Source organism: Mesorhizobium sp. SEMIA396 (genome assembly GCF_024518615.1).
Taxonomy (GTDB): Bacteria; Pseudomonadota; Alphaproteobacteria; order Rhizobiales; family Rhizobiaceae; genus Mesorhizobium.
The window spans coordinates 344,291-397,622 of the sequence record NZ_JANIFC010000004.1; the positions used below are offsets into that span (position 1 = coordinate 344,291).

General features: G+C 63.4%; 37 protein-coding genes, 1 pseudogene and 1 riboswitch (1 of these 39 only partly in view). Of the genes and pseudogenes, 20 read left to right on the plus strand and 18 right to left on the minus strand.

All coding sequences use genetic code 11. The annotated features are described in order from the left end of the window. Positions 1-1,078, plus strand: partial view of a sigma-54 dependent transcriptional regulator gene (locus tag NP503_RS13640; RefSeq protein ID WP_127271088.1) — the 3' portion only. Its footprint begins 326 nt before the window's first position; the window shows 1,078 of its 1,404 coding nt (coding positions 327-1,404); the start codon falls outside the window, past its left edge; the stop codon is at positions 1,076-1,078. Then, positions 1,062-1,479: pseudogene (locus NP503_RS13645) on the plus strand (GNAT family N-acetyltransferase). The gene NP503_RS13640 and the pseudogene NP503_RS13645 overlap by 17 nt, the downstream one beginning before the upstream one ends. A gap of 81 nt (positions 1,480-1,560) precedes the next feature. Here the strand turns inward: NP503_RS13645 and NP503_RS13650 are convergent. The 3 genes from NP503_RS13650 to NP503_RS13660 all read right to left on the minus strand — a co-directional run bounded on the left by NP503_RS13650 (position 1,561) and on the right by NP503_RS13660 (position 5,838). After that, entirely contained in the window at positions 1,561-3,285 is a 1,725-nt protein-coding gene (locus tag NP503_RS13650) for a Na/Pi cotransporter family protein (RefSeq protein ID WP_127272615.1), read from the minus strand. Between the two features lie 76 nt (positions 3,286-3,361). Beyond that, positions 3,362-4,366 carry a phosphate ABC transporter substrate-binding protein PstS gene (gene pstS, locus NP503_RS13655; RefSeq protein ID WP_127379225.1) on the minus strand — a complete coding sequence of 335 codons (1,005 nt, stop codon included), beginning with the start codon at positions 4,364-4,366 and terminating at the stop codon, positions 3,362-3,364. A 356-nt stretch (positions 4,367-4,722) separates the two neighbouring features. After that, on the minus strand, positions 4,723-5,838 hold the full coding sequence (locus NP503_RS13660; protein WP_127268225.1) for an anhydro-N-acetylmuramic acid kinase: 1,116 nt from the start codon (positions 5,836-5,838) through the stop codon (positions 4,723-4,725). A gap of 371 nt (positions 5,839-6,209) precedes the next feature. Here NP503_RS13660 and NP503_RS13665 point away from each other — a divergent pair, with 371 nt between their 5' ends. The 4 genes from NP503_RS13665 to NP503_RS13680 all read left to right on the plus strand — a co-directional run bounded on the left by NP503_RS13665 (position 6,210) and on the right by NP503_RS13680 (position 10,085). Next, entirely contained in the window at positions 6,210-6,902 is a 693-nt protein-coding gene (locus NP503_RS13665) for an SDR family NAD(P)-dependent oxidoreductase (RefSeq protein WP_127268226.1), read from the plus strand. A 186-nt stretch (positions 6,903-7,088) separates the two neighbouring features. Then, entirely contained in the window at positions 7,089-7,928 is an 840-nt protein-coding gene (locus tag NP503_RS13670) for an ABC transporter substrate-binding protein (RefSeq protein ID WP_164748642.1), read from the plus strand. A 1-nt stretch (position 7,929) separates the two neighbouring features. Further along, positions 7,930-9,291, plus strand: a complete 1,362-nt coding sequence (locus tag NP503_RS13675; protein WP_127268227.1) for a dicarboxylate/amino acid:cation symporter — start codon at positions 7,930-7,932, stop codon at positions 9,289-9,291. Further along, the gene (locus NP503_RS13680; protein WP_127268228.1) at positions 9,288-10,085 is read left to right on the plus strand and encodes an aspartate/glutamate racemase family protein; all 798 of its coding nucleotides are present in this window, start codon (positions 9,288-9,290) and stop codon (positions 10,083-10,085) included. The genes NP503_RS13675 and NP503_RS13680 overlap by 4 nt, the downstream gene beginning before the upstream one ends. Positions 10,086-10,121: 36 nt before the next feature. Here the strand turns inward: NP503_RS13680 and fhuB are convergent, their stop codons facing one another. From fhuB to NP503_RS13705, 5 genes are all read right to left on the minus strand, one after another. Next, positions 10,122-12,125 (minus strand): Fe(3+)-hydroxamate ABC transporter permease FhuB, encoded by a 2,004-nt coding sequence (fhuB, locus tag NP503_RS13685; RefSeq protein WP_127270106.1) that lies wholly within the window; start codon positions 12,123-12,125, stop codon positions 10,122-10,124. Beyond that, positions 12,118-12,996, minus strand: coding sequence for an ABC transporter substrate-binding protein (locus tag NP503_RS13690; RefSeq protein ID WP_127268593.1), 879 nt, complete (start codon positions 12,994-12,996; stop codon positions 12,118-12,120). The genes fhuB and NP503_RS13690 overlap by 8 nt, the downstream gene beginning before the upstream one ends. Positions 12,997-13,030: 34 nt before the next feature. After that, the gene (locus NP503_RS13695; RefSeq protein WP_236383127.1) at positions 13,031-15,220 is read right to left on the minus strand and encodes a TonB-dependent siderophore receptor; all 2,190 of its coding nucleotides are present in this window, start codon (positions 15,218-15,220) and stop codon (positions 13,031-13,033) included. Between the two features lie 136 nt (positions 15,221-15,356). Beyond that, complete coding sequence (locus tag NP503_RS13700; RefSeq protein ID WP_164748641.1) at positions 15,357-16,241, minus strand: AraC family transcriptional regulator; 885 nt, start codon at positions 16,239-16,241, stop codon at positions 15,357-15,359. Positions 16,242-16,367: 126 nt separating this feature from the next. After that, positions 16,368-17,723 carry a glutamine synthetase family protein gene (locus tag NP503_RS13705; protein ID WP_127268594.1) on the minus strand — a complete coding sequence of 452 codons (1,356 nt, stop codon included), beginning with the start codon at positions 17,721-17,723 and terminating at the stop codon, positions 16,368-16,370. A 483-nt stretch (positions 17,724-18,206) separates the two neighbouring features. Here NP503_RS13705 and ftsZ point away from each other — a divergent pair, with 483 nt between their 5' ends. From ftsZ to NP503_RS13735, 6 genes are all read left to right on the plus strand, one after another. Continuing rightward, on the plus strand, positions 18,207-19,241 hold the full coding sequence (ftsZ, locus tag NP503_RS13710; protein ID WP_127270104.1) for a cell division protein FtsZ: 1,035 nt from the start codon (positions 18,207-18,209) through the stop codon (positions 19,239-19,241). 194 nt (positions 19,242-19,435) lie between these two features. Next, entirely contained in the window at positions 19,436-20,821 is a 1,386-nt protein-coding gene (locus NP503_RS13715; RefSeq protein WP_236383125.1) for an SWIM zinc finger domain-containing protein, read from the plus strand. After that, a complete protein-coding gene (locus NP503_RS13720) occupies positions 20,818-22,245 on the plus strand; it encodes a DUF5691 domain-containing protein (protein ID WP_127270100.1) in 1,428 nt (475 codons plus the stop codon). The genes NP503_RS13715 and NP503_RS13720 overlap by 4 nt, the downstream gene beginning before the upstream one ends. Positions 22,246-22,276: 31 nt before the next feature. Further along, positions 22,277-23,356: an AAA family ATPase gene (locus NP503_RS13725; RefSeq protein ID WP_027036087.1), complete on the plus strand. Its 1,080-nt coding sequence runs from the start codon at positions 22,277-22,279 to the stop codon at positions 23,354-23,356. A 4-nt stretch (positions 23,357-23,360) separates the two neighbouring features. Beyond that, complete coding sequence (locus NP503_RS13730; RefSeq protein WP_127270098.1) at positions 23,361-25,610, plus strand: DUF5682 family protein; 2,250 nt, start codon at positions 23,361-23,363, stop codon at positions 25,608-25,610. After that, positions 25,603-26,829, plus strand: a complete 1,227-nt coding sequence (locus NP503_RS13735; protein ID WP_127270708.1) for a VWA domain-containing protein — start codon at positions 25,603-25,605, stop codon at positions 26,827-26,829. The genes NP503_RS13730 and NP503_RS13735 overlap by 8 nt, the downstream gene beginning before the upstream one ends. Before the next feature lie 60 nt (positions 26,830-26,889). Here the strand turns inward: NP503_RS13735 and fba are convergent, their stop codons facing one another. The 3 genes from fba to NP503_RS13750 form a co-directional block, all read right to left on the minus strand. Next, complete coding sequence (gene fba / locus NP503_RS13740; RefSeq protein ID WP_013532928.1) at positions 26,890-27,954, minus strand: class II fructose-bisphosphate aldolase; 1,065 nt, start codon at positions 27,952-27,954, stop codon at positions 26,890-26,892. 162 nt (positions 27,955-28,116) lie between these two features. Continuing rightward, on the minus strand, positions 28,117-28,590 hold the full coding sequence (locus NP503_RS13745) for a 6,7-dimethyl-8-ribityllumazine synthase (protein WP_127269811.1): 474 nt from the start codon (positions 28,588-28,590) through the stop codon (positions 28,117-28,119). 77 nt (positions 28,591-28,667) lie between these two features. Continuing rightward, a riboswitch (FMN riboswitch) is annotated at positions 28,668-28,866 on the minus strand. A gap of 66 nt (positions 28,867-28,932) precedes the next feature. Continuing rightward, positions 28,933-30,102, minus strand: coding sequence for an MFS transporter (locus tag NP503_RS13750; RefSeq protein WP_127269809.1), 1,170 nt, complete (start codon positions 30,100-30,102; stop codon positions 28,933-28,935). A 49-nt stretch (positions 30,103-30,151) separates the two neighbouring features. On the opposite strand from NP503_RS13750, the gene NP503_RS13755 reads away from it, so the two are divergent. Next, entirely contained in the window at positions 30,152-30,691 is a 540-nt protein-coding gene (locus NP503_RS13755) for an Lrp/AsnC family transcriptional regulator (RefSeq protein ID WP_127269807.1), read from the plus strand. A gap of 9 nt (positions 30,692-30,700) precedes the next feature. Here the strand turns inward: NP503_RS13755 and mtnA are convergent, their stop codons facing one another. Together mtnA and mtnK are read right to left on the minus strand one after the other, a co-directional pair. Next, a complete protein-coding gene (gene mtnA / locus NP503_RS13760; protein ID WP_127270093.1) occupies positions 30,701-31,795 on the minus strand; it encodes an S-methyl-5-thioribose-1-phosphate isomerase in 1,095 nt (364 codons plus the stop codon). Continuing rightward, a complete protein-coding gene (mtnK, locus tag NP503_RS13765) occupies positions 31,792-33,066 on the minus strand; it encodes an S-methyl-5-thioribose kinase (protein ID WP_127270091.1) in 1,275 nt (424 codons plus the stop codon). The genes mtnA and mtnK overlap by 4 nt, the downstream gene beginning before the upstream one ends. A gap of 135 nt (positions 33,067-33,201) precedes the next feature. Here mtnK and NP503_RS13770 point away from each other — a divergent pair, with 135 nt between their 5' ends. The 3 genes from NP503_RS13770 to NP503_RS13780 all read left to right on the plus strand — a co-directional run bounded on the left by NP503_RS13770 (position 33,202) and on the right by NP503_RS13780 (position 36,891). After that, positions 33,202-34,713, plus strand: coding sequence for a sugar ABC transporter ATP-binding protein (locus NP503_RS13770; RefSeq protein WP_127270089.1), 1,512 nt, complete (start codon positions 33,202-33,204; stop codon positions 34,711-34,713). A gap of 79 nt (positions 34,714-34,792) precedes the next feature. Continuing rightward, positions 34,793-35,788, plus strand: coding sequence for an ABC transporter permease (locus NP503_RS13775; protein ID WP_127270087.1), 996 nt, complete (start codon positions 34,793-34,795; stop codon positions 35,786-35,788). 50 nt (positions 35,789-35,838) lie between these two features. After that, the gene (locus NP503_RS13780) at positions 35,839-36,891 is read left to right on the plus strand and encodes a substrate-binding domain-containing protein (RefSeq protein ID WP_023808755.1); all 1,053 of its coding nucleotides are present in this window, start codon (positions 35,839-35,841) and stop codon (positions 36,889-36,891) included. Positions 36,892-37,109: 218 nt separating this feature from the next. Here the strand turns inward: NP503_RS13780 and NP503_RS13785 are convergent, their stop codons facing one another. From NP503_RS13785 to NP503_RS13795, 3 genes are all read right to left on the minus strand, one after another. Then, positions 37,110-37,976 carry an alpha/beta fold hydrolase gene (locus tag NP503_RS13785; RefSeq protein WP_127270083.1) on the minus strand — a complete coding sequence of 289 codons (867 nt, stop codon included), beginning with the start codon at positions 37,974-37,976 and terminating at the stop codon, positions 37,110-37,112. A gap of 137 nt (positions 37,977-38,113) precedes the next feature. Continuing rightward, on the minus strand, positions 38,114-40,168 hold the full coding sequence (locus tag NP503_RS13790) for a bifunctional aldolase/short-chain dehydrogenase (protein ID WP_127270081.1): 2,055 nt from the start codon (positions 40,166-40,168) through the stop codon (positions 38,114-38,116). A gap of 90 nt (positions 40,169-40,258) precedes the next feature. Then, positions 40,259-41,224, minus strand: coding sequence for a sugar-binding transcriptional regulator (locus tag NP503_RS13795; RefSeq protein WP_127270079.1), 966 nt, complete (start codon positions 41,222-41,224; stop codon positions 40,259-40,261). Between the two features lie 187 nt (positions 41,225-41,411). On the opposite strand from NP503_RS13795, the gene NP503_RS13800 reads away from it, so the two are divergent. From NP503_RS13800 to NP503_RS13815, 4 genes are all read left to right on the plus strand, one after another. Beyond that, positions 41,412-43,052 (plus strand): acyl-CoA synthetase, encoded by a 1,641-nt coding sequence (locus tag NP503_RS13800; protein WP_127269136.1) that lies wholly within the window; start codon positions 41,412-41,414, stop codon positions 43,050-43,052. Positions 43,053-43,239: 187 nt separating this feature from the next. After that, the gene (locus NP503_RS13805) at positions 43,240-43,845 is read left to right on the plus strand and encodes a TetR family transcriptional regulator (protein WP_127269135.1); all 606 of its coding nucleotides are present in this window, start codon (positions 43,240-43,242) and stop codon (positions 43,843-43,845) included. Between the two features lie 51 nt (positions 43,846-43,896). Next, positions 43,897-45,039 carry an efflux RND transporter periplasmic adaptor subunit gene (locus NP503_RS13810; protein WP_127269134.1) on the plus strand — a complete coding sequence of 381 codons (1,143 nt, stop codon included), beginning with the start codon at positions 43,897-43,899 and terminating at the stop codon, positions 45,037-45,039. Between the two features lie 199 nt (positions 45,040-45,238). Further along, positions 45,239-48,385, plus strand: a complete 3,147-nt coding sequence (locus NP503_RS13815; RefSeq protein WP_127270076.1) for an efflux RND transporter permease subunit — start codon at positions 45,239-45,241, stop codon at positions 48,383-48,385. Between the two features lie 68 nt (positions 48,386-48,453). On the opposite strand, the gene NP503_RS13820 is transcribed toward NP503_RS13815, so the two are convergent. Both NP503_RS13820 and NP503_RS13825 read right to left on the minus strand, forming a co-directional pair. Further along, complete coding sequence (locus NP503_RS13820) at positions 48,454-50,163, minus strand: APC family permease (RefSeq protein ID WP_127270074.1); 1,710 nt, start codon at positions 50,161-50,163, stop codon at positions 48,454-48,456. 385 nt (positions 50,164-50,548) lie between these two features. Beyond that, positions 50,549-52,918: a DUF1989 domain-containing protein gene (locus NP503_RS13825; RefSeq protein ID WP_127270072.1), complete on the minus strand. Its 2,370-nt coding sequence runs from the start codon at positions 52,916-52,918 to the stop codon at positions 50,549-50,551. Positions 52,919-53,332 lie beyond the last annotated feature (414 nt).

Here is a 53,332-nt window from a genome sequence, read left to right on the forward strand (position 1 = left end):
CGGCGAGCGCCTTGTCGAGGCGCTGAAACGGGCGAGTGAGAAGCGACGGCTGGTGATGGAGAACCGGCGGCTGCGCGAAGCCGCGGCCCTCGCCACTGACGGCCTGCCGCTGATCGGCGAGGCTCCTGCCATCAAGCGACTGCGCGAGACCTTGCGCCAGATTGCCGACATGAACGTCGATGTGCTGGTCGAGGGAGAAACGGGAACCGGCAAGGAAGTGGTGGCGGACCTCCTGCACAGATGGGGGCGACGGCGCGCAAAACCCTTCGTGGCACTGAATTGCGGTGCGCTGCCGGAGACGGTCATCGAGAGCGAGTTGTTTGGCCATGAGGCGGGCGCGTTCACCGGCGCGCAGCGGCGGCGGATCGGCAGCATCGAGCATTCCAGCGGCGGCACGCTGTTTCTCGACGAGATCGAATCCATGCCGCCGGCGCTCCAGGTCAAGCTGCTGCGCGTGCTCGAAACACGCAGCCTCACTCCACTTGGCTCGAACGACATCAGGCGCATCGATCTCAGGGTCGTCGCCGCGACCAAGGTCGATCTGGGGCGGTCGGACCAACGCGGTGATTTTCGCGAGGATCTGTATTTTCGCCTTAACGTGGTGACGCTGCGCATCCCGCCGCTGCGCGAGCGTCGCGGCGATATCCCGATGCTGTTTGGGCATTTCCTGGGCAAGGCGGCAGAACGGTTCGGCCGGCCTGTCGCGAAGATGAACGCTGCGGTCAGCGATCATCTCCAGTCGCATGACTGGCCAGGCAATGTGCGCGAGCTTGCCCATTTTGCCGACCGTGTTGCGCTCGGCCTCGGTCCGGAAGATGGGACGAGGGCGGTCTCCGCGCATTCGCCGGAGCCTACGGCAGCATTGCCCGAACGGGTCGGCCAATACGAAGCACAGCTCATCCGCGACGCGCTGCGCGACCATAGTGGCGAGGTGCGCGGCGCCATCGATGCGCTCGGCGTACCGCGCAAGACCTTTTATGACAAACTCAAGCGCTACGGCATTGCCGCATCAGAGTTTCGCAATGGCGGCGACGCCGACACGCAACCATCTCGGAAAAGCGATGAACACGACGCTTGAAACGACGGCAAATCCCTTGCCGGAAGACCTTACCTTTCTCGCCGAAAGGCTGGCGGCGTTCAACGACGGCGATGTCGGCGCATCCGAAAGGAAGGCGCTTGTGGTGTTTGTGCGCGACGAGGATTGCGCGGTCGTCGCCGGCATTTCCGGTTACACCGCCTGGGGCTGGCTCTACGTGCAATGGCTCTGGGTCGATGAGCGGCTGCGCGGCCAGCATATGGCCGGCAAGATGCTGGATGCGGCCGAACAGGAAGCCATGGCACGCGGTTGCCGGAATGCCTGGATCGACACCTTCAATCCGAATGCCGCCAAAGTCTATCAGCGTCACCTTTGGAACGCTCGCCGATTTCCCTATCGGCCGCAGCCGCATCTTTCTACAGAAGAGGCTGGCGTTGGTCTGATCCATCCCGGCGGAACCGGGATGGACTGTCTTCCTGCCTGACCCGCAATCCGAACGAAGGTGGTTATGGTCCGGCGGACCGTTACTCGGCCGGAACCAGGCCTGGGTCTCCCATCGGGCTTGCTCTGGTTTCCTTGCGTGCCGACGCACGGGCGAGCACGCTTTGGCGGTTTACGGATCTGCGCTCGGCATCGATGCGATGGATCAGGATTTCCGCACGCTCGATCGACCCGAGCAGGGCCAGGATCGTGCCGCGTTCGGCGGCACCGGCATTCGGTCCGAGCGCCAGCGTGCGGGCACGCAGTTCCTCGACCCCAGGCAGATTTACATGGCCGGCCGGCATCTGCGGGCTGGAAATTCCGTAAGTAGGCAAGATTTCGCGCAGCGACGTGTCGAGCTTGTTCAGCGCGACGTCGACGATGGCTTGCGCCGGGTTGCTGAACTTCTCGCGCCTGACGCGGCGCGCCACCTGATGCATCGATTCCGTCAGGGCGGCCGTGAAGTCGGCTTCCTCGATCAGGCTGGCGATCAGATCGAGCTGTTCGTAAGGCAGATCCTCCTTCATCAGCGCGGCGGTGTAGGCGCGGATATCGCGGCTGAGGATGTCGGTCGCCAGATAGTGCTCGCCCGGATCCGACGGCGCCTTCTTGGAAGAGCGTGCGATGTCGAGGAACATGGCGCCGGCCTCCAGATGGCGGGCCGTCTCTTGCTGCACGGCGGGAATGGCCTTGGCAAAATCGCTGGCCAGTTTGCGGTCGAGGAATTTCGGCGTCGAGAAATCCTCCGCGTCGTCGGCATCCGTGTGGCCGACACGCGATAGCACCCGCTCGAACACGCCGATGAACGGGAACAGCAGCACTGTGTTGAAGACGTTGAAGAAGGTCGAGTAGAGGCCGACCGCGACCGGCACCAGGGGGAAGGTCTCCTTGCCGTCGACAATCACCGGAACGGCCGGATCGCCGCCGAAGAACTGCATGGCCCATTCCAGCACCTGGATGGAGACGAAGAACAGAGGGATGGTGATGCACACCCCGATGATATTGAACGAGATGTGCGCATAGGCGGTCCGCTTGGCGTTCTTCGAAAGGTTGAGCGAAGCCATCCACGACGTGATCGTGGTGCCGAGATCGGCACCGAGCGAGAAGGCGACGGCGGTTGTCCAGTCGAGAATGCCCGCCGCGCCAAGGCCCATGACGATGCCGATCGTCGCCGAGGACGAGTGGATCATCGCGGTCACGCCGGCGGCGATGAACACGCATTTGAAAAGGTTGAGGTAGGAGTCGGCCGTCAGCGTCTGCAGCAGCGCCATGACTTCCGGCAGGTTGCGAAGCGGACGCAGGCCGCCGGTCATCAGGTTGAGGCCGTAGAAGATCAGAGCGAAACCCATGCAGGCGAGCGCTATGTTCTTCACCTTTTCGCTTTTGGCGAAGCAGTAGACCAGCGAGAACACGCCGGCCAGGATCAATCCGAGCGGACCGAGCGGCAGGGCGATGAGCCCGTTGCCGAGCGTGGTGCCGATGTTGGCGCCCATGATCACGCTGATCGCCGGCCGCAGGGCGATGACACCGGCATTGACCAGCCCGACGACCATGACGCTCATCGCCGTCGACGACTGGATGACGCCGGTGATCAGCGTTCCCGCCAGCACGCCTTTGACCGGCGTACCGGCTGCCTTGGCGAGAAAGTCGCGCATCCGGTTGACCGACAGCGCCTGGATGCCGTTTGCCATGAAATCCAGACCGAGCATGAAGATGCCCAAGCCGCCGATCACCGGCACGAGGATGTCCTTGAAGATATCTATGTCCATTTCAGGCAGTCCCCAACAAGTCGCCACGACGACGCGGTATGAAGTTCAGTTGCTGCGCAAGGCAGCTTCGTTCGGGTCAGTTTCCGACCGGCAATTGCCTTGCCCAATACTGTTCGATCTGGCCAATGAGCGCTTTCGGCAGCGGCACATAGCCGAGTGCGGTGGCGTCGCCGGCACCTTGCGCGAAGGCGAGCCGGAAAAGATCATGCACGCGGCGATAGCGATGTTCCGAACGCCCCGAGACCTGGACAACGGCGAACACCGCCGTGCTGATCGGGTACGCACCATCTCCGCTGCGATTGGTGAGGGAGGCGAAGAAGTCGGTCGTTTCCCCCCAGGCGACGGAGGTGGCCGCTGCTTGCACGCCCTGCGGGTCCGGTTTGACGAACTTGCCGGATTTGTTCTGGACCGCTGCGAAGGGAAGGCCGGCGCGAAGAACCTGGCCGTATTCGGCGTAGGCAATCGCCCCCTTGCTCGCAGCCACGGCACGAAGAAGCGCTTGCGTACCTTCCGCGCCTGTCCCGAGCGGCCAGTCGATCAGAGTGTCGGCTCCAAGCTTCGTCTTCCAGTCTTCGCTTGTCGATGACAGAAACTCGGTGAAGACATAGGTTGAGCCCGAACCGTCCTGCCGGTGGATGACGCCGATGGCGAGATCGGGAAGGGCTATGTCGGGATTGAGCACCCTTATCGCAGGATCGGACCAGGACTTTATCTTGCCCAGATAGATGTCGGCGATCACCGGGCCGGAGAGGCGCAGACCTTGCTCCGGCAGGCCATCGAGATTGGCGACCACCGCGATCCCGCCCATGACGATCGGAAATTGCTGCTGGCCGTTCCTGGCGAGATCATCAGCCGGCACGGGAACATCCGTGGCGGCGAAATCCAGTTCGGGCTGCGCAAGCCGCATCAGGCCGGCAAGGGATCCGACCGGTTCATAATCGACGGTCCAGTCCAGCGTGAAGAAGTCGCCGCCGTCGGCGCGTGCAGCCTTGTATGTCGTTGCCCACTTGCCGATGATCGGCGCGGCCAGTGTCGACCCCGCACCGCGAATGGGCTCAGCCCGCGCAGCGGATCCGATCATGGCCCCGATGATTGCAAGGGCGAGCGCAGCTGCCGCCCCCGAAATCGTCGGCCGTGCACCGCGCAATAAAGCTAAACCTGCTGACAACATAAATTGAATCCCAACTATACTGCCGCCGCTATGCAGGCGCGCATCAATGGCCATACGCCTGCGAAATGAGGCGTCAGCTGAAAACAAGATCGCTGTTGTCTTGTATTAATTCTTCTTAACGGTTGGATGACAGTGGGTCCCGGCGGAAAAGCTTTTCGACTATTCCGAAGACCTTTCGACTGCAAAACCTGAGCAAAAAGCCGCATCGCCTGAAAGTCGGCCGGGCGGGAAAGGTCATCCCATCCCGTTCCGGGATGGAAGAGGCTCTAACTGGCGAGTTTTCCGCCCCGCATCGGCCGCGGTGCGCCGGTCGTGCTCGGAAAACTGATTGGCAGGCCGCGCAGCACGCGCACCGCGAGGAAGGCAAAACACTCCGCCTCGACCGCATCGCCGCTCCAGCCGAGGCTCTCGGCCTGCACCACTTCGACGCCGGCACGGCTGGTCAGCATCGCCATCATGGTCGGGTTGTGGCGGCCGCCGCCGCTGACCACCAGTTTTTTAGGACGGCTTGGTAAGAGGTCGAGTGCCTTGCCGACGGCTCCAGCGGTGAAGGCGGTCAGCAGTGCCGCGCCATCCTCCGCATCCAGCCCGTCCGCCATGGCGGCGCCGAAGTCGAAACGGTCCAGCGATTTGGGATAGGGCTTGGTGAGATAGGGGTGCTGCAGCAGCTTGGCCAGCCGCGCCTCGTCCACCTTGCCCGCACCGCCGAGCGCGCCGTCGCGGTCCATCTCGCCGAGCCCCTTCGACTTGATGAAATCGTTCAGCGGCGCGTTGGCGGGGCCGGTGTCGAAGGCAACGACATTGTCGGCGCCATCCCACCAGGTGATGTTGGCGACGCCGCCGAGATTGAGTACGGCCACCTCGCCATTGGCGCCGGCGCCGCGCATCAACGCGGTGTGATAGACCGCGGCCAGCGGCGCGCCTTGCCCCCCGGCGCGCATGTCGGCCGAGCGGAAATCGTAAGCGACCTTGGTACCCAATATGGCATGCATCAGCTCACCATCGCCGAGTTGCCTTGTCTGGCCCAGCCGTCCAACCTGCGGCGCGCGATGCAGAACGGTCTGGCCGTGAAAACCGACGACGCCGATATCGGCCATCGTCATGCCATAGCCTTCGACCAATTCCTTGACGGCTGCTGACTGGGCACGCGTCAGGGCTTCCTCCGCGGTGCGGAAGATCGCCGGCTCCGGCCCGTCAAAGTTCCACGCCCGCGCCTCCGTCAGCGTCTCTTCCAGCAGGGAGCGGATCGACGGAGGATAGGGCATCAGCCGATAGGTGCCGAAATCCTCGATACGTTCGCCGTCGGTCTTGATCAGCGCGACGTCGATGTTGCCGTCCAGCACCGTGCCGGTCATCAGGCCGACGGCCCAGATTGGTTCCATAATCGTTTCCTTGTTGAGCATAATCTTTTCCGAAAACCGTTTCCCACTTTTCGGGACCACGCTCCAGTCCCATTGATGAGATCGCCGACAGCTTTACGAAACCTGACGATTCTACCGCCAAAATGTTGGTCTAATGAATCCGGGCGGCGGGCAAGGTCCAAGCCTTGTCCCTTTCGAAGTGGCGGTCTCGGTGCTGAAGGCCGAGCGGCTTTCGTAGCTCCACAGGCGATATTGGACCGCGCAACGTCGTTTCTGCAGCCCGTCTGGTTCAACAGCCAACGAGATGCCACCTCTTGCCTGTCAGCCCCGAAGGCGCGACCTTGTCTGGTCTGGCGAACGCTTCCGCCGAAATCCGCAAGGGAGAGAAAATCATGACCTCATCCAATGTGGCCGTTATTGCAGGCGCGGGCGCTGGTCTGAGCGCCTCGCTTGCGCGCCTTCTCACCCGGGAAGGCTTTCGCGTGGTTCTGGCCGCCCGTAACGTCGAGAAGCTCAGCGCTCTGATCGGCGAAACCGGTGCTCTGGCCGTTGAGACGGATGTCGCCGACGCTGCGTCCGTCGCCAGGCTGTTCGACACCGCCGACAAGGCCGGCACGCTGGCGCTCGTGGTGTTCAACGCCAGCGCACGCACACGCGGCCCGATCGCCGAGCTCGATGCGGAAGCGGTCAAACAGGCATTGCTGGTCGGCGCCTATGGCGGCTTCCTGGTCGGCCAGCAGGCGGCGCGCCGGCTGCTTGTCCGGGGATCCGGTTCGATCCTGTTCACCGGCGCCACTGCCAGTGTGAAGGGCTTTCCCGGCTCGGCCGGCTTTGCCATGCCGAAATTCGGCCTGCGCGGCCTGGCGCAGTCCATGGCCCGCGAACTCGCCCCGCAGAACATCCACGTCGCCCATTTCATTATCGACGGCCAGATCGCGCCGCCCGGACAGGCAGCCGATCCCGACCTACAGGACCGCCGCCTGTCGCCGGACGCTATCGCCGAGGCCTATCTCGCGGTCCATCGCCAGCATCGCAGCGCCTGGAGCTCGGAGCTTGAGTTACGGCCTTGGGTCGAGACGTTTTGACAATCCAGACGATCGCCCGGCGGGAAGCAACGCGATCCTTCCGCTTTTCCTAATATATTAGGCAATGCTGATATTTTGTGGCGCTAAGCTGCTTGTCCGATACATAAAAAGGCTCAGTGTAATATACACGTTTGTTTAACGCGGGTTGTGCATGTTGCAGCTTTCCCGGGTTAATTGAGAACGCGCATGTCGGTTACACGTCGTACACTGCTTGCGGCCGGGAGCGGCGGGTTGCTGATCTCGCAAGCCCGCGCAGCCAGCACTCCGGGACAGCAGGCGGAGAACGCCCCTCAACCTATCGCGAGCGGCGATGCATTGCGCATCGCAATGCCGGCCTTCGCTTCCAATCCGTTCTTTCCGGCCGACGGATCGGGGGACGATGGCATAGACATGGAGTTGGCCCACGGCATCGCCGCGGCGCTTGGCGTCGAGCCGGTATTCGACCGATCCGCCGCAACGTTCGACGATATCGTCAGTCAGGTCAGTTCCGGACAGGCCGACATGGCGATTGGCAAGCTCAGCCGGACGCTTCAGCGCGGCCGGTCGATCATCTATTCCCGCCCCTACGCCATGCTGCGGCAAGGGCTGATCGCCAACCGCCTCAACCTGGCGCGTATCGCGCAAGGCAAACCGGCCGAACAGATCGTCCGTGATTTCTCAGGCGATCTTGGCGTGATCGAGGGCTCTTCATTCGCCACCTATGCGGCCACGACCTTCCCGCATGCGCAAATCCACCGCCTGGCAAGCTGGGATCTGATCATCGATGCGATCCGAAACGGGACGATCGACATGGCCTATCGCGATGATTTCGAGATCAAGAAGCTGATGGTCGACGATCCGTCGATGACGGTTGTCGCGCGCTCGATCACGCTGACCGACAAGGTCGATACGATCGCAGTCGGCGTGCGGCCCGACAATCCGCACCTCGCGGCCTTTGTCGATCTCTATCTCGATCTCGCGCGGGGTCAGCAGATTCTCAACACGGATGAGATCATCGCCCGCTATCGCCTGGGGAGCAAAGCCTGACATGGCCATCTCCGAGGTAGCCGGACCCCTGCCTTTCGACTGGCGCCTCGCGGCAAGGCGTATCCTGCGCTCGCCCGTGACGACGATTGTGATGATTGCTGCAGGGATATTGTGCGGCCTCTATTATCCAGACTTTGCCCATGCGATCAGCCCTGTCGCACAGCTCTACCTGAATTTCCTCAAGATGGTCGTCCTGCCCTATTTGGTCTCGTCGGTCATCTTCTCCATCACGGCAATGGTCCAGGATCCCAAATCGGTCCGCTACCTCGGCAAGGTGGGTATGGCCGTGCTGGTCGTGTCGTTCCTGAGCGTGCTGGTGAGCGGCACCCTGTCGCTGATCCTGCAGCCGGGCCAGATCGAGAATCCGCAGTCGCGCATCGAGCTTGGCGAGTTCATCAATTCGCAAGGCAGCGTGTCCACCGATCTCGCCTTCCCGTTCCAGCCGCCGCCCTCCAATGGCGACCCCAATGGCGGGCACTCGATCCTGCTCGACCTGGTGCCGAACAACGTCTTCAACGCGCTGGCCTCGGGCCAGACCATCCAGGTTTTGCTGTTCTGCCTGCTTTTCGGGCTCGCGATGGGGAAGATTCCCCAGCCTTCGTCCATGAGCCTGACCCAGGCGCTCAACGCGGTCTACCGGGCCTGCACGGTGCTCACCAACTGGTTCATCTGGGGGTTGCCCTTTGCAACTTTCATCCTGATCGCGGACCAGACCGCGTCGACCGGAACCAAGCCGCTCACGCTGATGGGCGGTTACCTGCTGGTTATGGGTCTTTCCTGCCTCATATTCGTTGCCGGGGCCTTTGCCATTATCGCCATCCGGTCGCGACGAAGCTACTGGACCACGATCAAGACCTGCCAGCCGCTTCTCATGGTGGCCATCACCACACGCTCTACGGTCGCTTCGCTGCCATGGGTCATCAACCTTTTGAGCGAGCGCCTGCGGTTCAGCCTGGTGGTGGTCGAACTGCTCGTGCCGCTGCAGGCGGCATTGCTGCGCACTGGCCCGGCGCTGCTCTACACCTCGGGTGCGCTGTTCATTGCCCAGCTTTACGGCCACCAGCTTGCAGTCTCGGACCTCGTGCTCGTCGGCATCATCTCAGCGCTTCTCGCGCTCACCACCGGCGGTATGGGCAGCCTGCTCATCCTGTCCCAGATGTCCATCGTCTGCGGCTACCTGAAGCTTCCCTTCGAGGCGGCGTTCGTCCTGTTCGTCGCGGTGGATGCAGCCGTCGACACGTTCATGACGCTGGCCAGCGTCTGCACCGTCGCGGCGAGCACGGCAATGATCGCTCCCAGCCACAGGGAGACGACGCAGCCTGACGCCGCCTCGGACCAGCTCGAAGCCGAGCCTGTCAGATGATCGACGACAGCATCCGTCCCCAGCTCGGCATTATCGGCGGTCTTGGGCCGCTTGCTTCGGCTGATTTCTACTTCAAGCTGACCCGGATGACCCAGGCGCTCAGAGACAACGAACATGTGCCTGCCGTGATCCTCAGTGTCCCACAGCTGCCCGACAGGACCGAAGCGATCCTTGCCGGCCATGATGGGCCGCTGGCGCCTTTGAAAGCCGCGGTCGCGACGCTCAATGCGCTCGGCGTCGCCCGCATCGCGATGCCGTGCAACACCGCCCACCATTGGTACAGCCAACTGGCGGCGAATTCGCGCGCGGAAATCATCCATATCGGAGATGCTGTGGTGACGGAGACGCGTCGCAGCCTGGATCAGGGCCGGGTTGCTGTTCTCGCCACCCAAGGCACGCTGGTCTCCGGCTTCTATCAGGACAGGATGTCGGCGGCGGGATTTGAGCTCTGCCTTCCCGCGAACACCGAGTTTCAGGCCTGCGTCGACAGCGCGATCAGCCTCGTCAAGGCAGGTTCGATCGCGGATGCGGCGGTTGAAACCGAGCGCGCGCTCGACATCGCGCAAGCGGCCGGCGCCGATGCAGCCCTGCTCGGCTGCACCGAACTGTCGGTGGTGGCCGCCAGCCTCAACGGTGTCAATGGATTGGTCGTCATCGACAGCAATGCGGCCTTGGCGCGCGCCTGTCTGACACGGTTGGGCTTCGGTGCCCAGGAAGCCCGCGGCCTGCCGACCGTATCACGGCTGCCGGAACATGACCGATCGATGCGCGCCAGCTTGGCCGCACTGGCCTAGCCCTATGGATAGAACCTCATAGCATTTCGGAACCCGTCAGCCCTGGCGCGGCACGCCCTTGGCAAGCAGGTAGACGAGATACGGCCCGCCAAGCAGCGAAGCGAACAGGCCGGCGGGCAGTTCGTAGGGAAAGGCCGCCATGCGCGACAGCCAGTCCGAGACGATCATCAGCAGGACGCCCAGAAGCATCGCTCCGGCGAGATGGACGCGGGCGCGGGAAAAGCCGACCAGACGGGCAAGGTGTGGCGCGATCAGGCCGACGAAGCTCAACGGTCCGACGACCATGGCGGCCAGCGCGGTCAGCAGCGCGGCAACGACGATCAGCATCAATCGTCCGCCGGCGACCGGCACGCCCAGCCCGCGTGCGCTGTCGGACCCGAGCGGCAGGATGTCGAGCCAGCGCGCGGCGAGGAACAGCGGCAGCGTCAGCGGCAACAGACAGGCGAGTGCTAGCCCTGCATCGAGCGCCGACGCCTGGCCGGTCGAGCCGCTCAGCCAGCGCAACAGGATGTAGGACTGCGCGTTGCCCATGGCGATCGTCGCGGTGATCGCAGCGCTGCACAGCGCGCTCATGGCGATACCGGCAAGCAGCAGCCGCTCGGCACCGAACTTTGCTCGTGCGGCAAGGGCCAGCATGGCAATCAAGGCCACCAGTGAGCCCAGGGCTGAGCCGGCGAGCTGCCAGCCAAGATCGGCCGTGGCGCTGACCATCAGCACGGCTGTCAGGCCGGCACCGGCGCCGGTGCCGACGCCAAGCACTTCGGGGCTCGCCAGCGGGTTGCCGGTGACCCGCTGGATGACGACGCCGGCGGCCGCGAGCATGGCGCCGGCGGCGGCCGCCACGCCGATCCGCGGCGCGCGCCACGCGGCGAGATCGGTTAACAGGTCTCCCCCAGCAATAGACCAGCCGTCCGGGCCGCGCCCGACGACAAGCGCCACGATGGCAGCGACAAGCGCCAGCCCAAGCAGAAGCAGGATGATGAGCCGGGGCCGGCTGGCCTTGCGCGGTGCTGCCCCCTTGGAGCCGAGATGCGGCCATTCGAGAAGGCGCAGCCGCGGCAACAGCCACAGCAGCAGCGGACCGCCGAGCAGGGCGGTGCCGGCGCCGGTCGGAATGCGTTCGCCACCGGAACCGGCGGCCAGCTGTACCAGCCCGTCCGTCAGCCACAGCAGCACGGCGCCGATCAGCGGCGCGGTGATCAGTTTTTGGCGCAGTGTGCGGGCGCCCGAAAGCGTGGCCAGCGCCGGCGCTGCAAGACCAACGAACCCGATGACGCCAACCTCTGCCGCGACTGACGTCGCCATCCACACGGCAAGCGCGATGATGAGAAAGCGGCTTGAGTGACGGGCGACGCCCAGGCTGCGTGCCGAGGCATCGTCGAGACCAAGAATGGTCAGCGGCCGCAGCAGCATCAATGCGGCAACCGCGCCGGCCGCCAGCCTGACCGTCAGCGCGATGGTCGGCTCCCAGTCCTGCTGGACCAGCGATCCGCCGCCCCAGATGAACAGCGAAAACAGGTAATCGCCATTGGCGAGGATCAGTGCTGCGCTGACGGAACTGGCGGTCAGCGCCACCATCATCCCGGCGAGCATGACCGACACCGGCTCCAGCCCGCGCCGCCAGGTCAATGCCAGCACCAGCAGCACCGCGGCGATGCCACCGGCGAAGGCGACCAGGCCCTGCGACCGCTCCATCAGCAGCGGTGCGTAAAGCGAGACGATCGTCATCGCCAGCTGCGCGCCGGCCGAGATGCCAAGCGTCGACGGTTCGGCCAGCGGGTTGCGCAGCACATGCTGCAACAGCAGGCCGGACAGGCCGAGCACGGCGCCCGCCAGCACCGCCACCGCGCCGCGCGGCAGCGTGCTGTAGAGCAGGATGACGCGGTCGAGACCGATGCCGCCCGGCAGTGGAGCCGGCCACTGCATGCCGACCCGCCATGCGAACAGGAGCGCTGCCACAGCCGCGAGGAGGCCCCACAGGGCGATTGGCAACAGCGCGGCACTCGTCGCGGCGTGATCGCTTTTAGTGCGCTCAGCCATGGGCCTGCCCGGCAAGGGCGGCCGTCGCCAGACGCGCGAAGCGGCGTGCCGATGGCAGGCAGCCAAAGTGGTTGACCGGCTCCAGGACGGCAACGCGGTTCTGACGCACCGCCGGCAGAGCGTTCCACAAGGCATTTGTCGGAAGCGAACGCCCGACATCCGCCGGCAGTGGCGAAACGATCAGGATCGACGCCTCGGGCACGCGCGCCAGCGCCTCCAGTCCGACGGGTGCCGCCGCGCTGTAGCTCGTCTCGTCGGTCCATGCATTGACCAGGCCGAGACGCGTCAGCACATCGCCGAACATGGAGTCGCGGCCAAAGGCGCGAAAATGCCTGCTATCGCCTAGGCTGATGACGAAGACCGGACGCCCGGAAGCGCGCGGCAAGGTGCCGCGCAGCCGCGCGATTTCATCAGCGGTCTCATCGGTATAGCGCTCCGCCTCGGCCTGCCGTCCCAGCTTTTCGCCCAGGGCCAGTGTCGCTGCCTCGGCGAGCACATAAGGCGGCACGCCGGCCTCGTAGACCGTTTGCGCAAACACCGGCGCGATGCGTTCGAGCATCGGGCGCTGGTATTCGTAGAAATTGGAGATCACGATGACATCAGGCGCGACGATGCGCAGCAGCTCGTAATTGGGCGCGCCGCGCAGCCCGAGATCGGTCACCGATTGGGGCACTGCCGGCTCGACCGCGATCTTGCGAAACTGGATCAGTTCGGTCGCCGCCACCGGCTCGATGCCGAGCGCCAGCAACGTCTCCAGCATGCCCCAGTCGATCGCTGCAACGCGCGGTGTAGCGGCCCTGGCGGCGACCGGTGGCAGCAATGCCGCGGCCGCCAGCGCAAGCACCTGCCGTCTGTTGGGCAGATGGATCATCACTGGCTTGTTTGGCAAGCTGTAACCAAGTCGACTACCAAGTCGTATGCGCCTTCAGCTTGAACGAGCGGCCTTCGCCATAGGAACAGGTCAGCGTCGTCTGGCAGCTCGACACATAGGTTTTGTCGAAGAGGTTGGTGATGTTGAGATCGATCCCCCAATTCTCCTTCTCGTAGCCGAGTTTCAGATCGGCCAGCGTGACCGCCGGCACTTTGGCCGTGTTCTCATTGTCGGCCCACGAAGAGCCAACATAACGCAGGCCGCCGCCGATCGAGATGCCGTCATACCAGTCGCTGCGGAACGTATAGTCGACCGAGGCGGAAGCCATGACTTCGGGCACGATGAAGGGCGTCTTGCCGATGAGCGCCGGGTTGGCGTCCTTGGTGATGTCGATGTCGTAGGCCGTGAATGCACCCGTGACCCGGAAATCGTCGGTCACGTTCACCTTGCCTTCGAGTTCAACGCCGCGAGAGCGCACTTCACCGGTCTGCATCTGCGTGAACAGAGTGACATTGGAAGGGACGTTCTGGCGCGTCAGGTCAAACAGCGACAGGGTGAACAGGCCATCGACAAAGGTCGGTACGTATTTCACGCCAACTTCGTATTGCGTGCCTTCCTCCGGCTTGAACAGATTACCCAACGCGTCGGTGCCGATGATCGGGTTGAAGAAGGTAGCGACGCTGGCATAGGGGGTAACGCCGTTGTCGAATTCGTAGGCTAGTCCTGCTCGCCCGGAGAAATCTCCGACAGTCTGGCTCTGTGAACTGGAGCTGCTGCTGTAGTAGGTCGGACGATTGTCGGCGTCGAGCCAGCCACGGTCGTAGCGGCCGTTCAGCGTCACCAGCCAGCCATCGCCGAAGCGCAACTGGTCCTGGGCATAGAAGCCGAGCTGCTTCTGCGTCAGGTCCTGGTTGAGGTAGCTGACACGTGGCGTCAGTGGCGAGCCGTATACTGGATGGAAGGCGTCGATCGGGTTGTCATAGTTTTCGTCGTAGAGGCCAGACGACTGGACCTGGTCGATGTTGTAATATTTGAAATCTATGCCGGCCAGGATCGTATGTTCGACAGGACCGGTCACCACCTTGCCTTCGATCTGGTTGTCTACCAGGAAGGTCTTGGCCGTGGTGTCATGGTCGAAATTTATGCGGGCCAGATCGGTAGGCCCTCCGATGGTTGACCAGCCATTCGGATAGACGCTGACTTCATTGATATCAGCGGCGGTGAAGCGGGCGTTAGAGCGCACCGTCCAGTCATTGTCGAATGTGTGTTCGAACTCGTAGCCTATCGAGCCCTGTTCCCGCTTGTAGAGATCGACGCTCGGCTCGGTGAAATTCGCATCCGGGTCGATGCGGCCATAATTCACGCCGTCCACAATGTGGTCCGTCACCGTCCCGCTATAGGGCAGGAAGCTGCCGCCATTGTGGTTTTCGTCGATGTGGCTGTAATTGGCCAGGATGGTCAGCGTGGTTGCTTCGTCCGGCTTCCACGTAATACTTGGCGAGATGAAGCCGCGCCAGCCATTTTGCAGGTCGCTGTAGGTATCGCCGCCGGCGACCTTGCCCGTCATCCGGTAGCTGACCGCGCCATCCTTGGCCACGTCGCCAATGTCGAAGCCGAGATAGACATTGCCTGCGTCGTTGACGCCGGTCTCGACATAGCGCGTGCGTTCGAAGTCCGGCCGCTTGCTGACATAGTTGACCAGGCCACCGGGATTACTGCCGCCGTAGAGTACGGAGGCCGGTCCCTTCAGCACCTCGATGCGCTCCAACCCGAAGCTGTCGACATAAAAGCCGCCGAAGCCGTAGCTGAACAGCTGCAGCCCATCCATGTAGGTGCCGGTGGCCGTCGCCTGGAAACCACGGATGTACAGCCAGTTGGTGTCGCTGTCGGGGCCGAAGGGCTGCGCGAAGACGCCGGCCGTGTAGCGCAAGGCTTCGTCGGCCTTCTGTGCGCCCTGGTCGTCGATCTCTTGACGGCCGACCACCGACACGGATTGCGGGATGTCCTTGATGTCGGTCGCCGTCTTGGAGCCGGTCCTGCTTTTTTTGGCGACGACGCCTTTAACCGGTCCGGCCGCGCCGTCGCCGGCCTCGCCCTCGACCACCACCGGTTCAAGCTGGGTGCTGGTTTGCACCGACTGCGCGAACGCGGCCATTGGCGGGATCATCGCGGCTGCGGCGACGCTGGCCGCCAGAAGCGCCTTCATCCGGTAAGTTCTGCTCATCAGGAAAGTCCCCGCCTGTCGACATTGAGATACTTGATGATTTATCTCAACTTATCTGCAGGTCATTGGACGGAATTGGGCAGTTTGTCCATTCTTGTCCAAACGAGGGACATCACGGTGTGATGTTGCGGAAATGTCACTGGCGACTGGTGCTCCTCATCCAGGCGCCGGGTGTCACGCCGACAATCGACTTGAACACACGCGTCAGGTGCGCCTGGTCGAAAAAACCCGTTGCCTCGGCGATGTCGCCAAGTGAAGCGGCGTCACGCGCCATCATCGCCTTGGCCCTGTCGACCCGCGCTTGCATCTGCCAACGATGCGGCGGCACGCCCGTCGCCGCCTTGAAGGCATGACTCATCGCGGTTTCGGACAGGCCGGTCAGCGCGGCGAGATCGGCAAGCCGGATCCTGTCCAGGCAATGCGCGTCGATGTAGTCGGTGACGAGGCGCAGCTTGCGGCGCGAGAGCGGCGACCGTCGCCTGGCGGTATCAGGCTGGTCTATCTGGAACAGGCTTGCGAACAAGGCATTGAGCAAGCCCTCGCCATAGAGATCATGCAGAGGCCGGTCGTTGCCGCATTCGGCGGCGATCATGCCGGCAAGCATGGCGATCCGGTCGTCGCGAAACTGGAAGCGCGACATCCGCAAGGCCTCGTGGTCAAGGCTGCGGCCGAAGCGGCGCGTCAGCGCTGCGGCGTCGAAATGCAGGTCGAGATGCCGGATCCGCCGTAGCCCCTCGACCCGGCCGCGGATCGGCACGCCGGCCGGTATGTAGGCCATGGAAAAAGCCTGGTCGTGGCGGCGCAATTCGCCCTTGGCGCCTTCGACGAAGAAAGCGCCGTCGCCATCCACATCGAGCGCGACGAACAGCCGGGGGTCGGGAGAGACGTAATAGCCTTCGGCCTTGTCACCGCATGAGACATCCCAGAGGTCGGCGACCACGCCGTCCCAGACATGCCATTTCAGATCGCCAATGACTGAAAAGCCCTCAATCCGGCTTTCCATGCGCGCAACGAAGGTCAAGTCCTGTGATCCCAACCATAACATGATAAAAACCATCATGTTTATGCCCGGTTAGCGACCCCACCGCAAGTGCTTTGCGGCTGCTCGAAAATCGGCCGGAACCAATACCGCTGGGGCCGTCAGGCCTCAAACACTTTCGAGGTATGTCTCGATTTCGAAATCGCTGACATTGAGCGCGAACGTGTTCAATTCCTGGCGTTTGCAGGCAACGAAGGAGTCGCGCAGGATGGCTGGAAAAATCTCCGCCACATGCGTCCCGCTCTCGAAGGCGGCGATCGCGGATGCCCAGTCCGGCGGCAGCTTTGCCGGCGGGAGTCCCTGGCCGTCGGTGCCGATCGGATCCCCTGGCGATATTTGTCTTTCAATGCCCGTCAGTGCGGCGCCCAATATGGCCGCTAGCACCAGATAGGGATTGGCGTCGGCTCCCGAAACGCGATGCTCGATGCGGCGCGCACCGGTTGGCCCGCCGGGAATGCGGATCGCCACCATACGGTTCTCATAACCCCAGGCGACTGCGGTCGGCGCATAGGATCTCGGGCGCAGCCTGCGGTAGGAGTTGAAGTGCGGCGCAAACACCAGCGTGCTTTCGGCCATTGCCGCAAGCAGGCCGCCGACCGCATGGCGCATGGTCTCAGAACCCTGGTCGGTGCCGTCATCGAAGACGTTGCGCCCTTCGCCGTCGATCAGGCTGAAATGAACGTGAAAGCCGTTGCCTGCGCGGTCGCCATAGGGCTTAGCCATGAAGCAGGCGGCAAAGCCGTGCTTGCGGGCAATGCCCTTCACCGTGCGCTTGAACAGCACCGCATCGTCAGCCGCCCGCAAGGCGTCCGCGACATGGTTCAGATTGATTTCGAACTGACCGACGCCGTTTTCGGCGATGGCCGTGTCGACGGGAATGCCTTGCGTCCGGCAGGCCTCGTAGACGTCATGGATGAAGGATTCGAAGTCGTCGATCTCGTCGATCGACAGCGCCGCGTCGGAATCGAGACGGCGTCCGGTCACCGGCGAGACCGGTCCGACCGGCCGCTGCGACTGCGGATCGACGAGGTAGAATTCGAGTTCCGTTGCCGCGACCGGGGTCAGGCCCAAGGCCTTGTAGCGATCGAGGATGCGGGCCAGCGCCCGTCGCGGGTCGCCGAGATAGGGCGCGCCGCTTTCGTCGGCCAGCCAGAGCGGGACAAGCGCTGTCGGATGCGCCGTCCAGGCCACCGGCAGAATGCCGCGCCCCGTCCACTGGCACAGTCCGTCGGCATCGCCGGTCGAGAATACCAGTGTGTTGCCTTCGATGTCCTCGCCCCAGACGTCGAGCCCGATCAGCGAAAAAGGCATGCGCAGCTTGCCTTCCAGCGCCTTTCTTGCCTGCTCGACGGGAATGCGCTTGCCGCGCATGATGCCGTTGAGGTCGCACACCGCGGCTCTCAGGCTCTGGATGTCGGTCCTGCTGTCAAGCCAGTTCAAAACGTCCGCAATTGCATCGCTCAATTTATGACCTCTGGTTTTCGAAGGTGCCGCAACCTGACCGGCTGCACTGTCCCTGACAAAAATAGCTTGTGAGTTTTAGGAAAACAGACTTGGCTGTCGCCAAGCGCTTTTCCTTATTTTTTCAAGTCACTAGCTGGTATATCGGGAGGCATTTCAAAACCAATTGCGCGATCTGCGGTCGCAACATAGAGGCTGGAGGGCGGAAAGCCAAGCACGAGCCGGTAAACCAGCGCGCAGCCGCTATCGGCGGGAGCGGCGAGCTCGCTGCGGTCAGATCTGGCGCGCGCAGCGCCCGAGCCACGCTGTGCAAAACGGTCATCACAAATCTTGACCTCGCATGCACTTGCACCTCTGGCCGCTGTCTGGCTTTTTGGGCTACCCATCGCAACGGAGTGATTCGCATCATGCCACTCGATTGCAAGGTTTCAAGGCAGTCTGCGGGTGGGTCGTGAAGCGCGCGCAATTGGCGAAGGAGACACAGGCATGGCCGAGTTCAAGAAGCCCGAAATCTCCGAGATGAGACCCAAGATCACCGTGATCGGCGTCGGCGGCGGCGGCGGCAATGCCGTCAACAACATGATCGCCGAGCAGCTTCAGGGCACCGAATTCATCGCCGCCAACACCGACGCCCAGGCGCTGACCATGTCGAAGGCGACGCGGCTGATCCAGCTTGGCGCCCACGTCACCGAAGGACTGGGCGCCGGATCGCTTCCCGAGATCGGCCGCGCCGCGGCCGAGGAATCGCTCGACGAGATCATGGACCATCTGGCCGGCACGCATATGTGTTTCGTCACCGCCGGAATGGGCGGCGGCACGGGAACCGGTGCGGCTCCAATCATCGCCCAGGCGGCGCGCAAGGCCGGCATCCTGACGGTTGGTGTCGTCACCAAGCCGTTCGCCTTCGAGGGCCGGCGCCGTATGCAGATGGCTGAAGAGGGCATCGAGCGGCTGCGCGAGAGCGCCGACACGGTGATCGTCATCCCGAACCAGAACCTGTTTCGGATCGCCGATGCCAAGACCACCTTCGCCGATGCGTTCGTCATTGCCGATCGGGTGCTCTATGCCGGCGTCAGCTGCATCACCGACCTCATCGTCAAGGAAGGCCTGATCAATCTCGACTTCGCCGATGTCAAATCGGTGATGCGCGACATGGGCCGCGCCATGATGGGCACCGGCGAGGCCTCCGGTGAGGGCCGGGCGATGAAGGCGGCCGAAGCCGCGATCGCCAACCCGCTGCTCGACGAAGTGTCGATGAAAGGCGCCAAGGGCGTGCTGGTCTCGATATCGGGCGGCAGGGACATGACCCTGTTCGAGGTCGACGAGGCCGCCACCCGCATCCGCGAAGAGGTCTACGAGGATGCCGACATCATCGTTGGCGCCATCTTCGACAAGGGCATGGAAGGCCGCTTCAGGGTCTCGGTGGTGGCGACGGGCCTCGACCGTGCGTTTGGTGTGGAGGATGCCGAAGCCGGCATCGCGCGCGACCACGCCGGTCAGCCGGCGCGGACGCTTCAATAAGTCATATCGCGCGTTTATCCTCGCCAGGAGATAATTTCTCGAGGGAGACATCGCCGGATAGCAACTGGCGCAACTATTGTGTTCAGCTGTATCGATCTCGGTACCGCTGCTGCTACAAGAATCCGTCATAGACGGCCATCTATACTGGCTACCCGTATCGTTCGAGCGACGAGAGGCGCGGCTTGGAATTCGACTTGAAAACCATCGAAGCGCTTGCGCCCGATCAGGCGTCGTTGAGCGCAGCGTCCAGGTTGACCAGGCAATCGAACTGGCCACGGCTCGAAAAGAGCGATCAACTGGGGCTCCTCTGGGGGGAATGCCAGGGTTCCGGCTCCAATCCCTATCGTGTGGTCGTCGACACCGGCGACCATGGCTACAAATGCACCTGTCCGTCGCGGAAATTTCCCTGCAAGCACACTTTGGCGCTGATGTGGATTGCAGCCACCACGCCGGCCAGTTTTACCGCCGCAGGCTCGGCCCCGGAATGGGTGAATGATTGGCTCGGCCGCCGCAGGAAGGCCTCGCCGCAGCCGGCGGCGCCAGCGCCCGGTGCGGGAGGCAAGAGCATTGGCGAGGCCTCGCGCGACGACGAAAGCGCTGATGTCGAGGACGCCGCTGCGGTCGAGCGCCGCGAGGCAGCGCAGCGCAAGCGGACGCTGGATACGCAATCCGCGGTGTCGGCGGCGTTGGATGAGCTGGATCAATGGATCGCTGACCAGTTGCGGCTTGGCCTGGCCGGTTTTGTCGACAACAGCAGTGATCGTTGCCGCCGGATTGCGGCACGGCTGGTCGACATGAAGGCGACAGCGCTTGCCGGCCGCATCGACGAGATTCCGTCACGGCTGATGGGGCTGCGCAGCGAGGAGCGCCCGGACGCGGCGATCCGCGAACTAGGCAAGCTTGTGCTGGTGGCCAAGGCCTGGCGATCGACGCCAGGCGACGCCGAATTGAGGCGGCTCGTATCGACGTCCGAAAGCCGTGAGCAGGTTCTGGCCAATCCCGATGCCAAACAGGTCGAAAGCGTCTGGGAGGTGCTTGGCGAGAAGATCGAGTCGCGCCGTGACGGTCTCGTCAGCCATTCGACCTGGCTGCTCAACCTGAAGAGCGCGAGCCCGCAATTTGCTCTCTTGCTCGACTATTTTCCGGCCTCGGCCGGTCGCCGGTCGAACGCCTTCACACCGGGCGACCGGTTCGATGCCAGGCTGGTCTTTTACCCGGCACGCCAGCCGCTGCGGGCCTTGGTGGCGGACCGCAAGGGCGACGTCCCGACAGGTGAGTGGCCCGATTTCGGCTTTCACACAGCCGATCCGCTCGCGGCGCATGCTGCTCACCAGAACACAGCCCCTTGGCTCACCGATTGTCCTGTCATGCTGCCGCCCGGCGCGATCCTGCTGGACGATCGGGGCGCTGCCTGGTGGCAAGCCGCCGGCGATCCGCATGGTATCGCCTTGCCGATTGCCGACACCGTCAATCCAACGCTGCTTGGGCTGGACCTTATGGCAACGGCAGCACTTTGGAATGGCAGCCGGCTTGACCTGCTGGCGGCGCAAAGCGGTTTCGGGAGGCTTGACCTGTCGTGAACGAGATCGAGCAGACCGGCCTGGCGGCCATGCGCGACTGCTGGATCACCGGCGGGACCACCTTCGACCTGGCTCCGGGCGCGTGGAAGGAGATCGCCGGCGGTGCCAGCCCCGACGAGCGCGAACGCCGGCTGCTGGCGATCGCCGCACAAGCTCTCGACACCGCCTTGCGGCCAGCCGCGCCAAAGATGCTGAAACGCCGCCCGCAATTGCCCGAACTCGCCTTGCCGATGCTGCCGGAACGGCTGCGGCCGCTATTGCGAGCCGCGCTCAAGCATGCCGCCGACACAAGAAGCAAGTCGCGTGTGGTCACGCTCGTCGCCAGCCGCGGCTTCGTGCTGCATCCGATGGACTGGATGCCAGCCGCGTCGGATCAGAGCAGTCCGGACGTTTATGCACCCTGGATCGACTGGCAGGCAGGCGCGGACGGCGAAAAACCTGCAAGCCAGGAGCATCTGACGGTGGAAAACTGGGATGACTTCTATCCCGCCGCACGCCGCACCGCGCTCGCCGATATGCGCCGCACCGCACCGGCTTCGGCTCGGCAACTGATCGAAACCAAAGCCTCCGGAGAGCCGGCGGAGATCAGGATTGCACTCGTCGACCTGTTGCGCTTCGGCCTGGGTGCCGATGACGTGCCATTCCTGAAGAGCCTCTCCGCCGATCGTTCCGGCAAGCTGCGCGAGCTCGCTGGCCGGTTGCTGGCAAGATTGGGAGAGCACGGCTCGCCAGGCGGTGGCGGGCCGGAAGATCCGACGGCCGAACTCGCTGCCTTCATCGCTGAAGGCAAATCCGGCTTCATCCGCCGCCGCACCACCTACACGCCGGCAAAACTCAAATCGCCGGCGCAGGAAAGACGTCGCGCCGAACTGTTCGAGACCTGTAACCTGGTCGACCTCGCCACGCGCTTCGGCACCACCGAATCCGAGTTTATCGGGGCGTGGCAATTCGGCGCCGAGAGCAATGCCGATATCCTTGTTGCCCGAATGGTCGCCGCGTCGGGCAGCGACGCCGCGGTGACGCACATGGCGGATATGCTTGTCGCCGAACGTGACAAGCCCGCACTCTTCGTCCTCCACCTCATGGCGCGTCTGGACAGCCGCAGGAAGCGTGTCCTGGTCAGGTCGATCCTGAAGGACACGCAACATCTTGGCGCGCTCAATCTGGCCGAGGGCCTCGAAGCAAGCTGGCTGGAATGGGCCGACCTGACAAACGGCCAGACGCTCGCGGCGCTTCGCTCCGCTGTTGCAGCAAACGATGACGCTGTGAGGCGAGGCGTCGACCAGCTTCTGGAAACTATGGGCTTTCTCGCCACGGCGGCGACGGCGGAGAAATTGATCGGAGACGTTGTTGCGGCCGGTATGGCGCCGGCGGCGCCGTCTCTGGGTCTCCTGCGGCTCAACGCGTCACTGGCCGAGCATTGAACCAACATATGATCAATCCGGAGAACAGCAAATGAACGCAGCCATCCGTCTTCCGGTCGAGCAGGCCTATGCCGCCGAATTGCAGGCGCTCTCGCGCAATGACGACCGGCAAAGGCCTGCCGGATGGAGCCTTTCACCAAAGGCGGTCCTTACCTACCTGCTTGGCGGAAAGGCTGACGACGGGACAGTGATAACGCCCAAATATGTCGGCCGCCGCCGGCTGATGGAAACCGCGGTCGCGACGCTCGCCACCGATCGCGCGCTGTTGCTGCTGGGTGTTCCCGGCACGGCCAAATCCTGGGTGTCGGAACATCTCGCCGCCGCCATCATGGGCGATTCGACCCTGATCGTGCAGTGCACGGCCGGCACCGACGAGAACCAGATCCGCTATGGCTGGAACTACGCACAGCTTCTGGCAAAGGGCCCAAGCCAGGATGCGCTGGTGCCGACGCCGCTCTACCGCGCCATGCAGGACGGCAAGCTTTGCCGCCTCGAGGAGCTGACGCGCATGGGCTCCGATGTGCAGGACACGCTGATCACCGTCCTGTCCGAAAAGATGATGCCGATCCCGGAACTTAACACCTCGATCTACGCGCAGCGCGGCTTCAACATCATTGCCACCGCCAACAACCGCGACAAGGGCGTCAACGAGTTGTCGTCAGCGTTGAAGCGCCGCTTCAACGTCGTCGTGCTGCCTTTGCCCGAAGACATGGCGGAGGAAGTGGCGATCGTCTCCAAGCGGGTCGGCGAGATGGCCGGCGGTCTTGACCTTCCGGTGCCGAAGAATGTCGGTGAGGAGATCGCGCGAGTGCTGACCATTTTTCGCGAGTTGCGCTCCGGTGCTACAGCCGACGGCAAGGTGACGTTGAAGACGCCGTCCGGTTCGCTGTCCACGGCCGAAGCCATTGCCACCATGGTCGGCGGCCTCAGCCAGGCGGCCTGGTTCGACAGCGGCAAGCTCGGCGCCGAAGGCCTTGCCGCCAGCCTCGTCGGCGCGATCGTCAAGGATCCCGTGCAGGACAAATTGGTGCTGGAAGAATATCTGGAAACCGTGCTCAAGAAGCGGCCAGACTATGCCGGCTACTACGCGGCCTTGAACGCGGCAATCTGACGCCATGGGGCTCAGCGACGTTTCCTATTTCGGCATACGCCATCACGGGCCCGGCTCCGCCGACAGCCTGGTGCAGGCGTTGCAGGAGTTGAAACCGGTCGCCGTGCTGATCGAAGGACCGGCCGACGCCAGCCCGCTGTTGCCGTTGCTCGCCCGCCCCGAAATGCAGCCGCCGGTGGCGCTGCTCTGCTATCCCGAAGACGATCCGGCCTCGACAAGCTTCTGGCCCTTCGCCGAATTCTCGCCGGAGTATCAGGCGACGCTCTGGGCCGTCACCAACAATGCGGCAGTGCGCTTCATCGATTTGCCGTCGTCAGCCCGCACTGCGCCGATTGAGGCCGTGGGGGAAACCGAGAGCGATGGAACGGAAGCCAACGTCGAGGCTGACTTGGCGCCGCATCTGCGGGACCCGATCGGAACGCTGGCACAAGCTGCCGGCTATGAGGATGGCGAAAGCTGGTGGTCTGATATCATCGAGCAGAACCCGCAGCCGGGTCCAATCTTCGCGGCAATAGCCGACGCGATGACGACGCTGCGGGACGGCGAAGGTCCGCTTGCGGCGTTTGAGGCGAAACGCGAAGCGCATATGCGGCTTGAGATCGCCGCCGCGCGAAAGGAATTCGATGGGCCGATCGCTATCGTTTGCGGTGCTTTCCATGTGCCGGCGCTGCAGGCGACGCGACCGCTGAAGGAAGACCAGGCGCTACTCAAGGGGCTCGCCCGCCGCAAGAGCATGATGACCTGGGCGCCGTGGACGGGGCCGCGTCTGGCGCTGGGCTTCGGTTATGGCGCCGGCGTTGTCGCGCCCGGCTGGTGCAAGCATCTGTGGCAGACGCGCGGGCAAGGCGACGCCTCGGTCCTTTGGCTGGCGAAGATCGCGGCGGTCCTGAGGGCCAAGGGGCACATGGTCTCGACCGCCTCGCTGATCGAAGCCGAACGGCTGGCCCGCACGCTGGCTGTGATCCGTGAACGGCCAAAGCCCGGTTTCGAGGAATTGCGTGACGCCGCGATCGCCGCCCTGTTCAACGGGGAAGCGCTGCTGTGGGCGCTGGTCGAAGCCGAATTGCTGCTGGGCGCCGATGTCGGTGAAATTCCGCCAGACACGCCGCTGGCGCCGCTAATCGAGGACCTGCAGCGCAACCAGAAGGCGGCACGGCTGAAGCCCGAGGCGCTGGAGCGCGAATTATCGGTCGATCTGCGCAGCGAGAGCGGGCTGTTTCGGTCGACCTTGCTGCACCGGCTGTCCGTGCTTGGCGTGCATTGGGGCAAACTCATCGACAGCGGCCGTAGCCGCGGCACCTTTCGCGAGCGTTGGACGCTGTCGTGGGAACCTGAGTATGCCGTTCGACTGGTGGAGAACCTGGTCTACGGACCAACCATCGAAAAGGCGGCCAATGGTCGGCTGATCCAGATGATCGGCGCGGCGACGTCTCTTGATGCGATGGCCGCACTGGTCCAGGGCGCCATCACGGCAAACCTGTCGGAAGCGTCGATCGCCGGTCTCGCGGCCTTGGAGGAACGGGCAGCCCGCAGCAGCGAATGCCTGGAAATCCTGACATCGGTGCCGCCGCTCGCCGACATCATCCGCTATGGCGAGGCTCGCAAGACGGAAACCGCCCGTCTGTCCGGTCTGCTGGAGCGGCTGATCGTCGAAGGCGGGATCGCGCTCGCCTATGCCGCCCGCGACCTCGATGCCCAGGCATCCACGACGCTGGTCGGCGCCATGCGCAAGGCCGACGAAGCGATCAGTCTGGTCGAGCCTGAACAGGACGTGCTGGACGCCTGGCGCAATGGGCTGGCTGCGGTGCTCGATGGATCGCGCTCGACGGCGCTGGTGGCAGGCTGTGCCGCGCATCTGCTCTACGAAGCCGGCCATCTGTCAGCCGACGCGGCAACCGGTCTGATCGCACGACGTCTGTCTCCAGGAACGCCTGTCACCGAGGCTGCAGGGTTCTTCGAGGGTTTCTTCAGCACTGCCGGCCAACGGCTGATCTACGACGAGGGCCTGCGCGGTGCGGTGGATGCCTGGCTCGCATCCCTCGACGAAGACGCCTTCATTGCGCATCTGCCGTTGCTGCGCCGGGTCTTTTCGCATCTGGACTCGATGGAGCGGCGGCGGTTGATCGAAGCGGTGCTCGGCCGCGCCGCACGCCTGCCTGCCGGACTGACGCCGACTCCGGATGGCGGCGAAGCGTGGCGCCGCCATCTTGAACGGCTCGGACCCTTGCTGACGGGAGGGAGCGGCAATGGATGACGAGGCCGAAATGAGCGAACCAATCCAGGCCGGCGACGGACGGGAGCGCCGCTGGCGCCTGGCGATCGGTGCCGATGAGGAAACCTCGTCAGCGCTGTCCGACACCGACAAGCGGCTTTCGGCGGCGCTCGATGCGCTTTACGGCGATGGTGCCGGCGATGCGGCCGCCGATCCGCGCAAGCGGCGCGGCGGCCTCGGCCGCTCGGCGCCAAGGGTGGCACAGTGGATGGGCGATATCAGATCGTTCTTTCCCGCACAGGTCGTCCAGATCGTCCAGAAGGATGCCTTCGAACGGCTCAACCTGAAGCAGATGCTGATGGAGCCGGAATTCCTTAAGGCGATCGAGGCCGACGTCAATCTCGTCGCCGACCTGATTTCGCTGCGCTCGGTCATGCCGGCCAAGACCAAGGACATTGCGCGCACGATCATCGCCGATATCGTCGCCAAGCTGATGCAGCGGCTGGAGCAGAAGACAGCCGAGGCGATCCGCGGCGCGGTCGACCGGTCGCAGCGCACCAACCGCCCACGCCAGCGCGACATCGACTGGCCGCGTACGATCTCAGCCAACCTTCGCCATTACCAGCCCGAGCACAAAACCATCGTGCCGGAGAAGCTGGTCGGCTTCATGCGCAAACAGCGAAGGCTGGTCGACCTGGATGAGGTGGTGCTGTGCGTCGACCAGTCGGGCTCGATGGCAAGCTCGGTGATCTACGCCTCCATCTTCGCCGCGGTGATGGCTTCCCTGCCGGTCGTGCGGACCAAGCTTGTCTGCTTCGACACGGCGATCGTCGATCTGACCGAGGAGCTTAGCGATCCTGTCGAAGTCCTGTTCGGCGTGCAGCTGGGCGGCGGCACCGACATCAACCAGGCCGTGGCCTATTGCGCGGACCGCATCGAACGGCCGACCAAGTCGCATATGGTGCTGATCACCGACCTTTATGAGGGCGGCAACGGGCAGGAATTGCTGCAGCGGCTTGCTGCACTCGTTCGCTCCGGCGTCAACGTCGTGGTGCTTCTGGCGCTGACCGACCAGGGCAGGCCGGGTTATGACCCGAAGATGGCAGGCTCGGTGGCCGCCCTCGGTATTCCGGTCTTCGCCTGCACGCCGGATTTGTTTCCAGACATGATGGCGGCGGCATTGCGTCGGGAAGATATCGGCGCATGGGCGGCTGGCGCCGATATCAAGCTGGTTCGTGCCGAGGCCGAGACTCCGGAGTAAAACAGCCGTCGCCAGAGCTGCCAGGATGCTTCTGGCAGCTCTGGGATAAATGGCTGGAGCTCAGCCGAACTTCGGGTCGAGGCTGCCCGACTTATAGCGCTTGGCCATTTCGGCGACCGGCAGCGGCTTGATCTTCTGCGCGTTGCCGGCGGTGCCGAACTGTTCGAAGCGCTCCTTGCAGAGCTTGCGCATGGCGGCCATGGCCGGTGTCAAATATTTGCGCGGATCGAACTCGCTCGGGTTCTCGGTCAGCACCTTGCGGATCGCGCCGGTCAGCGCCATGCGGTTGTCGGTGTCGATGTTGATCTTGCGCACGCCGTGCTTGATGCCGCGCTGGATTTCCTCGACCGGCACGCCCCAGGTCGGCTTCATCTGGCCGCCATATTTGTTGATGATCTCCTGCAGGTCCTCGGGCACCGAGGACGAGCCGTGCATGACCAGATGCATGTTCGGCAGGCGGCGGTGGATCTCCTCGATGACGTTCATGGCCAGCACCGCGCCGTCCGGCTTGCGCGAGAATTTGTAGGCGCCATGGCTGGTGCCCATGGCAACCGCCAGCGCATCGACATGGGTGTCCTTGACGAATTCCACCGCCTGTTCCGGATCGGTCAAAAGCTGGTCGTGGCTGATCGCGCCTTCGACGCCGTGGCCGTCTTCCTGCTCGCCGCCGCCGCTCTCCAGCGAGCCGAGCACGCCGATCTCGCCTTCGACGGACACGCCGCCCCAATGCGCCATGTCGACGACGCGCTTGGTGATGCCGGAATTGTAGGCGTAGTCGGCCGGCGTCTTGCCGTCTTCCTTCAGCGACCCGTCCATCATGACCGAGGTGAAGCCGTACTGGATCGCGGTGACGCAGGTGGCTTCGTTGTTGCCATGGTCGAGATGCATGCAGACCGGAATGTCGGGATGGATTTCGACCAGCGCGTCGATCAGCTTGGCCAGCACCACGTCATTGGCATAGGCGCGCGCGCCGCGGCTGGCCTGCAGGATGACCGGCGACTTGGTCTCCTCGGCGGCCTCCATGATGGCGAGGCCCTGTTCCATATTGTTCATGTTGAAAGCGGGCACGCCGTAGCCGTATTCGGCGGCGTGGTCGAGCAATTGTCTCAGTGTTATGCGAGCCACCCAATAGTCTCCCGTATCTGGTTTCAAGCGCAACGTCGCGGGCCGGCCGGTTGCCGGTCGGCCCTTGATGCTTCTGGCGGGATTTCAACGGAACCGCAACCTTCAGAGCTCTTCTCGATCGCAATTCTTGTTGCAGGGCTGAAATCCGGCCGTTTTGGTGACTTAAGCCGCGATCAACTCCCGCGCCGCCAGGATCTGCACGCAGGCATTGGCCGCCTCCTTGCCCTTGATGGTGAAGTGCTCAAAGAAGAAGCGGTGGTGCTCGGCGCTGTCGTGGTAGTTGTGCGGGGTGAGCACCGCCGACAGCACCGGCACGCCGGTCGACAACTGCGCGTTCATCATGCCGTCGAGCACCGCGCTGGCGACGAATTCATGCCGGTAGATGCCGCCATTGACGACAAAAGCGGTGCCGAGGATCGCGGCATAGCGGCCGGTCCCGGCCAGGGTCTTGGCATGCAGGGGGATTTCATAGGCGCCCGGCACGTCGAAGACGTCAACGGTGAAGCGCTCGCCTCCGATGTCAGCCAGTGCCGCTTCGAAGGCCTGCACGCACTGGTCGACGATGTCGGCATGCCAGCGCGCGCGGATAACGGCGATGCGAGTCTTTTCGTAGTCTTTATGGGAATGCTGATTCATGGGCCCATCCTTCCGTTTCGAACCAGAATCAGGACGCACGATACGGATTAAGCCCGCGAAGAGCGGGCCGGCTTCCGTTTCGTTCTCTTCCATCCGGACTCTAACCGTCGGCTCCGGAATCACACCGGATCTGCTGACCTTTCCGAAACCGGAAAGCGCTCGCGGGCTTGGGCCCGCGCATGACCCCGAAAACCGGAACGGTTTTCGGAAAGGAATCATGCGCAACTAAGAGTCCTTACCGCCGGTGGGGACTTTCACCCCGCCCTGAGAACATTAACGGCTTTGTATGAAAGGGCAGGGCGCTGCTGTCAACCGTGAGAAGGTTGGGCCAAGTCCGTTCGATTATCGCGTGCGCCACGCCGCCGCCGATGCGGCGATCAGCATCAGCGATGCTGCGACCATTGCGCAGGTGGCAAAACCAAAGCTGGAGTAGAGCGGCCCGAAGCTGGTGGTGCCGACGAAGACCGCGAGGTAAGTCACCGCACTGTTCAGGCCCATGATCGTGCCGCGCCGCGAGGGATCGAGCGCAGACAGGCGCATTACCAGGACATTCAGGCCGAAATGATTGGCCAGTCCCCAGATTGCCACCATGGTCAAGGTCAGCCCGAAACTGCCGCTCGTCGCCGCCATCGCGACATAGACGACTGCGACCAGAAGATAGGCGAACGGCATTACGCGCCGCGCACCCAGTCTGTCGATGACGCCGTCGAGCAGAGCAGCCGTCCCGAAGCCTATGCCGTAGGCAAGCGCCGCCAGGCCATTGGCGCTCACCGGCTGTCCCAGCCCGACATGAAGATGGTCGCCGAGATAGCCATAGACGCCGTAGAACGAAGTCATGAAGGCCGCGCACGCCACCAGCAGCGGCAGGATTCCGGGAATGCCGAGCGCTTCCAGCGGGGCGGGCGCCGGTCCGGCCTTCCTGATGTCGCTGAGCGACGTCACTGTCAGCCCCATCCATGCAAGGGCCGCAAGCACCGCGACCGCTGCGAAAACGGCGCGCCAATGCACAAGATCGGCAAGCACGGCCGAAAGCGAAACGCCGGCGACCATGCTGAGCGTCCATCCAGTCAGGACGACGCCGATCGTGCCGCTCTCCCTGCCCGGTGGGGCAATGGCTGCGGCGCTGGCATAGATCGCGGGCATGGCGATGCCGGCAGCGATGCCGGCCAGCAGCTGTGCGGAGACCAGCATGGTCACCGTGGGTGCAGCGGCACTTGCGACCAGCGCCAATGCCAACAGCAACAGTGCGCTCTGCAGCATCCTGCGAGCACCGAGCCGGTCGATGTAGCGCGCAAGGAACAGGGCGCTTGCGGAGGTGCCAAGGCCGAACGCTGCCGCCGCAATCATCACGGCCGGCACGCTGGTTCCGAACGACGAGGCGACAGCCGGTGCGATCGGACCCAGCACAAGCGAGTTCGAGCCGATGACAGCGATGCATCCGGTCAGCAGATAGGCAAGCGCCGGGATCGGGGCTCGGGCAGTCAATGGCGCAACTTGATCAATGTTCGACATATCAGCATAATGGCCGTATTCCATTCAGCGGAGAACCCGGAATTTCGCCATGGATGAAGAAACAGATGGCATTCTGCAGAACAGGCCCGCGGCCCGCGATCTCGACGCGACAGACCGAAGAATATTAGGTGTCCTGGTCGATGACGCCACGATCAGCTACGCCGAACTCGGCGATCGCGTCGGCTTGTCGCCACCCGCAGCGCATGAGCGGGTCAAACGGCTCCGTCGCAGCGGCGCCATCCGCAACACAGTCGCCATCATCGATCCCCGGGCGGTGAAAAAGCCTTTGCTTGCCTTTGTCCATATCGACACCAGGGGCTGGGGAAAGACGCCGGAGCTGATGGCGGTCTCGCAATATCCCGAAGTCGAGGAGATCCATACGGTCGCCGGCGACACCTGCATGCTGCTGAAGGTCCGCACGGAAGACACCAGAGCACTCGAAGGCCTTTTGGCGCGCCTGTACGAAACGCCGGGGGTCACCTCGACGCGCAGCTATGTGGTTTTATCGACCTATCTGGAGCGGCCGGTGCAGCCGGGCATTACCGAGACGTGGCCGACCCCGAAGCATATGGCGGAGCCTCTGTACTAGGGACGTGGGCTACGCCCGCTCGGGGAACATCGCCTTCAATCCCTCGCGCGATGCCTTGGCAACGCCGCGCTCGGTGATCAAGCCGGTGACCAGTCGCGCCGGCGTCACATCGAAGGCCGGGTTGGCCGCAGGCGTCGTCTCCGGCGAAATGCGAACCTGGGCAATCTCGCCGGCAGCGGTCTTGCCCCAGACCAGCGAGACCTCGTCGGCCGAGCGCTGCTCGATCGGGATCTCGGCCAGTCCGTCATGTACCGTCCAGTCGATGGTCGGCGACGGTAGCGCGACATAGAACGGCACGTCATTGTCGGCGGCGGCGAGCGCCTTCAGATAGGTGCCGATCTTGTTGCAGACATCGCCGTCGGCCGTTGTGCGGTCGGTGCCGACGATGACCATGTCGATTGCGCCGCGCTGCATCAGATGGCCGCCGGCATTGTCGACGATCAGTGTGTGCGGCACGCCGTGCCCGGCCATCTCCCAGGCGGTCAGCTGTGCGCCCTGGTTGCGCGGCCGCGTTTCATCGACATAGACATGGACCGGAATGCCGGCTTCTGTGGCCAGGTAGATCGGCGCCGTGGCGGTGCCGTAGTCGACCGTGGCCAGCCAGCCGGCATTGCAGTGGGTCAGGATGTTGACCGGTTCGCCCTTCTGCTTGCGCGCCGCGATCGCCTTGATGATGGCAAGACCGTTCTCGCCGATGGCGCGGTTGAGGCCGACATCTTCGTCGGCGATCTCACTGGCCCGCCGATAGGCGGCTTCGGCGCGTTGTTCGGGAGGCAAAGGCCGCAGGAAGCGCCGCATTTCGTCCAGCGCCCAGCGCAGATTGATCGCGGTTGGCCGCGTCTCGTGCAGGGTCTCCCACACGGCATCGAGCGCTGCATCCGACGGATCGTCAGCCATCTGCATGGCGACGCCGTAGGCAGCGGTGACGCCGATCAGCGGCGCGCCGCGTACCCACATGTCGCGGATGGCGGTGGCGATGCCGTCGACCGTGCCGATCGTCTCGATGCGGAAATCGTGCGGCAGCCAGCGCTGGTCGATGATATCGACCGAACGGCCGTCGTCGCTCAGCCAGATGGTGCGATAGTGGCGGTCGCCGACGTTCAAATGCTGCTCTCCTGTTCGATCAGCGCGGCCAGTTGGTTGACCTCGTCGATGCTGTGGATCTGGCGCCGGTTGACGGCGAGATGGCGGCCGAATCGCAGCGCCTTTGCTTCACAACTGGCGCGCAGATCCTCGTCGGCAATGGTCTCGAAATCGGCATTGTGGGCGAGGCCGAGGATACGCCGATGAACCTCGATGCCGGCAAAGCCGAGCAGGTCGGTCCACATCTGGTGCAGCACATGGTCGAGCGCCTGCTCGGCGCCGAGCCTGTCGCCCTGATCCTCGAACAGGCTCTTCTGATAGAGCATGCCGGTGCGCTCGGTGCGCCATAGATGCGAGAATTCGGCGCGGAACACCGACCATGTCTCGACCGTCACACCGAGCAGATAGGCGCGCATGGCGTCGCGCTTTCCCTCCTCCTCGTGGCCGCGTTGCGAGAAGAACGACATCCAGAAATTGGCGAGCAGCATGCCGACATCGAAAGCCATCGGACCGTAGAAGGCGAACTCCGGATCGATCATCCGGGTTTCGCTGTCGGTGACCATGATCGAGCCGGAATGCAGATCGCCATGCAGCAGCGTTTCGGCATTGGCGGCGAAGATGTGCTTCAGCCGCTGCGCCTCGACCTTGAGGTCGCGGTCGGCGCGCAGTTCGGCGACCAGGCCGTCGAGCTGCGGCGAGGTGTGCCGGTTCATCTTGGCGTCGAAATAGGGGTCGGAAAACACCAGGCTTTCGGTGATGTCGCAAAGCTCGACATTGTCGGCGAACAGCGCCAGATCGGCCTTGCGGTCCTTGGCGGCCATATGGAGGTCGGAGCCGCGAAACAGCGTCCGGGCCATGAACAGGCCGATATCCCGGGCGATGTTCGGCAATTGCCGGCCGTCGATCAGCGCACGGCGCAGGATGATATGCGGCGGCGCAAGATATTCCATGATGATCAGCGCCTGGCCTTCATCGAAATAATGGATCGCCGGCACCGAGCCTGGCGCGCGTGCCTCTTGCCTGGTCAGTGCGTGATATTCGAAGAAGGAGCGCTTCAACGGCAGCGGCCAGCTGTCGCCGACCAGGCGAACATAGGGCAGGGCTTGCTTGACCACGGCTGCACCGCTGGCGCCCTCGACGATGAACACCAGGTTGAGATTGCCGTCGCCGACCTCGCGGACCTTCCAGGCGCCAGTGTCCTTGCCGATCTTCGCGCATAGCGCCTCGTTGCCGCCAAGGCGTGCAGCCAGGGTTTCGACCGATAGTGCTTCGAACGGCAATTTTTCAGTCATCGTCATCCTCCCGCTTATGCGCTCCGAACATAACGGAGGCGTGGCGGCTGGGCCAAGCTAGGAAGCGATCTGGCAATTGTCAATCGTGTTGACAATTGCCGATACAGCCCATAGCGTCATGTCAGGGAGGAACGCATGGTCGGTAATGCCGTGTTCCGCGTAGAGGGACTGAGGAAATCCTTTGGCCATAACGAGGTGCTAGGCGGCGTCTCGGTCGAATTGCATGCCGGCGAAGTCACCGTGCTGATGGGCGCCAACGGCGCCGGCAAATCCACCCTCGTCAAGATCATCTCCGGTGTCTACGAACGCGGCGGCGGCACGATGGCGCTCGCCGACCAGGATTTCGCACCGAAAACCCCGGCCGAAGCGATCCGCGCCGGCGTTGTCACCGTGCACCAGAATATTAACGACGGTGTCGTCGCCGACCTCGACGTCGCCACCAACCTGACCCTCGACCGACTGAGCGGCAGCGGCGCGCCGACCCTGTTCAATCCCGTCCGTGTGCGGCGGGAGGCCAAGGCGGTTGCCGACCGCATGGGGCTGGCCATCGATTTGAAGGCGCGGGTGAGCGATCTTTCGCTGGCCGATCGCCAGATGGTGGCGATTGCCCGCGCGCTGGCGCACAAGCCGAAAGTGCTGATCCTCGACGAGCCGACCTCATCGCTGTCCAGCGCTGAGGCCGACCGGCTGTTCGCGCTGATCGACAGGCTGCGCGAGCAGGGCGTGGCGATCCTCTACATCTCGCATCGCATGTCGGACATCAGGCGGCTGGCCGACCGCATCGTCTCGATGCGTGACGGGATCATCTCAGGCATTTTCGACAGGAAACCGCTCGACTATGAAGGCGCGGTCAACGCCATGCTCGGCCGCAAGATCCATCTCGACCAGATCGTCGTCAGGAATTCGGCCAAGGCAGTCGTGACGATCGAGGGTCTACGCATTGCGCCGGGCGCCCGGCCGATCTCGCTGACGCTCGGCGACGGCGAGGTCGTTGCCATCACCGGCCTCGTCGGCGTCGGCAAGACGGCGCTTGCCGAGACTCTCTTTGGTGTGCGCCAGCCGCTCGCCGGCACAATGACGCTGAACGGCAGGCCTTATGCACCTGAAACAGCCGGCGAAGCGATCGCCGCCGGCGTGTTCCTCGTTGCCAAGGACCGCGGCGAGAATGGCATCGTCCAAGGCTTCAACATCCAGGAAAATATCAGCCTGCCGTTTCACAAGCGCATGTCGCGCTTCGCTGTTCTCAGGCGCCGTCTGGAACGCGCCACCGCGCGCCGGCAGATCGAAGAACTGGGCATCGTCTGTCGGTCCGAGAAGGACGACATGTCGGAGCTGTCCGGCGGCAATCAGCAGAAGGTGATGGTCGCGCGCTGGATGGCGCAGGATGCAAGGCTGTTCATCCTGGATGAGCCGTTTCAGGGCGTCGATATCTCGGCCCGGCGCGACATTGCCGCCAAGCTCAGGGCGAGTGCAAACGGACGCGCCACGCTTTTGTTCGTCACCGAACTCGACGAGGCCTTGGAAACCGCCGATCGCATCCTGGTCATGTCGGAACAGACTATCGTCGGCGAACACCGCAATGCCGATGTCGATCTCGACCGCCTGCTGGCCGAGGTTGCCGGCGGACCGCTGCACAGTGCGGCCTGAGCGCGGGCGATAGGAATTGGAATGGAGAGAGCATGGGTTCGGATTGGATAAAGACGGCAGCAGCGCGCGGGAGCGCCGGATGACATTGCGCGACCACGCCATCCGCTACGGGTTCATCGTGCTCTTGTTCGGGCTCGTCGCCTATTTCTCGATCGCCGCCGACGGTTTCGTTTCGCCGCAAAGTGCCGTTTTCATCTTCCAGTCGGTCGCCATCACCGGCGTGCTGGCGCTCGGCGTCACCGCCACGCTGGTCGTCGGCGGCTTTGATCTCTCGATCGGCTCCGTCGCCACGTCAGCCATGATGGCGGCCGCCTATGTGATGGTGGTGCTGGAGCAGAACGCCCTTGTCGCGGTCGTCGTCTGCCTGCTCATCGGCGCAATTGTCGGCCTGATCAATGGCTGGCTGATCGTCTACATGCGCGTGCCCGATCTGCTGGCGACGCTCGGCATGATGTTCCTGCTCGTCGGCCTGCAGCGCATTCCAACCGAAGGCCGCTCGATCGCCACCGGCATGACCATGCCGGACGGTTCGGTCGCCAGCGGCAAATTCTCCGACGCCTTCCTGGCGCTCGGCCGCCACCGTTTCGATTTCTTCATCCCGAACCTCATTCCGGTGTCGGTGGTGGTCCTGCTCGTGCTCGCCGTGCTGATCTGGTTCTTCCTCGAATACACACGTTTCGGTCGCATGATGTATGCCGTGGGCAGCAATGAGCGCGCCGCCGAACTCGCCGGTGCGCCTGTCAAGGCATACAAGATCTGGGCCTACGTTATTTCAGGAGTTTTTGCCTCGATCGGCGGCATTTTGCTCGCTGCCCGGCTTGGACGCGGCGACATCGCCTCGGGTAATAATCTGCTGCTCGATGCGGTCGCCGCGGCGCTGATCGGCTACGCGGTGCTAGGTGCCGCCAAGCCGAACGCCTTCGGCACCGCCATCGGCGCGCTGTTCGTCGGCATCTTGCTGCAAGGCCTGACGATGATGAACGCGCCTTACTACACGCAGGATTTCGTCAAGGGCGTGGTTCTGGTCGTCGCCCTTGTCTTCACCTTTGCGCTTTCGGGCAGGGGCAGGAGGTAGCTTTCGACCGGAACAGGATTTTGGGTTCAACAAGAGTGGAGGAAAACAAAGTGAGCATTACAAGAAGACTTCTGGGGAAGGTGGCGCTCGGATTGGCCGGCGCAACCATGCTGATGCAGGTCCCGGCTTTTGCCGCGGACAAGCCGGCGCCTTTCGACAAGCCCGGCGTCAAGATCGCGCTGGTGCGTTATCTCTCGACCGGCGACTTCTTCCAGGCCTATCTGTCGGGCGTCGAGGCGCAGTCGAAGGCGCTCGGCATCGACCTGCGTGTCCTCGACAGCCGCCAGGATGCCGCCCTTCAGTCCGACATGGTCGATCAGGCCATCGCGCTTGGCGTGCAGGGCATCATCATCCAGCACGGCCTGACGGAATCGATGAAGGACGCCGCCCAGCGTGCGGTCGACGCCGGCATCAAGGTGGTGGCGTTCGACGTCAATGTCGAGAATCCCAAGATCCCGCAGATCGAACAGTCCGACCGCGACTTGGCGCGCCTCGCCCTCGAGCAGGCGGTCAAGGACAATGGCGAAAGCTGGAATGCCGGCTATGTCTATGTCGCCGGCATCGCGCCGCTCGACCGCCGCAACGAGACCTGGGTCGACGTCAAGAAGAAGTATGCCGGCATCAAGGAAGTCGCGATGTTCGGCACGCTCGACAATCCGATTGCCAACTCAGTCGCCAACCAGGCGCGTTCGGTGCTGACGGCGCATCCCGACATCAAGGTGATGTTTGCTCCCTATGACGAATTTGCCAAGGGCGTGAAGATCGCCGTCGACGAAGCGGGCTTGAACAAGGGCATCAAGATCTATTCGGCCGATATCTCGACGTCCGATATCGCTGCGATGCGTGAGCCCGACAGCGCCTGGGCCGCGACCGCCGCGACCAATCCGGCTGTCGTCGGCCAGGTCTCGGTGCGTGCGCTGGCGCAGTTGCTGGCCGGTGAAGACCCCGGCCACAACGTCGTCGTGCCGCCGACGCTGATCACCCAGAAGGACCTCATCGACAAGGACATCAAGAACATGGAGGACCTGTCGGCCAAGCTGCCGCAGTTCGCCCATGCCGATGTCGCGATGCCGGCCTGGATGCCGAACCCGAACGCGAAGTAGGTTTCGTTATCGAAGGCCGCCTGCAGCCGCTTGCTGCAGGCGGCCTTTTGCTGAATATCTGCAGCCGGCGCCAGGCTCCGGCCCAAGGTACGGTGCTTATATGGAAGTCCAGGCGGCAATCGAGGAAGACCTGTCCGGCGCCGTCGCCGGAACCTTGTTTCGATGCCCGCAGTGACGAGGCTGATTCGAGGCTGGGAACCAGGGCCTGGAAACACATTCTAGAGTTGCTGTAGCAGGGGTTTCGCGGCGGCCGAAGGATGCTGGTCGTTCCAGAAGTCGAGCACAGTCGAGATTATTGCCTCCGGCGCGTCTTCCTGAACGAGATGTTTGGCATTTGGAACCGTGATGAACGGCGCACCGGGAATGCGGCGCGCGAGTTCTCGCCCGTCGTCGAGCGGAATCCACTCGTCGTCTTCACCCCACAGGATCGTCACAGGGCAACGTATCTCGTCGTATCGCCACTCGACCTCTCGACTGTACTTGTCGTCCATCTGTGCGATCTGACGCCAAAAAGCCTTCTGTCCCTCGTCTCCAAGCCATGGCTGCAGATAGAGCTGCATTTCGTCCGCGCGCAATGCGTTCGCGACAGCGCCGCCAATATAGGCGCGAAGCATGGCTTCATGGATATAGGCGGGCAGACTGGCAAACGCTTTCTCGTGTTCTTTTGCCGCTTGAACCAAGGGCGATCCCTGAGGGCTGATCGCGACCGGATCAATCAGCACCAGAGAGCGATAATCGAGCCCATTGAGCAGGTGGCCGCGCAACGCGACGGAGCCGCCGAAGTCATGCGCCACGATGTCTGGCCACTCCAGCTCCCAGTGAGCGTAGAGCGCCGCGAACAACTCGTTTTGAATGCCGCGCGACACGTCCGCGTCGGGCTTGGCGGATTGCCCGTAGCCGAGCATGTCAAAATAGTAGATCCGGCGCCGCTGCCCGAGCCAAGCTGCAATGCGCCGCCATTCCACCGACGAGAACGGGGTACCATGAAGCAAGACCGCCGGCGGGCCGTCGCCGATCGCTCCCCATGCGATCGGGTGACCCGAAAAAATAAAGCGTTCGGGCAGGGACCAGTCATCGGTTGGCATGAGGGAACTCCCGGCAACAATTTAGCTGCTTGACCTTGCTCGATCTCAATGGTCGGTCGGGTCGAAAGTTCCCAACCGCCCCTTCTCGAGCAAGCTTCGGAGTTGCACCGCACCTTTCGTCTGGACGGATCTCTACGTCAGCGCAGCGCTGCCGCGATATTCCCGCCGTCGACCGTCGTCACATCGGCGGTGGTGCGGTCGGCCAGCGCGTGATGCAGGAAGGCCTGCGCCACGTCCTGCGCCGTCACTTCCTGGCCGAGCAGATTGCCGGACATGTAGTCCTTCTCCGACACGCCCCGCGCGCCCGAACGGCTGGCAATCATGGCGTCGGTCAGAAGCCCCGAGCGGATGCGGTCGGCGTTGACGGCGTTGGAGCGGATGCCATGCGCGCCATAGTCAAGCGCGTACTGCCTGGACAGGAACAGTGTCGCCGCCTTCGGCACGCCATAGGCGCCGAACTTCGGGCCGGGGTTGACCGCCTGTTTGGAGGTGTTGAACAAAAGCACGCCGCCTGTGCCCTGCTCGAGCATGATGCGCACCGCATTCTGCGCCACCGATTGGTGGGCGAAGAAATTGAGCTCGAAACTCTTGCGCAGGAGCGCGTCGTCGAGCTCACCGATGCGACCTTCCCAGGCGGCGCCGGCATTGGAAACCAGGATGTCGACACCGCCGAACACGGCAACCGCTCTGTCGAAGGCGGCACGCACCTGCGCCGGGTCGGTGATGTCGGCGGCGACGCCGATCGAATTGTTGCCGGCCTTCTTCGCCGCGTCGGCAGCCTTTTCGGCGTCGAGATCGACGACGACGGCATGGGCGCCATTGTCGGCGAACAATTTGGCTGTCGCTGCACCGATCGCGCCGGCGCCGCCGGTGATCAGCACCACCTGGCCAGTCAGTGGCTTCGGCTTGTTGGAGGCGAGCTTGGCCTGTTCCAGCGACCAGTATTCGAGCGGGAACAGATCGGCCTTGGAGAGCGGGTGGAAACGGCCGACCGCCTCGGCGCCGCGCACCGCCTCGATCCACATCTCGCCGACATCCGAGGCGATCTTCGCGTCCTTCAGCGTGCGGCCATGGCCGAACATGCCGAGGCCCGGCACCAGCGTCAGCCGCGGCATCTGGTCGAGCATGGTGCGCTTGACGTCGTCGAGCGCATCATTGGTTTCGAAATAGGCGCGATAATCCTTGGCGAACGCGTCGACATGGCTCTTGATTGCCACCTTGTAGTCACCGGCCTTGTCAGCATCGGGCGCCGGCAGCGCCATTGGGCCGGTCTTGATGCGGATCGACAGATCCGGTGTCGACACGCCGCGTCCGGCATAGTCGGCGATCTCAGCCGAATTGATGAAATCGACAATTGCCGGCGAAGTGCGGAAATCGCTGATCATGCGGTCGAAGCGGCCTCCGCCGCGCGCTACCGCCACCGCACCACGCAGCATCGGCGCGATCGACGCCGGTGTCGCGAGCTTTGCCGGCAAGGCTGCCTTTGCCGCCTTCGGCTTGCCGCTTGCGGCAATGAAGTCCTCGGCGACATTCACATAATGGATCATCCGGTCGTAGGCCTGTTTGGCGTCGTCGCCGAAGGTGAAAATGCCGTGCTTGTCGAGGATCAGGCCTTCGACATCAGGGTCGGCGTCGAAGATATCTGCGGCCGCCTTGGCGAGGTCGAAGCCGGGCATGATGTAAGGCACGTAACCCATCTTGCTGCCGAACACCGTCTTCACCAGCGGCTTGGAGTCCTCCTGGTCGACGATGGCGAGGATGGCGGTCGAGTGCGTGTGGTCGACGAATTTGTGCGGCAGGAAGGCATGCAGCAGCGTCTCGACCGACGGGTTGGGCGAGGACGGATCGATGAGGTTGACGCGTTGCAGGGCAACCATGTCCTCGTCGGCCAGCCTGTTCAGCGCGCGCGCCTTGAGCAGCGGCTTGAGCTTGACGGCCGGCAGGCCCTGCGGCTCGATGATGCCCATGTCCCAGCCGCTGCCCTTGACGCACAGCACGTCCCACTGGTCGCCGACGAGGTCGGTTGCCGTCGTCTTGCAAGAGGTGTTGCCGCCGCCATGCAGGACCAGCCGTGGTTCGCCGCCGAGCAGCCGGGTCGTGTAGACGCGCAGCGCCAGGTCGCGGCCGACACCCTTTTTCGCGTAGTCGGCGACGAGTTTTTCGGCTGTTTCGTCATTCCACAAATTGTTCATGTTCGCTTCGTCCGGTTGTTTGTTTTGATGGTGAAACAGGATTGCCGCGACGCTTTGATGACAATGCGCCGGCGGCGGAGAGGAGGATTTCTAGGAGGCCTTTTCTGTCGTGGCAGCCGCATGATCCAGGAGCCGCTGCGCCATGTGCGCGCCGACCACCAGATGCGTGCAAAGGCCGCCCGCGATCGCCGCGAGCAGCGGTTCGAACTTGCTGTCCTCCTGCACCACCACCAAACGCCTGGCGATGGCGCGCAGCGAGGCAAGCTCGGCGGAGATCACCCGGCGGTTATAACTGCAGCCGAGCACCTTGCCTTCGGCGTCTATGATCTGCCCGGCAATCACGCCGGCAGCGCCTTGGCTGCGCAGATCCGCCATTTCTCTTGGCGTCAGCGCGCCGCATTTGACCAGATGGCTGTCGGCGTCGACCGCGCCGACCGAGTATAACGCCAGGTCGCATTCGCTGACACCCGACAATTGTTCCCGGATCACCGGCTCGGCACGCAGCGCCCGCGCGAGTTCTTCCGTCGACAGCACCAGCGGCGCGTAGAAATTGAGCCCCTTGGCGTTGAGCCGCCGGGCGATCTCCATGGTGCATTGGTCGGGGCGATAGGAATAGGGTGCGCCGAGATTGCCGCAGAGCTGCACCACTGTGACATCCTGCAGATCGGCATAGGACATCACGTCGGCGATCATATAGACGGTGCGGCCCCAGGCGACGCCGATGCGGTCGCCCTTCTTGACCAGTTCGAGAAAGACGCTTGCCGCCAGCACGGCGATTTCCGTCGACGGGTCGGCAATATGATCATTCTCCGGTGCGATCCAGACGGCGTCGAGGCTCAACGCATCCTCGAGCTTGCGCGCCAGCACGTCGTCGGTGAAAAGCTGGGTCGAAGTCGAGATGTTGACGATGCCGGTCTCGCGCGCCTTGCGCAGATACATGGCGACCGAGGCACGGGAAATGTTAAGCTGGCTCGCCACCTGGTCCTGCCGCAGGCCATGGGCATAGTAGAGCCAGGCGGCCTTGTGGATGAGTTGTTCTGCCGGTCGGATCGCCATGCCGTCTCCTCGGCTGACATTATTCACGGCTCTCGACAAAAGTCAAACTGGGCAGAGGTATGCGATACTCCCGCTTACGCTGAATCTGGTTCATCATTGCGCCGAATGCGCTCTGTCGTGGCATCGTTTGTGGTGACGCGGACCGAGCCTATGACTAGAACGTCTGAAAGAAATCGGGGAGCATGGGATGGGCAGTCCTTACGAACAGGATCTCGACAAGAACGCGGCCAACCATCAACCGCTGACACCGCTCACCTATCTTGAGCGCGCGGCCAAGACCTATCCCGACCATCTCGCCATCATTCATGGCCACCAGCGTATCGACTATCGCACCTTCTGGCAGCGGTCGCTGAAGCTTGCCTCGGCGCTCGACAGGCGCGGCATCGGCAAGGGCGACACCGTCACCGTCATGCTGTCAAACACGCCGCCGATGCTGGAGGCGCATTTCGGCGTGCCGATGACCAAGGCGGTGCTGCATTCGCTCAACACCCGCCTCGATGCCGCGGTCATCGCCTTCCAGCTCGATCATGCCGAGACCAAGGTGCTGATCGTCGACCGCGAATTCTCCGGCGTTGTCAGGCAGGCCCTGGAACTGGCCAAGGTCAAGCCGCTGGTCATCGACTATGATGATCCCGAATACGCCGACGACGCGCCGTATCCGAAGGGCGAGCGGGTTGGCACGCTGGACTATGAGGCGTTTGTTGCAGGCGGCGCCGAGGATTTCGCTTGGTCGATGCCCGACGATGAGTGGGACGCCATCTCGCTCAACTACACTTCCGGAACGACAGGCAATCCGAAGGGCGTCGTCTACCACCATCGCGGTGCCGCGCTGATGGCCTACACCAACACCATTCATGCGGGCATGGCCAAGCACGCCGTCTATCTCTGGACGCTGCCGATGTTCCACTGCAATGGCTGGTGCTTTCCCTGGACGCTCGCTGTCCAGGCCGGCACCCATGTCTGCCTGCGCTGGGTGCGGCCGAAGCCGATCTACGATGCGATTGCCGATCACGGCGTCACCCATCTGTGCGGCGCCCCGGTCGTCATGTCGGTGCTGATCAATGCCAGGGAGGAGGACAAGCGCGAATTCCCGCAGACTGTCACCTTCAACACCGCGGCAGCTCCGCCACCGGAAGCGGTGCTGTCGGGGATGGCCGATGCCGGCTTTGCCGTCACCCACCTCTACGGCCTGACCGAGACCTATGGTCCGGCGGTCGTCAACGAATGGCATGGCGCTTGGGATGATCTCGAAAAGGGCGAGCGCAGTGCCAGGAAGGCGCGGCAGGGCGTGCGCTATGCGGCGCTCGAAGGCCTGACCGTCATGGACCCCGAGACGATGCGGACCACACCGGCCGATGGTGAGACCATCGGCGAGGTCATGTTCCGCGGCAACATCGTCATGAAAGGCTATTTGAAGAACCGCAAGGCGAGCGACGAGGCCTTCGCCGGCGGCTGGTTCCACTCCGGCGATCTCGGCGTCATGCACCCCGATGGCTACATCCAGCTCAAGGACCGCTCCAAGGACATCATCATCTCCGGTGGCGAGAACATTTCCTCTATCGAGGTCGAGGACGCGCTCTACAAGCACCCGTCGGTTGCCTCTTGCGGCGTCGTCGCCAGGCCCGACGACAAATGGGGCGAGGTGCCTGTTGCCTATGTCGAGCTGAAGCCCGGCAAGGCCGCGACCGAAGCCGAGATCATCGATCATTGCCGCGCGCTGCTTGCCCGGTTCAAGGTGCCGAAGGCGGTCATCTTCGCCGAAATCCCGAAGACCTCGACCGGCAAGATCCAGAAATTCCGGTTGCGCGAGATGGCGAGGGGGACTTAAGCCTCGTCGCTGCTCTCCTCCAGTTACGACCTTTGCGATTGGGCAAAGCCTCCGCGACTTTCGTCGGTTCCCTGTCACCATCTGTCATCATTCGTACGTGTACACCGAATCCGCATTGACAGGTCGCTCTTTTCAATTTACGAGTGACGAAAATCGAAATTCATCACTCGTAAATCGATAGAGGATCATGTCCGAAGCCGCCACCATAGTCGCCGAAGCCGCCCGACAGGAAAATGTAACGCGCATTCTCGATTGCGCCGAGCGCCTGTTCCGGCACTATGGCTACGGCAAGACCAATGTCGCCGACATCGCGCGTGAGCTCGGCATGTCGCCCGCCAACATCTACCGTTTCTTCGCCTCCAAGGTCGAAATCCACCAGGCCGTCTGCGGCCGTATGCTCGGCGCCAGCTACAAGATGGCCTACGAGATTTCGCGCCTGCCGATCAGCGCCGAGGAGCGGCTTCGGCGTTACGTGCATGCGCAATACAAGATGACGATGGAGGTCATGCTCGACGACCAGAAGGTCCACGAGATGGTCATCGTCGCCCTCGAACGGGACTGGAGTGTGATCGACAAGCATGTCGACAGCATTCACGACCTGTTTGCGGAGGTGATCCGCGACGGCATCGAGGCCGGTGAGTTCAGACAACAGGACCCGGTGACCGCGTCGCGCTGCTTCGGTGCCGCAACGGTCATCCTGTGCCATCCGCAAATGGTTGCGCAGTGCCTTGCCAAGACCAACCGGGCGATGCCCGACGATCTGATCGACTATGCGATCAGAGCTCTGAAGTAATAGCCCCCGCCAGCCGGTTGTCGACCATTCATCTCCAGTCGGAGTACCAAGATGTCTTTGTCCAATTCCATCCTTCGCAAGCTGCCAGTTGCCGGCCTGATCGTCGCCACTCTCGGGCTTGCCGGCTGCAGCCAGGAAAAAGCCGAAGTCAAGGATATCATCCGTCCCGTCAAGGTTGTCGAGATCGCGAAGGTGCACGACACCCGCACGCTCTCCTATTCCGGCTCGGTGCGAGCCCGCACCGAGAGCGCTCTGGCGTTCCGCGTCAATGGCAAGATCACCGAGCGCCTCGTCGATATCGGCCAGCATGTGGCCGCGGGCGATGTGCTCGCCCGCATCGATCCCATTGACTACGACCTCTCGGTCAAGAGCGCGCAGGCAGCGCTCGATGCCGCCGAGCGGCAGGTCGAGACTGTGGAGCTTGCCCGCAAGCGAGCCGAGCAGCTTTTTGCCAAGAATTTTGCCCCGAAATCACAGCTCGAACAGGCGACCTTGACCTATGACCAAGCGGTCGCCACGCGTGATTCCGCCCTTTCGACACTTGCACAGGCGAAGAACCAGGTCGGCTATACCGATCTCAAGGCCGACAGGGATGGCATCGTCACCACGGTCAGTGCCGACGTCGGTCAGGTCGTCGGTTCCGGTACGCCGGTTGTCACTGTCGCCGTCGACGGCGAGAAGGAAGTGCTGATCGCCGTCCCCGAAATGGAAATCGCCGAATTCAGGCCGGGCAAGGCAGTCAAGGCGGGCTTCTGGTCCGACGATGCGCTGGCGCTCGATGGCAAGGTCCGCGAAGTCGCCGGTAGCGCCGATCCGCAGTCACGCACCTTTGCCGTCCGCGTCAGCCTGCCAAACGATCCGCGTGTGCTGCTCGGCATGACCGCCAGCATCGAAGCCTCGGCGGCCAATGAGCGGCAGCTGGTCTCGATCCCGCTGAGCGCATTGGCCGAGCAAGGCACCCAATCGATCGTCTGGACCGTCGATCGTGGCGCCGACACCGTTCATGCCCGTCCGATCAAGGTTGCCGAGTTCGCCGCCGATGGCGTGCGTGTCGCAGAGGGTTTGAAACCCGGCGATGTCGTGGTCGCCGCCGGCACGCAATTCATGACCGAAAACCTGAAGGTGAAGCTCGCTGGTGATGCGGCGCTGCAATCGGCATCCGCGGCAGACGGCGACGCCAAGCAGGTGCGCTGACGACAGACAACCGGCTGCGCGTTCCCGCAGTCGTTGGTTTCCGGGCGGCAGGCGCCCGACCGAGACGCTCGATTGATGTAACCCCCACATCGATCTCGCGTCCCACCGCGATGAGTGCTTCTCCGCTCGGAGAGCCTTGCCGCCCGGAAGCCACTATGAACCCTCGATTTTGTTGCGCTAGATAGATGGACCAGCGTCGATGACCAATTCCACGGAAGAGAAGCGGCCCTTCAACCTGTCGCGCTGGGCAATCGGCCATCCCGCCATTGCGCGGTTCCTGTTCGGCCTGATCATCATTTCCGGCGCGCTCGGCCTGATGCGTATGGGCCAGAAGGAAGATCCCGATTTCACCTTCCGGATCATGGTCGTCCAGGCGATCTGGCCGGGCTCCTCGATCAAGGAGATGGAAGACCAGGTCGTCAACAAGATCGAACGCAAGCTGCAGGAAACGCCGCATCTCGATTTCGTGCGCTCCTTCACCCGCGCCGGCAGCGCCATCATCACCGTGCAGATCAAGGGCGACACCAACACCGCCGAGGTGACCGACGCGTTCTACCAGGTGCGCAAGAAGGTGGGCGATATCCAGGGCGACCTGCCGCAGGGCCTGCTCGGCCCGTATTTCAACGACGAGTTCGGCGACACCTTCATCACCTTGCATTCGATCAGCGGCGACGGCTTCAGCTATCCCGAACTGAAGAAGTTCGCCATCCAGGCGCGCGACATGCTTTTGACGACGCCCGGCGTCGAGAAGGCCGTCATCATCGGCGACCAGCCGGAAAAGCTCTATGTCGACGTCTCGTCCAAGGCCCTGGCCGAACGCGGCCTGACGCTGACCGATCTGCAGAATGCGATCAAGGGACAGAACAATGTCGACCCGGCCGGCTCCGTCGATACCGGCACCAACTCGGTACGCATCTCCGTCGAGGGCGATGTCGGCAAGGTCGAGGATATCCGGAACCTGCGCCTGCGCGCCGGCGGCCAGGTCACAAGGCTGGGCGACATCGCCACGGTGACCTCGGGGCTGGAAGATCCGTTCCAGCGCAAATACCGCTTCAACGGTCACGACAGCGTGCAGTTGGGCGTCGTCATGGCCAAGGGCTTCAAGGTTACCGACGTCGGCAAGGATGTCGAGGCCACCTACAAGCGCTTCGAAGAGGCGCTGCCCTACGGCGTTGCGGTCGACCAGATCTCCGACCAGCCGGGCGTCGTCACCGATGCGGTGGCCGAGTTCATGCATGCGCTCGGCGAAGCGTTGCTGATCGTGCTCGTCGTCTCGTTCCTGTCGATAGGCTGGCGTTCTGGCCTGGTCATCGCCATCGCCATCCCGCTGGTGCTGGCTGCGACCTTCGCCATCATGTACGAACTCGGCATCGACCTGCAGCGCATCTCGCTCGGCGCGCTGATCATCGCGCTCGGTCTTCTGGTCGACGACGCGATGATCGTCGTCGAGATGATGGAGCGCAAGCTGGAGGAGGGGATGGTCAAGGTCGAGGCGGCGAGTTTTGCCTATTCCTCGACCGCCTTCCCGATGCTGACCGGCACGCTGATCACCACAGCCGGCTTCATTCCGGTCGGCTTCGCGGCCTCGACCGCCGGCGAATATGTCCGCACCCTGTTCTATGTCGTCGGCATCGCGCTGATCGTCTCCTGGTTCGTCGCGGTCTATTTCACGCCATGGCTCGGCAACATGATCCTCAAGCAGCGCAAGCATGCCGGCAGCCATCACGATGTCTTCGACACGCGTTTCTACCGCCGGCTTCGTGCTACCGTCAGCTGGGCCGTGCGCCATCGCATCATCGTCCTGGTGATGACGCTGGTCACCTTCGGCACCAGCCTGTGGGCTTTCCAGTTCATTCCGCAGAACTTCTTCCCGCAATCGTCGCGGCCGGAAATCCTCGTCGACCTTTGGCTGCCGGAAGGCACCAGCATCAAGGAAGTCGAGGCGCAGGCCAAGGCGCTCGAAACCAAGATGATGGACGACAAGGACAAGCGTTTCATCGCCACCTATATCGGCGAAGGCGCGCCGCGCTTCTTCCTGCCGCTGGACCAGCAGCTGAGCAACCCCAACTTTGCCCAGCTGCTCGTCATGGCCAATGACGAACCGGCCCGCGAACGGCTGATCGTCAAGTTGCGCACCGTTCTGGCTGAAGACTTCCCATCCATCCGTGCCAAGGTCGATCGTCTGTTCCTCGGCCCGCCGACCGGCTGGCCGGTGCAGATGCGCGTCATGGGGCCGGATCGCCAGGAGGTGCGCCGCATCGCCGACCAGGTGAAGGCGAAGTTCCGTGAGGATCCGCTGCTTGGCGCCGTGCATGATGACTGGCTGGAGCCGGTTCCGGCGATGAAGCTGGTCATCGATCAGGATCGTGCCCGCGCACTCGGCGTCACCTCGCAGCGCATCCGCCAGATGCTGCAGGCGGCGATGTCCGGCGCGCCGCTCGACGACTTCCGCGACGGCGAGGAGACGGTGTCCATCGTCGCCCGCGAGCCGGATGCCAGCCGCAGCCTGCTGTCCTCGGTCGACTCGGTCTATATCCCGACCGACTTCGGTGGCTTCGTGCCGCTGTCGCAGGTTGCCAAGGTGGTGCCGGTGCTGGAGCAAGGCATCGAGTGGCGCCGCGACCGTCTGCCGACCATCAGTGTGCGGGCAACGCTGCCCGACGGCGTGCAGTCCAATGACGTCGTCACCAAACTGTACAAGGATATGCAGGGCCTGCGTGACGGATTGGCGCCAGGTTACAAGGTCGAGATCCAGGGCGGTGCGGAGGATTCGGCGGAAAGCCAGGCTTCGATCGCCGCCAAGGCGCCGATCATGCTGGCCGTCATCGTCGTGCTTTTGATGATCCAGCTGCAGAACTTCGGCAAGGCGATGCTGGTGCTGGCGACCGGTCCGCTTGGCATTATCGGTGCTGCCGCGGCACTCTTGATCAGCGGCGCGCCGTTCGGCTTTGTCGCCATTCTCGGCGTCATCGCGCTGCTCGGCATCATCATGCGCAACTCGATCATCCTGGTCGACCAGATCGACCAGGACATCGCCGCGGGCATGGACCGCTACGAGGCGATCATCGGTTCGGCCGTTCGCCGTTTCCGGCCGATCACGCTGACGGCGCTGACGGCGGTGCTGGCGCTGATCCCGATCTCGCGCGGCGTCTTCTGGGGTCCGCTCGCCTACGCCATGATGGGCGGCATCCTCGTTGCCACGGTGCTGACCATCCTGGTCCTGCCTGCCGGCTACGCCCTGTTCTTCGGCCGGGAGCCGAAGAAGCGCGGGGCGGAGGGGCGGACCGACGATCTGGAACTGAGCCAGGAAGCCGAAAAGCCGCAACTGGCGCTGGCCGCCGAATAGACCGATCACGCCAGTCGAAAAGGATCGGGCGCGCCGAAGCGCGCCCGATCCTTTTCACTTTTACGAGGTCAGATGACGAAGAACCAGTTGGCGAGCAGCATCACCACCACGCCGGCGACCAGGGTCAGGTAGGGCAGTATGCCCGCCTTTTTGACCGAGAGGTCGGCCCCCGTCATGCCGAGATCGGCCAGCATGTGGTCGGGGAACTTGCCCTTGTCCTGGATGTAATGGCGGAAGCAGAACACCGGGATGATCAGGGCTGCCGTGATCAGGCCGGCCCACAGCGCCATCGGGTTCCAAACTTTGGCTCCCGCGCCCATGAAGATCATGTTGACATAGGCGAAGATCGCGCCGACGCCGAGCAACCAGCTCGGTGCTTTCCAAGGCCGGGCGATATGGCCGTTGTCGATGCGGTGGATCCAGCCGGCATTGAGGTTGAGGAAGTTGAAGATGATATAGCCGCAGTTCGACACGGCGAGGATGAAGAAGAAGCTCGTCGCGTCGGCAGAGGCGATGGCCAGCACGATCAGGTTGAAGACGAGATCGGTCCACATTGCCCGCGTCGGCGCGCCATGTTCGTTGACATGGCTGAGATAGCGCGGCAGCCAGCCATCGACCGAGCCCTGGTAGAGCGTGCGTGAAGAGCCGGCCATGGCCGTCATGATGCACAGAACCAGAGCCAGGATCATCAGCATCACCAAGAGGCTGTGGATCAGCGCCCCGCCGCCGACCATGCCGGCCAGCGCGTCGGCGACACCGGAGCCGTCGACGATCGGTGTCGCCAGCATGCCGTTGAGGCCAAGCACGCCCTGGAAGGTGAACGGCACCAGGATGAACAGCAGCATGCACAAAAGGCCGGAATAGAAGATGGCCTTGAACGTGTCGGTGCCCGGGTTCTTGAACTCCGAGGTGTAGCAGACGGCGGTCTCGAAGCCGTAGGTCGACCAGGCGGCGATGAACATGCCGCCAAGCACCAGCGTCCAGCCGGCAATGTTCCAGGCGCCGGGCTCGGGCGCGTAGGCTGCCGCCAGCGGCACCAGCGGCGAAAAATTCGCCCAGTTGATCTGGCCGGTGACGATCGGCACGACGCCGACGATCAGCATCGGGATGATGACCAGCAGGCCGATATATTTCTGCACGTTGGCAGTGCCGAGGATGCCGCGATGCTGGATGGCGAAGATGATCAGCATCAGCACCGCGCCGATGAAGAAGGTCGCGTTGAGGGTGAACGAGACCGGCCCCAGCGTGTGGCTGTAGAGCGTCCAGTTGCGGATCACCGGCGTTGCCGCGGTGGTCACCGCCGTGATGGCGTCGGCAGCACTCGTCCCGGCATGCGCGGCGATATAGGCGACGACTTCGGGCGAGGCATCGGTGAACAGCGGCACCGGCGCCAACGCGTTGAGGATATAAGCTGCGGCGATCGAGCAGCCGAGCGACAGCACCGGCGACCAGGCGAACCAGTTGCACCAGACCGACAGCGGCGCGATGAACTTGGAATAGCGCAGCCAAGCGGTGGCGCCGTAGATCGACGCGCCGCCCGACTTGTTCGGAAACAGGCCGGCGATTTCGGCATAGGTGAAGGATTGCAGGAAGCCCATGATCATGGAGAAGATCCAGATCGCGAAGGCCAGCGTGCCGGTCGTGCCGGCAATGCCGCCGATCGAGAACAGGACGAGGGCAGGCACGCCGCTCGCCACCCAGAAGGCGCCGCGCCAGTCGATATTTCGGTGCAACTTGCCTTCGGCAAGCGGCTCCAGGACAGTCGTTATCGTGCTCATATGTCTCTGTTCCCCATTTTGATGTTCCCCGTTCGTGACCGCCGCGGCTTCGCTAGGCTCACCATCGACGCATGCATTGATCGACTGCTGGTGTTTCCACTCAGTCGTATTTTTTTCTTAGGAGTGAAGATTGATCCGGCGCGCTTTCACGTCAAGCGAATTGTCGCGCCGTGCACATCACGCTTGCGAAACATGTCAGCTTCACACTGGCGGGCAGGATTGTTCGGAAAAGGACCAGGGGTCTGGAAACGAAAAACCCGCCGGAGGCGGGTCCCGGCGCAAATCAGCACCATGGACGAATATGTAGCATAGCTGCCCTCAGCAGGTCAAGAAAAAATTCCTATCAGGCTGCCAGCACGGCCTCACTGTCTTCGGAGGAAGGCCGTCAGGAGCGTGGTTTGATCTTTTGCGGATCGTAGTGGGCGAAGGCGACGACGCGCGCCAGCAGCCGTTTGGCATGGCCGTCGAGCTTGCCGATCTCGACCTCGGTACCGACAGCCGAATGGGTGACGTCGAGCCTGGCCAGCGCGACGGTCTTGTTCAACACCGGCGAGCGCATGCCCGACGTGACCACGCCGATCTGGGCGCGGCCGACATGCACGCAATCGCCATGGCCGACGTCGACATTGGCGTCGATGTCGAGGCCGACCAGCTTCGTCTGCGGGTGCTCCTTGCGGCGGATCAGCGCCTCGCGGCCGATGAAATCGTCGGTCTTGCTCTTCAGCGGCACGGTGAAGCCGATGCCGGCCTCGAACGGATCGGTCTGGTCGGAGAATTCGTAGCCGGCGAAGATCAGCCCGGCCTCGATGCGCACCATGTCCAGCGCCTGCAGCCCCATCGGCTTCAGCCCATGCGGCTGGCCGGCTTCCCAGATGGCGTCGAACACCTTTTCGGCGTCGCGCGGATGGCACCAGATCTCGTAGCCGAGTTCGCCGGTATAGCCGGTGCGCGAGACGACGACCGGAATGCCGTTGCCGCCACCAATGCGGGCGACGGCGAAGCGGAACCATTCGAGCTCGTCGATCGACGGCTGCAATGGCGAAGTCCAGATCACTTCTCGCAGGATGTCGCGGCTCTTCGGACCCTGGACGGCGACGTTGTGCATCTGGTCGGTCGACGAGCGCACCAGCACGTTGAGGCCGAGCTTCGTCGCCGTCTCGCGCAGCCATTCGCCGGACAGATCGTCACCGCCGACCCAGCGGAAATTGTCCTTGCCGAGCCGCAGCAGGGTGCCGTCGTCGATCATGCCGCCATGCTCGTAGCACATGGCCGAATAGACCACCTGGCCGACGCCAAGCTTCTTGACGTCGCGGGTCAGCGTGTATTGCAGCAGCGCCTCGGAATCCGGGCCGGTAACCTCGAACTTGCGCAGCGGCGACAGGTCCATGATCACCGCGTCCTGCCGGCAGGCCCAGTATTCCGCGATCGGCCCGTCCTTGGCGAAGGAATTGGCGAGCCAATAGCCCCTGTACTCGCCGAAGTTGCGGGTGTGCTTGGCAAAGCTCGAATGAAAAGCTGTCTCGCGGGTCATTTTCGGTTCCGAATCGGGCGTCATGCGTCTGGCGATCGCTCGCGAGAATTTGTGCTGGCCGGAATAGGTCCGCACATGGATGTCGGTCGGGTTCCAGCCATTGGCCGGCGTCGTGTCGTCGGGGCAGGCGGAGGACACGCAGACGATGTCGGTGAGCGCCCTGAGCAGCACATAGTCACCCGCCCGCGACCACGGCTCGTCGGACACCATGACGCCATGCGCGTCGATCGCCGTGTTGAAGAAGAAGTTGATCGCCATCCAGCCCGCGCGGGGATTGACGCCCTTGCCGGCCAGAGCGCCGTTGAAATTCTCCGAGCAGTTGGTGTGGCCGGGATAGCCGATGTCGTCGTAATATTTGGCCGCGCAGGCGAGCGCGAAGGCGTCGTGCCGGCCGCATGTGTCCTGGATAACCTCGACCAGCGGCTCCATGTCCTGGTCGTAGTATTTGGAATGCAGGCCGGGCATCGGGTAGCTTGCACCCATCAGCGTGCGCGTCGTCGTCACGTCGAGCGGATGATCCAGTCCCCTGTCCAGCTTGCGCGCCGAAAAGCACTGGAAATCGGTGCACTGGCGCCCGTCGACATCGATGATCTGGAGATAGTCGCCGGCCTTGACGAAATAGGCCTCCGCCGTCGCCGAATGGACACGCAAATCGAGCACCGGGTCGGCCAGCGGATCGGCCAGTAGCGATTTCGCCGCCGGGCGGATCGTGGCGCGGCGAACGATGGCAGTCAGCGGCGTCGCCGTGTCGTGGCCATCGACCAGCATCGGTCCACCGGGCGCGGCGATGATCAGCGAGCCGTCACGCGTGACCGTGAATGTTTGTTCTGTACCGGCAGGCGTAGTGGCGCCGAACACCCGCACGGCCTTGGCATGGTCAAGCTGCACCTGCCGGCGCGCGAGCCCGCCTCGCAGCGAGGCGAGACTGTCGTCACCCTCTATGAGCAGCGCCTTGATGCCGGCAGCGTTGCTGTTCGATGCTTCACCAAAAATGCCGGGATCGGTCGCGCCGCTCCTGTCCCAAGCCAGCAACTCGCAGGCCTGGCCGCCCTCGACATTGCGCACGGTGATCGTGTCGCCGGCCTCGATATCGATGAGCACCGCGCCATTGCCATGGATCGTATAACGCTCCATGCCCGGCGGCAGCGCGATCTGGCCGGGCCTCAGGATGAGGCTCGGCCGCGGCGGTCCGGCAGCAATTGCGGGGTAGGGCGACTGGCTCATTTCAGCCTTGCGGTTCGAGAAACAAGTTTGCCTGTGTGTGAAATTATTTTAGCGGTAAGAATAGGCAGCCTGGTTGGGTTTGGCAAGGCGGAGCTTGACCGTCGGTGCAATCGCTCGGGCTTGAACTCGCCACTCCGCCTCGCCTTCGGAGCGTCGGCGCTGCCCCTCATCTGCCTGCCGGCATCTTCTCCCCGTGAACGGGGCGAAGGACGCTGTCCTCATCGGTTTCGCCAATCGCCAACGGTGCAAAAAAGTGCCGGCTTTGCGGTCCAGCTTCTTTCTCCCCGTTTACGGGGAGAAATGCCCGGCAGGGCAATGAGCGACTATCTGTGGTGTCAAGTTGCATTGGCGAACTCCATGCGCGCATCGCGTGCTTTTGCATTGAGAATGACGAGGAGTTTTCGCGCCAGCGCC

What these genes read in the sequence shown, in the direction of transcription:
- NP503_RS13790 (WP_127270081.1), bottom strand. Translation starts at nt 40,168, where the DNA reads ATGAACAATTTGTGGAATGACGAAACAGCCGAAAAACTCGTCGCCGAC.
- NP503_RS13660 (WP_127268225.1), bottom strand. Translation starts at nt 5,838, where the DNA reads ATGGAACCAATCTGGGCCGTCGGCCTGATGACCGGCACGGTGCTGGAC.
- NP503_RS13680 (WP_127268228.1), top strand. Translation starts at nt 9,288, where the DNA reads ATGATCGACGACAGCATCCGTCCCCAGCTCGGCATTATCGGCGGTCTT.
- mtnK (WP_127270091.1), bottom strand. Translation starts at nt 33,066, where the DNA reads ATGACTGAAAAATTGCCGTTCGAAGCACTATCGGTCGAAACCCTGGCT.
- NP503_RS13795 (WP_127270079.1), bottom strand. Translation starts at nt 41,224, where the DNA reads ATGGCGATCCGACCGGCAGAACAACTCATCCACAAGGCCGCCTGGCTC.
- NP503_RS13730 (WP_127270098.1), top strand. Translation starts at nt 23,361, where the DNA reads ATGGGGCTCAGCGACGTTTCCTATTTCGGCATACGCCATCACGGGCCC.
- NP503_RS13650 (WP_127272615.1), bottom strand. Translation starts at nt 3,285, where the DNA reads ATGGACATAGATATCTTCAAGGACATCCTCGTGCCGGTGATCGGCGGC.
- NP503_RS13770 (WP_127270089.1), top strand. Translation starts at nt 33,202, where the DNA reads ATGGTCGGTAATGCCGTGTTCCGCGTAGAGGGACTGAGGAAATCCTTT.
- NP503_RS13825 (WP_127270072.1), bottom strand. Translation starts at nt 52,918, where the DNA reads ATGAGCCAGTCGCCCTACCCCGCAATTGCTGCCGGACCGCCGCGGCCG.
- NP503_RS13725 (WP_027036087.1), top strand. Translation starts at nt 22,277, where the DNA reads ATGAACGCAGCCATCCGTCTTCCGGTCGAGCAGGCCTATGCCGCCGAA.
- NP503_RS13675 (WP_127268227.1), top strand. Translation starts at nt 7,930, where the DNA reads ATGGCCATCTCCGAGGTAGCCGGACCCCTGCCTTTCGACTGGCGCCTC.
- pstS (WP_127379225.1), bottom strand. Translation starts at nt 4,366, where the DNA reads ATGATCGGATCCGCTGCGCGGGCTGAGCCCATTCGCGGTGCGGGGTCG.
- NP503_RS13695 (WP_236383127.1), bottom strand. Translation starts at nt 15,220, where the DNA reads ATGAGCAGAACTTACCGGATGAAGGCGCTTCTGGCGGCCAGCGTCGCC.
- NP503_RS13805 (WP_127269135.1), top strand. Translation starts at nt 43,240, where the DNA reads ATGTCCGAAGCCGCCACCATAGTCGCCGAAGCCGCCCGACAGGAAAAT.
- NP503_RS13800 (WP_127269136.1), top strand. Translation starts at nt 41,412, where the DNA reads ATGGGCAGTCCTTACGAACAGGATCTCGACAAGAACGCGGCCAACCAT.
- NP503_RS13810 (WP_127269134.1), top strand. Translation starts at nt 43,897, where the DNA reads ATGTCTTTGTCCAATTCCATCCTTCGCAAGCTGCCAGTTGCCGGCCTG.
- NP503_RS13775 (WP_127270087.1), top strand. Translation starts at nt 34,793, where the DNA reads ATGACATTGCGCGACCACGCCATCCGCTACGGGTTCATCGTGCTCTTG.
- NP503_RS13665 (WP_127268226.1), top strand. Translation starts at nt 6,210, where the DNA reads ATGACCTCATCCAATGTGGCCGTTATTGCAGGCGCGGGCGCTGGTCTG.
- NP503_RS13815 (WP_127270076.1), top strand. Translation starts at nt 45,239, where the DNA reads ATGACCAATTCCACGGAAGAGAAGCGGCCCTTCAACCTGTCGCGCTGG.
- NP503_RS13755 (WP_127269807.1), top strand. Translation starts at nt 30,152, where the DNA reads ATGGATGAAGAAACAGATGGCATTCTGCAGAACAGGCCCGCGGCCCGC.
- ftsZ (WP_127270104.1), top strand. Translation starts at nt 18,207, where the DNA reads ATGGCCGAGTTCAAGAAGCCCGAAATCTCCGAGATGAGACCCAAGATC.
- NP503_RS13690 (WP_127268593.1), bottom strand. Translation starts at nt 12,996, where the DNA reads ATGATCCATCTGCCCAACAGACGGCAGGTGCTTGCGCTGGCGGCCGCG.
- NP503_RS13785 (WP_127270083.1), bottom strand. Translation starts at nt 37,976, where the DNA reads ATGCCAACCGATGACTGGTCCCTGCCCGAACGCTTTATTTTTTCGGGT.
- NP503_RS13750 (WP_127269809.1), bottom strand. Translation starts at nt 30,102, where the DNA reads ATGTCGAACATTGATCAAGTTGCGCCATTGACTGCCCGAGCCCCGATC.
- fhuB (WP_127270106.1), bottom strand. Translation starts at nt 12,125, where the DNA reads ATGGCTGAGCGCACTAAAAGCGATCACGCCGCGACGAGTGCCGCGCTG.
- NP503_RS13735 (WP_127270708.1), top strand. Translation starts at nt 25,603, where the DNA reads ATGGATGACGAGGCCGAAATGAGCGAACCAATCCAGGCCGGCGACGGA.
- NP503_RS13745 (WP_127269811.1), bottom strand. Translation starts at nt 28,590, where the DNA reads ATGAATCAGCATTCCCATAAAGACTACGAAAAGACTCGCATCGCCGTT.
- NP503_RS13670 (WP_164748642.1), top strand. Translation starts at nt 7,089, where the DNA reads ATGTCGGTTACACGTCGTACACTGCTTGCGGCCGGGAGCGGCGGGTTG.
- NP503_RS13820 (WP_127270074.1), bottom strand. Translation starts at nt 50,163, where the DNA reads ATGAGCACGATAACGACTGTCCTGGAGCCGCTTGCCGAAGGCAAGTTG.